Raw genomic sequence first — 57,671 nt, forward strand, 5'->3', positions numbered from 1 at the left:
GCCACCACGCGTCGATGTTGCGTCGGGCACGTTCCAGCCCTTGCGCCTGGGCGTCGAGGTGATAATCCACCGCGCCGCAGCACCCGGCCTGGGCGATGGCTTTCACGCTGATCCCCAGGCGATCCAACACCCGCGCCGCCGCGGCGTTGGTGTTGGGCGACAGCCCCGGCTGCACGCAACCCTCCAGGATCAAGACCTGACGGGCATGCTCCCGGGTAGGCCGGGCTTTCGCTGGGCGGATCTGGCCAGGCAACTTGGTTTTCAGCGTACCGGGCAGGAGGGGGCGGAAGGTGTTGCCCACCTGCGTCAGCGCCTTGAACACCCCGGCATTCGGCACCACCGTGCGCAGGCTCTCGCGCAACACACGCTGGCTCATCGGTCGTGGAACAGCGGCGTCGACCACCGCCCGCCCGATGTCCAGCAAGTTGTGGTAGTCGACCCCAGAAGGGCAGGTGGTTTCACAGTTGCGGCACGACAGGCAGCGGTCCAGATGCAGTTGGGTCTTTTCGGTGACCTCTTTGCCTTCGAGCACTTGCTTGATCAGATAGATCCGGCCGCGGGGACCGTCCAGTTCGTCACCCAGCAATTGATAGGTGGGGCAGGTGGCGTTGCAGAACCCGCAATGCACACAGCTGCGCAGGATGCTTTCGGCTTCATCGCCACGGGGCAGGCGCTTGGCGTGTTCGCTCAGGGTGGTCTGCATGGTTCAGATCTCTGCGTACATACGGCCGGGATTGAAAATGCCGTGGGGATCGAGTTGCGCCTTCAATTGGCGGTGGTAACGCAAGAGCGGCGCCGCCAGCGGCTGAAACGGGCTGTCGTCCAGGCCATGGCTATAGCAGGTGGCATGACCGCCGACGGCGCTGACGAGGGCACGAATGTCGTGGCTGGCGGCGTCTGACTTGAGCCAGCGCTGCGCGCCGCCCCAGTCGATCAGTTGCTCGCCGGGCAGGTCCAGCACACCCGTGTTGATCGGCAGCGACAGCCGCCACAGAGGGCGTCCGTCGGTGAAGAAGTCCAGGCGGTGCTGGTTCAATGCCTGCCAATACGCCGCGTCGATGGTTTCACCCCCCAAGCGATCGTGGGCGGCGGCCACCGAACCCTCGCCGCCCTCCAGGCGCAGGCGCAACACCCGGCCGTCATGGCTGGCCGCGCTGATCGGCAAGGGCTGCTGACCCCACTCGGCCAGACGGGCGAGGGCGTGGGGTGCGTCCATCTCCAACGCAATGCTGGTGCACAGCCGCGGCTTGGGCAGGACTTTCAACGACACTTCGGTGACCAACCCCAGGCAGCCGAAGCTGCCGGCCATCAGGCGCGAGACATCGTACCCCGCGACGTTTTTCATCACTTCGCCGCCGAATTTCAAGTGCTTGCCCAGCCCGGTGATCACCCGGGTGCCCAGGACGAAATCGCGCACCGAGCCCGCCCAGGGCCTGCGCGGGCCAGAGAGTCCTGCCGCGATCATGCCGCCGACGGTCGCATCATTGACGCCGCTGTCGCTGTAGGTCGGGGGTTCGCAGGGCAACATCTGTCCCGCCGCGTCGAGGGCTGCGTTCAGCACGCTCAGCGGCGTCCCGGCACGGGCGGTGATCACCAGTTCGGTCGGGTCGTACGTCACGATGCCGCGATGGCCACGGGTGTCGAGGACTTCACCGGCGACTTCGCGACCGAGAAACGCCTTGCTGTTGGCCCCCTGAATGCGCAGCGGCAGCCCCGACTCAATGGCCTGGTTGACCTGCTCCAGCCATTCATCGCTGGCATCTCGATCCTGCACATCGTGGGTCATTTGGCGTTCGGCACCCATCAGAAACGCTCCAGTTCAGGAAAAGGCAGTTTGCCCATGTGCACATGCATCGCACCGAATTCGGCGCAACGGTGCAGGGTCGGAATGTTCTTGCCGGGGTTAAGCGTGCCACCGGGGTCGAAGGCGGCTTTTACCGAATGGAACAGGGTCAGTTCATCGCGATTGAATTGCGCGCACATCTGGTTGATCTTCTCGCGGCCCACGCCATGTTCGCCGGTGATGCTGCCGCCAACTTTCACGCACAGCTCGAGGATCTTGCCGCCCAGCGCTTCGGCGCGCTCCAGCTCGCCCGGCTGGTTGGCATCGAACAGGATCAGCGGGTGCATGTTGCCGTCCCCGGCATGAAAGACGTTGGCCACCCGCAAACCGTAGGCTTCGGACAGCGCGGAGATGCCTTTCAATACGCCCGGCAACTCCCGACGAGGGATCGTGCCGTCCATGCAGTAATAATCCGGCGACAGCCGACCGACCGCCGGGAATGCATTTTTTCGCCCGGCCCAGAAACGCACGCGTTCGGCTTCGTCCTGGGCCTGCCGCAACTCGATGGCGCCGGCCTTTTCCAGCACCGCGCGGACCCGGTCGCAGTCGTCGTGGACATCGGCCTCCACGCCGTCCAGCTCACAGAGCAGGATGGCCTCGGCGTCGACCGGATAGCCGGCGTGAATGAAATCCTCCGCCGCGCGAATGGCTAGGTTGTCCATCATCTCCAGCCCGCCGGGGATAATGCCTTCGGCGATAATGTCGGCCACGGCGCGTCCGGCTTTTTCCACCGAATCGAATGCTGCCAGCAGCACCCGCGCCACCTGTGGCTTGGGCAGCAGTTTCACGGTGACTTCGGTGATGATGCCCAGCATCCCTTCGGAACCGGTGAACAGTGCCAGCAGGTCAAAACCGGGGCTGTCCAGCGCATCCGAGCCGAGCACCAGGCGTTCGCCTTCGACCGTCAGGATCTCGACCTTGAGCAGGTTGTGCACAGTGAGGCCGTATTTGAGGCAGTGCACGCCGCCGGCGTTTTCCGCGACGTTGCCACCGATGGAGCAGGCGATCTGCGAGGAAGGGTCGGGGGCGTAATACAGGTCGAACGGCGCGGCAGCCTGGGAGATCGCCAGGTTGCGCACACCCGGTTGCACGCGAGCGAAGCGCCCGGCAGGGTCAATGTGAAGAATTTTGTTGAAGCGCGCCATGACCAACAGCACGCCCTTCTCCAGCGGCAGCGCGCCGCCTGACAGCCCCGTGCCAGCGCCGCGTGCCACCACGGGCACCCCGCGTTCATGGCACACGCTTAGCAGCGTCTGGACTTGCTCGACGCGCTCGGGCAACACCACGAGCATTGGCGTGGTGCGATAGGCGGAGAGGCCGTCGCACTCGTAGGGACGCAATTCTTCCTCGCGGTGGAGGATGTCCAGGTCCGGCAGCCGTTCCTGCAGGACCAGCAGGAGCTGGGCTTTGTCGACAGCGGGCAATGCACCGTCGACGCGTTCGTCGTACAGGATATTCATGATGAGTGTGCAACCCTGTCTTGTTTTTATAGAGGGCCCGTCCAACGCGTGAACGTTCTGCGGCTGACTTGCATCATTGGCCGGGCAAGACGTACTGTCCATGGCAAAACGCACTGGTCGAACCAGTTTTTTCGGGCGTTAGCCCAATGGGTATGAAAAAAATCCCTATTTACCAATCAGTTGGCGAATTACCACCGGTTCTCGGTTTTTAGGCGCAGGCGTGGTCATACCAGTCAGGCCGTTCCCGTCGGCGTGGGTTGTCGAATGGGTCAGCGCAGGGTTGAGGCCTTCAACAGGAGTTTCGAGGATGGACAGCAATGCGACTCCCCGCTCACAGCAGGTCGCCGATGTCGTCAGTGAGCGCATTGAACGCCTGATCGTCGACGGCGTCTTGAAGGTGGGCCAATTGTTGCCCTCCGAACGGCGACTTACTGAAAAGCTCGGTGTGTCTCGGACCGCGCTGCGCGAAGGGCTCAAGTTGTTACGGGCCCGAGGCATCATCGAAACCCGTCACGGGCAGGGCTCGTTTGTCGCGCAGATGGGCGGACTGGGGGTGACGGCCACGTCGCCGCTGATGCATCTGTTCGCCTCCCAGCCACGCACGCTGTATGACCTTTTCGAGGTGCGCAGCTTGTTGGAAGGAGAGTCCGCACGGCTGGCGGCATTGCGAGGCACCGACGCCGACTTCGTGCTGATCTCCCGCGCCTACCAAGCGCTGGTGGCGGCTCACGGCCACGAACTGTCCGCCTCCGAGCACGCGCGCCTCGATCATGCCTTCCACTTGGCGATCTGCGAGGCTTCACACAACCCGGTGTTGGTGCAAACCCTGCGATCGCTGACCGATCTGCTTCTCAACACCGTGTTCGCTTCGGTCAACAACCTGTATCACCGCGAGGCACAGAAACGTCAGATCGACCGCCATCATGCCCGGCTCTACAACGCGGTCACCGGCAGGTTGCCGGAACAAGCGCGCAAGGCCGCCGTCGCGCACATCCAGAGTATCTGCGAGAGCCTGCGGGAAATCGAAAACGAAGAGCAGCGGCTGGTGAGGGCCACCCTGCGGCTGGAGGGCTGGGCCTGAGGCCAGTCCGCCCCCAGGCTCGGTCGTCCTGCTTGACTCCGGATGGCGGATCATTCACTTTGTTACGCATTGCGTAAGTCGTTTACGAAGAATAAAAACAACAGGGCCTGGCCGTGGACCTCTACACCTATTACCGATCGACTTCCAGCTATCGCGTCCGTATCGCCTTGGCATTGAAAGGGCTGGAGATCAACGCCGTGCCTATCAACCTGATCCGCGAGGGGGGCGAACACCGCAAGCCGGATTATCTGGCGATCAACCCTCAAGGACGCGTTCCCGCCCTGCGCACCGACGCTGGCGACGTCATCATTCAATCGATGGCCATCATCGAATACCTCGAAGAGCGTTATCCTTCGTTTCCCTTGCTGCCTGATGATTTGCCCGCGCGGGCGAGGCACCGAGCGGTTGCCGCATTGATCGGCTGCGACATCCACCCGCTTCACAACGTGGCCGTGCTCAACCGATTACGCGGCCTGGGCCATGATGAAGGCGATGTGGCAGCCTGGATTGGCCATTGGATCCGCGAGGGCTTCAACGCCGTTGAAGCGTGGATTGGCGATCAAGGTTTCTGCTTCGGTGACGTGGGCCTGGCGGATGTGTACCTGCTGCCGCAGCTGTACGCCGCCCGTCGGTTCAATGTCGTACTGGACGCCTTCCCGCGCATCTTGCGGGTCGAGGCGCTGGCCTTGCAGCACCCCGCCTTCAAGACAGCGCATCCCGATGCGCAAGCCGACAAGCCGGAGTAAGCTTTCCCACATGAAAAGCTTCGGCTTGCAATTGATCTTCGGCGACTACCTCGCCCGCAGCGTTCGGGGGATTCCCTGCGCGCCGCCTGCCGAACAGTGACGCGACGTTAACGCCTTTCACTTTTCAGCAGGAGCAAGACCATGACCGATCTCTATGAAAATCCCATGGGTCTGATGGGTTTCGAATTCATCGAATTCGCCTCGCCAACCCCCAACACGCTGGAGCCGGTGTTCCAGATGATGGGTTTCACCCGGGTTGCCCAGCACCGTTCAAAAAACGTGGCCTTGTATCGCCAGGGCGCGATCAACATCATCCTCAACAACGAGCCTCACAGCGAGGCGTCCTATTTCGCTGCCGAACACGGCCCGTCCGTCTGCGGGATGGCCTTTCGTGTCAGGGATTCTCAGCAGGCCTACAAGCGCGCGCTGGCGCTGGGCGCGCAACCCATCGAGATTGCCACCGGCCCCATGGAGCTGCGCCTGCCCGCGATCAAGGGCATAGGTGGCGCGCCGCTTTACCTGATCGACCGTTTTGGCGAGGGCACGTCGATCTATGACATCGACTTCGTGTTCATCGACGGGGTCGACCGCCATCCGAAAGGCGCAGGGCTGGAATTCATCGACCATTTGACCCACAACGTTTACCGCGGGCGCATGGCGTATTGGGCGAACTTCTACGAGAAACTGTTCAATTTCCGTGAGATCCGCTATTTCGACATCAAGGGCGAATACACCGGGCTGACGTCCAAGGCGATGACCGCACCCGACGGCATGATCCGCATTCCGCTCAACGAAGAATCATCGAAGGGCGCAGGGCAGATCGAAGAATTCCTCATGCAGTTCAACGGTGAAGGCATCCAGCACGTGGCGTTCTTCACCGAAGACCTGATCGATACCTGGGACCGACTGAAAGCCTTGGGCATGCGCTTCATGACGGCACCGCCCGACACGTATTACGAAATGCTCGAGGGCCGTTTGCCAAACCACGGCGAACCCGAAGAGGCCTTGAAAGCCCGCGGCATCCTGCTGGATGGCACTTCGGAAGGGGGCAACAAGCGCCTCTTGCTGCAGATTTTCTCCGAGACGCTGATGGGGCCGGTGTTCTTCGAATTCATCCAGCGCAAAGGCGATGATGGCTTTGGCGAAGGCAACTTCAAGGCGCTGTTCGAATCCATCGAGCGGGATCAACTGCGGCGCGGGGTGTTGACGGTCGATTGAGTCCTTTCTAGAGGACAGGATTGGCCCATGGCCGGAGCCGTGCGGGATGGCGCGGCTCCGGCTCACGCCGCGCGCTGGCCCTTTGAGCGGCTCCTGGTCGCAGCATTGCCTTGGACGGTGCAGGGGAGTGTTCAGCGCCGGGGCATTTCTCCGCCCATCCGCGCGCTGATCGTCCGCGCTGTTTCCAGCAGCTTCTGCGCGGCGTGCGCCTGACGTTCGTCGGTGAGCACCGACGCCGAGCCCACCACCGTCACCACGCCCACCAGCTTGTCGCCCATTGCGAACACCGGGGATGACACGGCGTTGACGCCCGCCATCAACAAGCCCTGAATCTGATGCACGCCCGTGGTACGGATGTCCTCGAGATGCCGATCGATCACCTTCAGTTGTTTCGTGGTCAGGGCCGTTGATTCCACGGCGCGCAGCGCAGCGGTTTCCGCTGGGGAAAGGAAGGCATCGAACACCAGGCCGGTCGAGGAGTGGAGCAATGGCAGTACCGAGCCGATTTGCGTCACCAGCGTCACCGCGCCCAGGGATTGCTCGACATACACCACGGTCGGGCCTTTGTTGCCCCATACCGCCAGGAAACAGGTTTCGTTGATGTCATCGCGCAGCGCAATCAGCTCCGGGGCACTGATTTTCAGCACATCGAGCTGGCTCAGCGCCGCCAGGCCCACCTGCAGCGCCGAACGGCCCAGGCGGTAGTGATTGGTGGCTGGGTCTTGCTCGGCGAACCCGCTGTCCACCAGCGCCTGCAGGTAGCGATGCACTTTGCTCGCCGGCATCTCGACGTAATCGGCCAGCCGCGACAGCGAAGTTGCCGGTGCCAACTCGGCCAGGGCCTTGAGAATGCCGACGCCCACTTCGGCAGATTGCACTTTCTGCTGGCGGGGGACTGCAGCGTTTGAGGAATCGTCTGTCATGGGCCAAGGCGTCGGTCTGAAAAGGCTGCTTTATAGCTTGACCAAGGCAGGAACTCAAATTACGTTATTCGTAATTCGATTACGAATAACGGTATGACCTTCGGTGCGGTCGGTGGTCGCCGTCTCCATAAGAACAAGAGGTTCAGATGTCCACAGCACACGCACCCGAGGCGTTGCGGTATCAATCCGGCTTCGGCAACCAATTCTCCAGCGAAGCCGTTTCCGGTGCGCTGCCTGCGGGGCAGAACTCACCCCAACGGCATCCCCTCGGCCTCTACGCCGAACAGTTTTCCGGTACGGCGTTCACGGTCCCGCGCGCCGAAGCACGGCGCACCTGGCTCTACCGGATTCAGCCTTCCGCAGCCCATCCGGCATTCCGACGCCTGGAACGCCAGATCACTGGCTTGCAGCAAGGCCCCATCACGCCCAACCGCCTGCGCTGGAACGCCTTCGATATCCCGAGCGAGCCCACGGACTTCATCGATGGCTTGATTGCCTTGGCCAGTACATCGGCGGCGGATCAGGCCGAGGGCGTCAGCGTGTATGTCTACACCGCCAATCAGTCCATGCAGCGCGCGTGTTTCAATGCCGACGGCGAATGGCTGATCGTTCCCCAGCAGGGCCGGCTGCGGTTGATCACGGAACTGGGCCGATTGGACATCGAGCCGCAGCAGATTGCCGTCATTCCCCGGGGGCTGAAATTCAGCGTTCACCTGCTCGACCAGCAGGCTCGGGGTTACCTCTGTGAAAACCACGGCTGTGCCTTGCGCCTGCCCGATCTGGGGCCCATCGGCAGCAACGGACTGGCCAATCCCAGGGACTTCAAAGTGCCTGTCGCGCATTTCGAGACGCGAGAGCAGCCCACGCTGCTGGTGCAGAAGTTCTTAGGCGAACTCTGGGCGACGCAACTGGCGCACAGCCCCTTCGATGTCGTGGCCTGGCATGGCAACAACGTGCCCTACAGCTATGACCTGCGCCTGTTCAACACCTTGGGCACCGTGAGTTACGACCATCCGGACCCTTCGATTTTCACCGTGCTGACCTCCCCAAGCGCCATCCACGGCCAGGCCAACGTCGATTTCGTGATCTTTCCGCCGCGTTGGATGGTGGCCGAAAACACGTTCAGGCCGCCGTGGTTCCACCGCAACCTGATGAACGAATTCATGGGCCTGATCGACGGCGCCTACGACGCCAAGGCCGAAGGCTTCATGCCGGGCGGCGCCTCGCTGCACAACTGCATGAGTGCCCACGGCCCGGACAACGCCACGGCCCAGAAAGCGATGGCCGCTGAACTCAAGCCGCACAAGATCGAGCAGACCATGGCCTTCATGTTCGAAACCGGCAAGGTGTTGCGCCCCAGCCGCTATGCGCTGGAATGCCCACAACTGCAAAGCGATTACGATGCCTGCTGGAACGGCATCGCCCACGCCTTCCAACCTCTTGATACGGACAGCCCACGATGAGCACTTCCCATCACCCGCGCAGTTGGGTGACGTCAGCCAACGGTCACCCCGATTTTCCTCTGCAGAACCTGCCGTTCGGCGTTTTCAATCGCCCCGGTGGCAGCCGTCGAGGAGGGGTGGCCATCGGTGATTTCGTTCTTGACTTGCAGGTTGCCTACGAGACGGGGCAATTCAAGGGGGAAGCGCGAGTGGCCGCGGAAGCGGCGCGCAAGGGGCAGCTCAACGCGTTTTTCGCGCTGGATGCAACCTCGCGCCAGGCGCTGCGCGCGGAGCTGTTCAATCTTCTGGCGGAGGGCAGCCCGCAGCAGCAAGCCTTGCAATTGCTGGGTGATGCCCTGCTGGTGCCCATGGGGGAGTGCCGCATGCATGTGCCCGCCCACGTGGGCGATTACACGGATTTCTACGTGGGCATCCATCACGCGACCAACGTCGGCAAGCTGTTCCGCCCGGACAATCCCCTTTTGCCGAACTACAAGTATGTGCCGATCGCTTATCACGGCCGCGCTTCGACGTTGTGTGTGTCGGGCACGGCCGTCAAACGTCCCAGCGGGCAGACGCTCCCGCCGGGCGCCGAGGTGCCGACGTTCGGCCCCTGCAAGCGTCTGGACTACGAGTTGGAAGTGGGCGTATGGATGGGGCCGGGAAACGCGGTGGGCGAATCGATCGGCATCGCAGAGGCGGGCCAGCGCGTGGTCGGTTTCTGCCTGCTCAACGACTGGTCGGCGCGGGACCTGCAGGCCTGGGAATATCAGCCGTTGGGCCCCTTCCTGTCGAAAAGCTTCGCCACCAGCCTTTCACCCTGGGTGGTCATGGCCGAAGCGCTGGCGCCTTTTCGCCGTGCGCAACCCAAGCGTCCCGAGGGCGATCCGCAGCCACTGCCTTACCTGTTCGACGAACAGGATCAGGCTCACGGCGCGCTGGATATCGAGCTGGAGGTGCTGTTGCAGACCGCGAGGATGAAAGAGCAGGGCATCGGGGCTCATCGTCTGGCGGTCAGCAATACGCTGAACATGTACTGGACCGTGGCGCAAATGGTGGCTCATCACAGCGTCAACGGGTGTCAATTGCAACCGGGAGATCTGTTCGGCACTGGCACCTTGTCCGGTCCGCAGGTCGGTCAATTCGGCAGCCTGTTGGAGATGACCGAAGGCGGGAAACATGCGATCGAGTTGCCGAGCGGCGAAACCCGCACCTTCCTCCTGGCAGGCGATGAGATCATTCTCAGGGCCCGCTGCCGCAAGGAAGGGGAAGTGAGTATCGGCTTTGGTGAGTGCCGAGGCGTGATCGTGGACTGACGGTCGTCCTTGTGCGGCCCTAGCGTCCTGCGCTTGGCAGGACGCTAGGGCTGCCACGGGTGGCTCCCCGTGACGATTCTTACGAAAAGCCTTCCAGCAGCGATCCACTCCTGGCCAGGAACCGGCCTTGGCGTTCGCCTTGCGGTTTGCCGTCGGCATAGCTCAATCGACCGTTGACCCAGACCCCGTCAATGCCCTCGGCTGCCCGTTTCGGCGCCTTGAAATCCGCCACGTCGCGCACGGTGTGCGGATTGAACAGCACCAGGTCCGCCCAGTACCCTTCACGCACGAACCCTCGCTCATGCAGACCGAAGCGGGTGGCCGTGAGCCCGGTCATCTTGTGGATCGCCCGGTGCAGCGGGAACAATCCCAGATCCCGGCTGAAGTGGCCCAGCACCCGTGGAAAGGCCCCCCACAGCCTGGGATGCGGGAAAGGGTCTTCCGGCAAGCCGTCCGACCCGATCATCGACAGCGGGTGTTTGAGGATGTTCTGCACGTCCCGTTCATCCATGCCGTAGTACACCGCGCCCGCCGGTTGCAGTCGCCGAGCGGCTTCCAGCAATGAAAGCCCCCAGTCGGCGGCGATGGCCTGCAGGTCGCGTCCGCTCTGGTCCGGGTGCGGCGTCGACCAGGTGATGGTGATGGGAAATGCATCGGTGACCTGTTTCAAATCCAGGGTCGATGAACTGGCCGCGTAGGGGTAGCAATCGCAGCCCACAGCTTGGTGCCGGGCGGCTTCCTCCAGCGAGGCGAGCAATTGCGGACTGCGCCCCCAATTGCCCGCCCCGGCGCATTTGAGGTGAGAGATCACCACCGGCGAGCGGGCGTGGCGAGCGATGTCGAAGGCTTCGTCCATGGCCTCCAGCACGGGTTCGAATTCGCTACGCAAATGGGTGGTGTACACCGCCCCGAAGGCCGTCAATTCTTCGGCCAGTTGCTTGACTTCATCGGTTTGCGCCGAGTAGGCCGTGGCATAAGCGAGGCCGGTTGACAGCCCTAGCGCGCCAGCTTCAAGGCTCTCGCGCAGTTGTGCACGCATGGCCGTGATTTCCGCTGGGCGCGCCGTGCGAAACAGATCGTCCAAGTGATTGCTGCGAAGGGCGGTGTGGCCAATCAACGCCGCGACATTGACCGCCGGGCGCGCGGCGTCGACGGCGTTTCGATAGTCGCTGAAGCGGGGGTAGACGAACGCCTGGGCCGGGCCGAGCAGGTTCATCGGATCGGGCGGGTCACCGGCCAGTGTGACCGGTGAGGCGCTGATACCACAATTGCCGACGATCACCGTGGTCACCCCCTGCGTGATCTTCGGCAGCATGGCGGGATGACGGATCACTACGGTGTCGTCATGGGTGTGCACGTCGATGAAACCTGGCGCCAGGACACGGCCAGCGGCGTTGATTTCTTCGCTGGCCGAGACGCCGCTCAGGTCACCGATGCGCTGGATGCGCCCCTCACGGACCGCCACATCGGCACGCACGCCGGGGGTGTCGCTGCCATCGATCACCAGCGCGTCACGAATGATCAGGTCATACAGCATGGTCAATCTCCAAGCGGCAGGCCATCGTCACCGCCGCGGTAGTCGTCGAGGGCCAGCTTGATCCGACGCAGCCGTTCCTGGTTGTCATCCGGAGCGTTCAACGCCAATTCAGTGGCCAGCACATCGACAGTGAGCAGCATCCCATAGCGGGCTGCCGTCGGTTTATAGATGAAGTTGGTTTCGGCGATCTGCAGCGGGAGCAGCACGTCGGCCAGCGCGGCCAGCGGCGAACCGGGAAGGGTGATCGCCACGACCTTCGTGCCGTAGCTGCGCGCCATTGCCACGGCTTCCAGCAGCTCCGGGGGCAGGCCACTCAAGGAACAGACGATGAGGCAGTGATCAGGGCCGAGGGTCGCCGCGATCAGGCGCATCATCACCGGGTCGCGGCATGCGGCAATCGGATAACCGAGGCGCACGAGGCGGGTCTGCAATTCTTCGCTGCACAGGCTCGAACAACCGCCCATGCCAAAGCTGTGGGTCATGCGCGCTGGGGTGAGCAGCGCAACGGCCGCTTTGAACCGCGCATCGTCGAAACCCGCCAGGTGTTGGCGCAGCGTCGATTCGATGTCGCCGACGATCTGGCTGAAGAACGCCGCTTGCTCTGGCGCCTGTTCGGGCTTGAGAAAGCGACTGCCCACGCCGCTGGCCTGGGCCAGTTGCAGGCGTAGGTCGCGCAGGTCCCGGCAGCCCACTGTGCGGGCGAAGCGCGACAGCGTAGCGCTGCTGACCTCGGCGCGCGCGGCCAATTCGTCGAGGCTGGCGCTTGCCGAGAACGCCACGTCGCTGAGGATCAGCCTGGCGATTCGGCCCTCACCGGCACTGAAAGCGTCCTGGCGGGCGCGGATCTGATACAGGATGTCCACGTCAGAGCACCTGGGCCAGACCGAGGGTGAAGAGGAACGCGATCACAGAAATCAGTGTTTCGAGCACGGTCCAGGTTTTGAAGGTCTGTGCCACGGTCATGTTGAAGTACTCCTTGATCAGCCAGAATCCGCCGTCGTTGACGTGGGAAAAGATCACCGACCCGGCGCCGGTGGCGAGCACCAGCAGTTCAGGATGCGGATAGCCGAGGCCCATCGCGACCGGGGCGACGATGCCGGAAGCCGTGGTCATGGCCACGGTCGCGGAACCCGTGGCGACGCGCATCAACGCAGCGAACAGCCAGCCCATGAGCAGGGGGGAGAGGTGGAAGTCCTGCGCCAGACCGACGATTTCCTGCGTTACGCCGCTGTCCACCAGAATCCGATTCAGACCGCCCCCGGCGCCCACCAGCAGGGTGATGCTGGCGGTGGGGGCGAGGCATTCCTGAGTGAATTTCAAGATGGCATCACGGTTGAAGCCCTGCGCGATACCCAGCGTCCAGAAGCTTAGCAAGGTCGCCAGAAGCAGAGCGATCACCGAGTTACCGATGAACAGCAAGAGACTGTTCAGCGCGCTGCCGGGAGCCGCGATCAGGTTGGCCCACCCTCCGAGCAGCATCAGGATCACAGGCAGCAGGATGGTCGCCATGGTGATGGCGAAGCCGGGCAACCGCTGGCGCGGTTCACGGTCCAGGAATTGCCGGGCAAGTGGGTTTTCATCCGGCAGATGGATGTGCGGCACGATGAATTTTGCGTACACCGGCCCGGCGATGATCGCCGTCGGAATACCAATGAGGATGGCGTAGAACAGCGTTTGCCCCACCGACGCCTGATACGCCTGGACCGCCAGCATGGCCGCCGGATGCGGTGGGACCAGTGCATGCACCACCGATAGGCCGGCGACCATTGGCAGGCCGACCATCAGAATTGAAACCCCGACGCGACGCGCCACGGTGAAGGCAATGGGCACCAGCAACACGAACCCGACTTCGAAAAACAGCGGCAAACCCACGAGAAAAGCGATGCAGACCATGGCCCAGTGAGCGTTGCGTTCGCCGAAGCGATCGATCAGCGTCCGGGCCACCTGTTCGGCACCGCCGGACTCGGCCATCATTTTGCCGAGCATCGTGCCCAGCGCGACCACTAGCGCGATGTGGCCGAGGGTTTTGCCGACGCCGCCTTCATAAGAGGCCACCACCGAGGTTGCAGGCATGCCAGCGACCAGCGCCAGGCCGACAGACACCAAGGTAATGACGACGAAGGGGTTCAAACGGAAACGGGCGATCAGCACGATCAGTGCGATGATCGCGACCGCGGCGTAAATCAACAGCGACAAGCCGGTAGACGGAGGCATGCAACAGGTCCTTGCAGAGAGTTGAAAGGGCGGGCAGGGCAATGACCGGTGTCAGTGCGGGTCCAGCCCTGCGATGAAAACAGTCTCGGCAGTGGGTGTCGCAAACGGTGTGCGGGATAAGGTCGAAGTTGACGGGCAGCAATCACACGCAGGCATTGTTGTTATCTCTGGTTTCGTGATGAAAATAAAACTACACGAAAACGCATGCATGTATCAATTTATGAAAATTATTTTCTCTGAGCGTCGTCGGATAGCGTATTGCGCTCGTATCCGGCTTTCATGCCGCAGGGCAGCCCTCGTCCGCTAACTGGCGCTGAACCGCTCCCGGTACGCCTGCGGCGTCACGGATACTGTCCGCAGAAAGCTCCGGCGCAAGGTTTCTTCGGTACCGAAGCCACAGCGGTCGGCGATCCGCTTGATCGGCAACGCACTGTCACCCAAGAGGCGTCGTGCGGCCTCCACCCGGAGTTGTTCGATCGCGCGAGCGGGTGTGTTGCCGGTGTGGGCTCGGTAGTGGCGCACGAAGCTGCGTTCGCTCATGCCCACCTTGGCGGCAAGGGTCGCCACCGAAAGGTCACTGGCCAGGTTGTCGAGGATCCAGGCGTGCAGATCGCCGAAGCGGCTGTCCTGGCTTCGCGTGGCGTGTTGCATGGACAGCGCCGTGCTGAACTGCGACTGCCCCCCGGGCCGTTTGAGGAACACCACCAAGTCCCTCGCCACTGCCAAAGCGACCGCGCGCCCCAGATCCGCTTCCACCAGCGCCAGGGCCAGGTCGATGCCTGCCGTGACCCCTGCGGAAGTCCACAGCGCCCCCTCGTTGATGAAGATGGGTTCGGGGTCGACCTGCAACGCGGGGTAACGTTGTGCCAATTCCGTGCAACTGTCCCAGTGCGTGACCACGCGGTGGCCGTCCAGCACGCCGGCTTCGGCCAGCAGAAACGCCCCCGTGCACACGGACGCTACGCGACGCGCGCTGAGCGCATGAGCCTTTACCCACGTGAGCAGGGCTTCATCCCGCAACGCCTGGTGCACGCCCCAGCCACCGGCGACGATCAAGGTGTCCGACGGCGTTGTCGGCAAGGGATGGGTCAGCAGCCCCAGGCCCGCCGAGGACACCACGCTGCCATCCTCTCGGCCGATCACCGCAGGGGAATAGGGTGCAGGCAACCCGTGCTCGGCCGCGTGGACGTTCGCCGACGCGAACACCTGCAACGGCCCGGTGACGTCGAGCAACTGCACATTGGGAAATGCCAGGATATGGACGGGGCGCGAGGTTGAAGTCATGGCCGCTCTCAAAACAAGTTGGCGTGAAGTGTGGGCTCGATGGCGTATGCGCCAAAGCCTACCGGGCTACAGTGGCTTCGTCCATTGACGCATTCACCTCGCAAAGGAGCGACGCTTATGACCCTGCACATCGGTTTGCTTGTCTTCCCCAAGGTCCAGCAACTCGACCTCACCGGGCCTTACGATGTTTTCGCCAGCATGCCGGGCGTGACCGTGCACCTGGTCTGGAAAACGCTGGATCCGGTGTCGTCGAGCACCGGTCTGGGCTTGCAACCGACCATCACGTTCAACGACTGCCCCGATCTGGATGTGATCTGTGTGCCCGGCGGTGTCGGTATCGATGCTCTGCTCGAGGACGCTGAAACCCTGGCCTTCATCAGGCAACAGGCGCACAACGCGCAATACGTGACGTCGGTTTGTACGGGGGCACTGGTACTGGGTGCCGCAGGGCTGTTGAAAGGCAAGCGCGCGACCACGCATTGGGCCTCGCACGGACTGCTGGCGTCATTCGGTGCGATTCCGGTCAAGGACCGGGTCGTGCGCGATGGCAACCTGATGACGGGGGGCGGTGTGACGGCGGGTATCGACTTTGCCCTGACGCTGATCGCTGAGCTGTTCGACCCGGAACAGGCGCAGGCGATTCAGTTGCAAATCGAATACGCCCCGGCACCGCCGTTCGACGCTGGACGCCCCGACACCGCCCCCGCACCGGTGCTGGAGATGGCCAGGACGCGGGCCGCGCCGGGTTTGCAGAAACGCCGGGAGTTCGTGGCCCGGGTGGTGGGCGGCACGCGCTAAGCGGCAGGCGAGGCCGGAATTTCGTACCAGCAGAGGAACAGGTCCAGCGCGGATTCAATCACCGCAGCCTGTTTCTCGGGCGTGAGCAGGGGTTCGTTGAGGGTGACCTGCGGCCAGAAAGCGAACGCCTTGAGCAAGGCGTGGATCTGCGACGCAGCGAAGCCCGGCTCGACGGCTTTCAGGCGGCCATCCTGCTGCGCGCCGCGCACCCAAACAGTGAAGGTTTCTTCCCGCTGATTGAGGCGGTTCACCCAGACCTGTGCCCGCTCCGGCGAATGAATGGTGGCACCGATGGCCACCCGCGCCAGGTCGATGAACGTGCTCTGGGCGAGTGTTTTCATTTTTGCGTCGAGCAATTCGCGCAATTGATCGCGTAGCGGAACACCCGGACGATAGGTCGCGTCCGGCTGCGCCTCGGCGCTGGCCCACAGGCGGTGGAGCATTTCCGAAAACAGCTCTTCCTTGCTCGGAAAATGGTTGTACACGGTGCGTTTCGAGACTTCCGCGCGAGCAGCGATGCGGTCCATGCTGGTGACCTCGAAACCGTTGTCGCGGAATTCGGCAATCGCTGCCTGAACGATGGATTCGCGTTTTCGGTCGGTGAGTCGCTGAGGGGCAGTCATGGCTTCGCTTCTAAAGTGGGTGCAGTCACGCGGGTGCTGGCTTGTCAGTCGTCAGCAGGAAAATTACACCGGGCAGTTTACTTCCCTTTGGGATTCGTGCAAGCTAGAAACTACACTGTGTAGTGTAAAAGGCTGTTACAACTTCTCGCTTACCTCGTCGCGTCTTTTGCAACATTCTGTGAAGCGCTCGCCGCTGCAGAAACCTCCACCCGTTTCATGGAGTCAGCACCTCATGGCCTCGATCGAAAAAAACCTCGATAACGCATCTTCGTTGCCGGTCCTTTCCCGGGAGGAGGGGCGGTACCGCAATCATAAGCCGATGCAGCGTGGGGGTCTGCTCAAGACACTGCGCATCTTCTGGAACGCCATGGTCAACAAGCCTCGCCACACGCGCCCCGTCGGTGAGATCCCTGTCCAGCCGCTGTCGCGACAGCAACTGCTGGCCGCACCGAACAACACGGTGTACCGCCTCGGGCATTCGACGGTCCTGCTGAAACTGCGTGACCAGTATTTCATCACCGATCCCGTGTTCGCCGAGCGCGCCTCGCCCGTTCAATGGGCCGGGCCTCAACGTTTCCACCAGCCGCCGATCAGCCTGGCCGATTTGCCGCCGCTCAAGGCTGTGATTCTCTCCCATAACCATTACGACCATCTGGATCACATGAGCATTCAGGTGCTCAAGGACAAAGCCGAGCATTTCATCGCGCCACTGGGCGTGGGCGATACCTTGATCGGATGGGGCGTGCCGGCGGCCAAGGTTCGCCAACTCAATTGGTGGGAGGCTACTGACATCCACGGCATTCGTTTCGTCGCCACGCCGGCGCAGCATTTTTCCGGGCGTAGCCTGCGCGACGGCAACCAGACCCTTTGGTGTTCATGGGTGATGATCGACGGCGCGCAGCGAATTTTCTTCAGCGGAGACACGGGCTATCACGCGGGCTTCAAATCGATCGGCGAGCAGTACGGCCCGTTCGACCTGACGCTGATGGAGACCGGCGCCTATAACGTGGAATGGCCTGACGTGCACATGCAGCCGGAAGAAACACTGCAAGCGCACATCGATGTCCGCGGCAAGTGGCTGCTTCCCATCCACAATGGCACCTTCGACCTGGCGATGCATGCGTGGCACGAACCGTTCGACCGCATCCTGGCGCTGGCCTGGGACCGGAACGTTTCCATCACCACCCCCGAAATGGGGCAGCCGTTCTACCTGCAGTACCCGAGCCGGGGCGAGGCGTGGTGGATGAAGGTTGAAAAGGTCGTCGACGCGCACACAACCCGCCGTCCCAAGCGACGCTGCAACCGTCAACCCGCGGCCAGCCGATGACCGCCTGACGCGGGATCAGGGCTTGTCCTGGTTCTGATCCTCGCGCGTATCGCCTTCATTTTCGTGTCCAGGGTGGCGCGGCTGTTCGCCTTGCTGATTGGCTCTTTTATGAGGTTCGCCGACTTTTCCGGCGTTTTCAGGCGTATGCCCCAGGTCTTCGCGATTTGATTCATCTGCCATTTCAGGTGCTCCATTGCCGGTCTATCGGCTCATTGACTCGTTGTGTGGATCAACATCAGCGCTTCTTCCTTGAACAGCGGTCGCTTCAGGCGCTCGGCCAGCATCGCCATTTCGCGTTCACGTTCGCAGCCGACGACCGCTGACACGCTGCCCTGTTTACAGATCAGCGCCAGGAAATCGAAAGCCTCCGGGTCGCCGAGGTAGACGATGTCGTCCCACGCGTCGGCGTGCCCCAGGTAATCCAGGCGCTTTTCAAAGTGGTAGGTCCAGAAATAGGGTACGTCGTGGTAATGCTGCTTGACGCCCAGCATATTGCTGGCCGCGATGCGCGCTTGCTGCTGTGCCAGCCGCCAGTGTTCGATACGTTTGGGCTGGCCAGCGAGAGGGAACGTCGCCACGTCACCTGCAGCCCATAGATCCTTGCCCACCTGCATGCTCGCGTCGACGCTCAGCGAGCCATCCTGTTCCCGCTGGATGCCGTCCACGAATTGGGTGGCTGGCGTCACCCCGATGCCGATCAGCGCCAGGTCAATCGGCAGCCGCTCGCCATTGCTCAACACGGCCAGGTCGAGGCGGTCAGGGGCCTGGCCTTCGAAGCGGCTCACCTCCACATGGGTGCGGAACAAGACGCCGTGCTGCTCGTGCAAGGCCCGGAGGGCTTTACCGATCCGCTCTCCCCAAAGCTTCACGAACGGAACCTCATGGCGTGCCAGCACCGTCACGTCGACACCGTGCTTGCGCAGCGCCGAAGCGGCCTCCAGGCCAATGAAGCTGTCGCCCACGATCAGCGCGTGACTGCCTGGTTGGGCGGCGGCGAGGATTTTATCGGCGTCATCGCGACAACGGAGGGTCAGTACTTGCGGCAGGTCGGCACCGATCAAAGGGAGCGCTCGAGGCTCGGCACCGGTGGTGATCAGTGCCGAGTCGTAGTCGATGCGCCGACCGTCGGTCAGGGTCAGGCGTTTGTTGATCCCGTCCAGCTTCATGACCTCGCCCTCGATGCGTTCGATACGGTGTGCCGAGTAAAAGGCCTCCTCGCGCAACGGCGGCGTTTCGTCGGGGCGCATGTCCGCGGCGATCACGAATTTGCTCAGGGCGGTCCGGTCATACCCTGGTGCGCTTTCCCGGTCGATCAGTTGCAGCCGTCCATTGAAACCCATCTCGCGGAGCGCGCAAGCAGCGGCGGTTCCCGCAGCCCCGGCCCCGATGATCACGAAGCAGCGCTCATCCTCGGGCAGGGTCCTCGGCGTCACGTCGAACGCCTGGTCATCGACGTGGATCTGACCGTCGATCACCTCGGTGCGGTAGCGGGTTAAGGCGTCCAGCGCGGGCGGCTCGCACAAATGCCCATCGGAAACCGCAAACTCTGCCTTATGCCAGGGACAAATCAGATGACCATTGCACACCGCGCCGTCGGCCAATGGCGCCCCGGCATGGGGGCATTGGGCCTGGTAGGCCCGAACGTCCTGGCCATGACGTACCAATACCACTTTTTTTTCACCCGCCTCGACCTCCATCCCGCGATCCGCTGGGAGGTCGGCCAGGCGGGCCACTCGATGCATGGGCATGCGCTTATTCTCCCGAGGTTTATGCTGGGAGTCGGATCCCGGTGAAGAGGTTCAGCCCATCTGCCGAGCGTCATACGATGCGCCTTGCGCCCAAGGGCTTACAACGGGACAGGGGTTGCCGAGTTCAGCCCGTCACCGGACCAGCCCCAGCCGTTCATGCCACTGGGCGATGGATTCTTCCGGATAGTGGTCGAAGCGCTGGTCTTTAGGCCCTGCTTGGACTTCCACCCAGGAGGCCTTCGAATCCAACAGCAGATGGGTGTGTTCCGGCGGCGTGGGCAGCGGCGTGTCGATGGCCGAGGCGAAAGGGTGGATCAAGTCCGGCCATTCCGGGCTGAACAGCCAGAGGCCGCTGCCGCAGCGTTTGCAGAAGTGCCGTTGCGCACTGCTGGTATGAACCTCGTTGTGTTCACTGTCGCGCATTTTTGCGTGGTAGATCGCAATGTTGTCCTTGCCCTTGATGGTCAGACTGTTGGCGTCGCCGCCGAGGTTGATCGCATAGCCCCCACCGCCTTGCGTCTTGCGACAGATCGAGCAATAGCAGCGTTGATAGGGGTAGGGGTGGGCGCAGGTCAGGCTGAACGCCACGGCGCCACAATGACACGAACCTTCCAGATGCATGGGTGACCTCCCGTTTGGAAGCTAGGGGCTTTCAGGTCTAGACCGTTTTGATGCGCAGGGTTCGATGTTTTGTCGAACGGTCGTTCGATCCTTCGACAGGTGCTGCTAAAAGGATTCATCTCATTCGCTTGCCTGCACCTGTCGTTGGCTAGCATGATGCGACCCGACCAATAATTCCTGGCGGGCCGTACCTGCCGAGCAGAAAGGTGACAAGCAATGGATGACGTGAATCGCGGTTTCAGCAGTTGGTTGCGCTCCCCCGGGCACCAGGCCTGGCTGGCGCAGGAGGGCCACCGGTTGTTGGGCTTCGCCAGAGCTGCGAAGACGGCACAAGGCTTCGGCAACCTGGACGACCAAGGACGGCTGCCTGCCGATGCGATCGCCGAAACCATGAACACCGCGCGCATGACCCACAGCTTCGCCCTGGCCCATATCGATGGCATTCCAGGGTGCGCCGAGTGGGTGGACCATGGCGTGGCCGCGCTCGCCGGCCCCTTGCGCGATGCCGAGCAGGGCGGCTGGTTCGCCAAACCCTTGAACGAGGGGGGGGAGACCGGCAAAGCCGCTTACCTGCATGCTTTCGTCGCTTTGGCCGCGTCCTCTGCCGTCGTGGCCCAGCGGCCCGGTGCCCAGGCGTTGCTGGAGCAAGCGATTCAGGTCATCACCACGCATTTCTGGAGCGAAGAGGAGGGCGCGATGCGCGAGTCCTTCGCCCGCGACTGGCGCGATGAAGAGGCTTACCGGGGCGCGAACAGCAACATGCACAGCACCGAAGCCTTTCTGGCGCTGGCGGACGTCACCGGGGATGCCCGCTGGCTGGACCGAGCATTACGGATCGTGGAGCGCGTGATTCACCAGCATGCGGCCGGCAATGATCATCAGGTGATCGAGCATTTCACCCAGCAGTGGCAACCGGTTGCGGAATACAACGTGGACAAGCCGGACGATGGCTTCCGCCCCTACGGCACCACGCCCGGCCATGCTTTCGAATGGGCGCGGCTGGTGCTGCATCTCGAAGCCGCCCGACAGAAGGCCGGGCTGGACGCGCCGTCATGGCTGCTGGAAGACGCGCGTCGGTTGTTCGAGAACGCCTGCCGCTATGGCTGGAACGTGGACGGTGCGCCCGGCATCGTCTACACCCTCGACTGGCAGAATCGCCCAGTGGTGCGCCATCGTCTGCACTGGACCCATGCCGAAGCCGCCGCAGCGGCGGCCGCGCTGTTGCAGCGCACCGGCGAGCCGGCCTATGAAACCTGGTACCGCACCTTCTGGGACTTCATCGACACCCGGTTCATCGACCGTGTGGACGGCAGTTGGCGACATGAACTGAACCCGCAGAATGAGCCGAGCGCTGACATCTGGCCAGGCAAGCCAGACCTTTACCATGCGTATCAGGCCACGCTGCTGCCGGTCTTGCCCCTGGCGAAAAGTCTGGCGACCGCGCTGGCGCGGGTGGATTGAACGGGACCGCAGGAAAGGTCAGCGTCGCCGAAGCCCTGGCCCTCAGGCCAAGCGCTGCGACACGCGAATCACCTGGCGGGCGATGTAAGCGCCCGTGACGATCACTCCGAACAGCCGCAAGGTCTGCATGGCCAGGACGAAGCCGACGTCCGAATGGGTGTCGATGGCGATGATCGCCATCGCATCCAGGCCACCCGGGCTCGTGGCCAGGTACACCGAGAGAAAATCCTTGCCCATCATCTCGGCGATGACCCACGCAGAGAGCGCACAGAGCACGATCAGGATCATCGCGCTGCAGATCATCGCGGGCAGACGACGCCAGACGTACTGGATGGTTGCGCGGTCAAAGCGCAAGCCGATGTAACTGCCGATTGCCCCGTAGGCAATCGCCAGCAGCCAAGTGGGCATGACGATCTGGAAAACGCCGCTCAACTGCAAGGCCCCACCCAGTAACAAGGGCACCAACAGCGCCCCGGCTGGAACGCGGCTGCCCAACGCAACGCCGACCACGATCACCAGCAGGCTCAACCCGAGGTTCAGCAAGTCGACGCCGTGCAGCCAGGCGTCGGTACTGTGGGCCGCCGTGCCTCCTGCATCGGCGCCAATCAGGCGGCTGACCAGTGCACCCACCATCACCACACACACCACTCGCACGTACTGCATCGTCGCCACGACCCGGGAGTCTGCGCCGTAGTCCTCGGACATCGCGACCATCGCCGACGCCGCCCCCGGCGATGTGCCCCAGGCGGCCGTGCTGCTTTGAATGCCGCCCCAGCGCGCCAGGCCAATGCCCACCCCTGCACTCAGCGCGACCGTCAGCAAGGTGGCGAATACCATCACATGCCAGGACTGCATGGCCGTGAGCAGCACGCTCATGGTCATCGAGTGGGCCACCAGCACACCGACCGCGCCTTGCCCGAGGCGGAAAACGTGTTTGTTCAGGCGGATCGACGCGCCCGCCACGCCAAAACCGATCGCCACCAGCATTGGCCCCAGAAACAGGGCGGCGGGCACCTGGAAGAATTTGAACAGTTGGCCAGCGCCGCCGGCGAGGACGATCAGCAGGCACCATTGCACCTGCGGGGATAGCGCATCGAGGGAAAATGAAGAGGAGCGCGACAACGAGGATCTCCAGAGCATGGGCTGCTTCCTGAGGGAGGGGTGTCCGATGCCCGGAATTATCGACAGTGCAATCAATCAAGTCTATTTTCTAATAATCATGAATTGATAACTTTGGTTGATATATGGACCTGCGTGACCTGACCTATTTTGAAACCATCGCTGAACTGGGGCATCTGGGCCGGGCCGCGGAAAAACTCAATCGCAGCCAGCCTGCGCTGACCAAAAGCATTCAGCGCCTTGAAGAGTCGTTCGGCACCAAGCTGTTCCAGCGTGACGGGCGACGGATCAAACTGACCCCCGTGGGCGAGTTGCTGCAGGCGCGGGGTAAGGTGTTGCAGCAAAGCATCGCCCAGACCCAGCGAGAGGTGAGGGATTTCGCCAGCGGCGCGGTCGGGGAGATTCGCCTGGGCTGTGCCTCGACCATGGCCGAGTACCTGCTGCCCGAACTGACCGATGCGCTGCTCAAGCGCTCGCCGGACATCACCCTGAAACTGGTGATCGGTCAGGACGACATGCTCCGGGAACAGCTGCGCTCCGGGCATCTGGACATGATCATTTGCGCCCAGCGCAGCGTCGAGGACGAATTCGCCGCGTACCCGATCCTGACCGACGAGGCCGTGGTGATCGCCAGTCGCAATCACCCCATCTTCAAGGCGCCATTCGAGATGAGCGACCTGTGCAAGTACCGCTGGGTATTGCCACCCCCCGGCGTTTCTTCGCGCATTCTGGTTGACGAGGCCTTCGCCCGTCATAACCTTCCCCTGCCTGTGGTGCAGATCGAAGCCAATTCCATTTCGCTGCTGCCTCGTCTCATCGCGCAGACCAGCCTACTGAGTTTCATCGCCCGGGAAACTCTGGAGTATGGCAAGAACATGCAATACCTGCGGGAAGTGCCGCTCGACAGCACCACCATGACCCGGACCATCTGCGTCATTCTTCGCCGGGAGGGTTACCTTTCACCCGCCGCCCACGCCATGGTGCAGATGCTGCGTGAGAACGGCAGCGCGTTTTTCAACTGGGTGTGATGGCACCGGATTCTGGGGTAGCCTTGAAACGTTCTGAATCGTCTGGAGACACCGACTATGCATGCACAGCCTTACCCGAGCACCGCGTCCCGTTATTTGATGAGTGAGGTCGATCAACACTTCGGCGGCGACCAGTCGCCCCTCAATGATTCGGACGCCGACGAAGAGACCGATCCAGGCGAACTGGACCTGGCTGATCTGGGGCTCGACGAGTTCGCCGATGGGGACAAGCTGGATATCGGCTCGGCGACATTGGGGTAGGCGCTGTGAGCTCAGGAGCCCGATCCCGTGTGGCGCTGCGCCGCTCGTCGCACTCCTTCATTCGGGCGGCCTTGAAGCCTTGGCGCCGTGCTTGCCCGGGTCAGCTTTGCTAAATTCCCCTCCTGACACCTCGCGCCTCTGCGAGGTGCCTGATCCCAGTGTTGAATCCGGAACCTTTCATGCCAAAGAAAACAGGCAGGTCGGCCGACCCTGCGTCGCCGCCCGAGCCGAAAAAGTCGGCCAGTCTGACGCTGATCGATGTCGCCCAAGTGGCGGGTGTGTCGCCCATGACCGTGTCCAGGGCGCTGAGTCGTCCGGATCTGGTCAGTGAGCAGACCCGAGAAAAAGTCATGACGGCGGTGCGCAAGACCGGGTATGTGCCCAACATGCTGGCCGGGAGCCTGGCGAGCAACAAGAGCCGCCTGGTCGCGATCTTCCTGCCCACCATTGCCAACTCCATTTTCGCCGACACGGTGCAGGCGCTCATGGACCGGTTGACTCAAGCCGGCTACCAGACCCTGCTGGGGCTGACCGGTTATGACGCCGAACAGGAAGAAAAGCTTTTGGAAGCTGTGCTGGGACGTCGACCTGACGGCATCGTGCTGACCGGTACGTTGCACACGGAGTCGAGCCGCACGCGTTTGGCTCAGGCCGGGATTCCGGTGGTCGAGGCTTGGGACTTGAGCGAGGATCCCATCGACATGCTGGTGGGCTTCTCTCACGAAAAGGTCGGTGAGGCCACGGCCCGGCACTTGCTGAGCAAGGGCTACAGGCGTTTTTCCATCGTGTCCATTGGCGACCCGCGGGGCCTGCGTCGCTGCAACAGCCTGATCGCCGAGTTGAGGCAACACGGCATCGACACGGTGCCGATGCAAGTCCTGGCGCCGCCCGCGACGTTGCAGGTGGGGCGCGAAGGCTTGGCCGGGTTGCTCGACCGGGGTGTTGCCACCGACGTGGTGGTGTGCAGCTCCGACACGGTCGCGCAGGGCGTGCTGGCGGAAGCGGCAAGCCGTGGCTTGCGGGTGCCCGAGGACCTGGCAGTGATGGGCTTCGGCGACCTGAGCAGCGCGGCGCAGGTCCATCCGGCGTTGTCGACGGTGAAGGTTGATGGCAACCGGATCGGTCTGCAGGTAGCGCAAGCCCTGCTGGATCGGTTCAACGCACCTAACGACAGCGCCCGTCCGGTTCGCGTCGACACCGGTTTCACCCTGATCGATCGCGCCAGTACCTGATCTCACCCTCCGGTCAGAGGGATAAACCGACGCGCGACGGGTTGAATGATTGCGCAATCAGTGTAGTATTTCCTCCGAGGCGACTGTCGCGGCTGGGCAGGGCCTTTTTTGTTATGCCTGTATGATTGCGCAATCATTTTATTGGCTGCGCGGTCTCGGGCGGAACCGCTGCACAGGCCCCGCTTCATCACAATAAGGAAAATAACAGTGATCCCGACACCGCACGTCCAGGCGAAGACCAACGTTCGCTACCTGATACTCGCGATGATCTTCATCGTGACCGTTTTCAACTACGTCGACCGCGCGACGCTCTCGATCGCGGCACCGGCGATGCGCACCGATCTGGGTTTCGATGCCATCACCATGGGCATTGCCTTCTCAGCCTTCGGTTGGGCTTACACCGGCATGCAGATTCCCGGCGGCATCGTGCTCGACCGTTTCGGTTCGCGGCTGGTGCTGGGCATGAGTTTGATCATCTGGTCGGCCCTGACTTACCTGCAAGGCTACGTAGACATGTTCAGCTCGGCATTCGTCGCGCTGTTCGTGCTGCGTTTTTTAATGGGGGTCGCCGAATCCCCTGCGTTTCCCGCCAACAACCGCCTTACGGTGATGTGGTTTCCCCGTCATGAGCGTGGCCTGGCGACAGCGATTTTTCAGTCCGCCCAATATTTTGCCCTGGCCGCGTTCACCCCGCTGATGGTGCTGTTACTCAACAGCTTCGGCTGGCAGCACGTGTTTTTCTGGACCGGGGGCGCGGGCATCCTGATCGGCTTGCTGTGGTTCAAGCTGGTCCACGAGCCGCGCAAGGACACGCGCGCCAATCAAGCAGAAATCGATTACATCGAAGCCGGTGGCGGCCTGCCGAACATTGGCGATGTGAAGACTCCGTTCAGTTGGAAACGCGCGAAAGCCATCGGCGCAAACCGCATGATGCTCGGGGTTTATCTGGGGCAGTTCTGCCTGACGTCCATCACCTGGTTTTTCCTCACCTGGTTTCCTACCTACCTGATCGAGGCCAAGGGCATGACGATGCTCAAGGTGGGTTTGGTCGCGGCCATTCCGCCGATCGCCGGCTGCCTGGGGGGCATGATCGGCGGTGTCTGGTCCGACTGGATGTTGAAGAAAGGCTACAGCCTCACGGCCGCTCGCAAGACCCCGATCATCTGTGGCTTGTTACTGTCCAGCACCATTGTCGTCGCCAACTACACCCAGTCCATCCCTTTGGTCATCGGCGTCATGTCGCTGGCGTTCTTCGCCAAAGGCATCGGCAATCTCGGTTGGTGCATCGTGGGCGATGTCTCGCCGAAGCGGGCGATGGGCATCAGCGGGGCGATGTTCAATTTCTGCGGCAACATCGCCAGCATCGTCACCCCGATTGCCATCGGCCTGTTGGTCAACCAATTGGGGTCCTTCGATTCGGCGTTGATGTACGTGGCTGCCATGGGCCTGCTCGGCGCCTTTGCCTACCTGGTCATCGTCGGCCCGCTGAAGCGCCTCGAACTCGGCGAGCTGGATGACGTGCCGGCGACGGACCCCGCTGCCGGGACAGCCAATCCCGAGCTGAAGGGCCAGCGCGTCTGATCGAACGAACACCTCTTTCAAAAGGAAAAAAACATGTCTAATCAAGCAGTTATCCGATCCGCGGACGACGATCGCATTGCCTGGGTCAAGGTGTCTTCGGTGTTCCTGCCATTGGCCAACCCGATCAGCGATGCCAAGGTGCTGACCGGTCGGCAGAAGCCAATGACCGAAATCGCGATTCTGGTGGCCGAGATCGAAACCACCGACGGCCATCGTGGCCTGGGTTTCAGCTACTCGAAGCGGGCCGGAGGGCCGGGCCAATTCGCCCATGCCAAGGAAATCGCCCCCGCGTTGATCGGCGAGAACCCCAGTGACATCGCGAAACTGTGGACCAAGCTGTGTTGGGCCGGGGCGTCCGTGGGGCGCAGTGGCTTGTCCACTCAGGCCATTGGCGCATTTGATGTTGCACTGTGGGACCTCAAGGCCAAACGTGCCCATCTGTCGCTGGCCCGTCTGCTGGGTGCTCACCGAGATTCGGTGCGCTGCTACAACACCTCCGGCGGTTTCCTTCATACGCCTCTCGAGCAGCTGTTGCACAACACCGACATGTCGCGAGAGCAGGGCATCGGTGGCATCAAACTCAAGGTCGGCCAGCCGGATTGCGCCATCGACCTGCATCGGGTAGCCACGGTGCGCAAGCACCTGGGCGATGATTTCCCGCTGATGGTCGATGCCAACCAGCAATGGGACCGCCCCACCGCGCAACGCATGTGCCGTCGATTCGAAGCGTTCAACCTGATCTGGATCGAAGAACCGCTGGATTGCTACGACGCCGAAGGGCACGCGGCGCTGGCGCAGCAGTTCGACACCCCGATCGCCACCGGGGAAATGCTCACCAGCGTGGCCGAGCATGCCGAGTTCATCAAATTGCGCGGCGCGGATTTCCTCATGCCGGATGCCCCACGGGTCGGTGGTATCACCCCATATCTGAAAGTGGCCGCCATGGCCGAGCAGGCGGGATTGATGCTTGCGCCGCATTTCGCCATGGAATTGCACGTTCATTTGGCGGCGGCGTTTCCCACCGAGCCGTGGGTCGAGCATTTCGAATGGCTGGAGCCCTTGTTCAACGAACGGCTTGAAACCCGTGACGGCCGCATGCTTGTACCGACTCGCCCAGGGCTTGGCCTTTCGCTGAGCGAACAGACCCGCGCCTGGACCGTTCAAACCGCGCAGGTCGGTTCGCGGGCGTGATTCGCCATTCTGGCCTCAGGGTTGTGTGACGGGTGACCGCGCGAGGGGTGGCGCAGCCAGCAGGGAATTGGAGAGCAGGGCAGGCGAACCGCGCCCGGGTTCGCCGCTCGCCGTGCCGTTTCGATTACACCCGTTGCGCGGGCGTCGTCGCTGCGCTGCGCCATTGTCTGGGGCTGGTACCGAACCAGCGTTTGAACGCGCGGGAAAAGGCGCTGGTTTCGGAGTAGCCGAGCAGCGAAGCCAATTGGGTCACGCTGAGGTGTTGCTGCTTGAGGTGGGCCAGGGCCGTCTCCCGACGGATCTGGTCGACCAATTGGCTGAAACTCAGCCCCAAATCCCGCAGTTTTCGCTGCAGCGTCCATTCGGACAAGCCCAGATCGTGCGCCACGGCCTCCAGCGCCGGTTCGCCCAAGTGCAAGTTGGCAAGGATAGTCTGACGGGCGCGGTCGAGCATGTTGGCTTCCGAGCCGCTGTCGCCCAGTTGCCGGATGGCGTCCTTGATCAGCATGAGCAAAATCGGGTCGTTGCCTGGCATGACGTGACCGGTCACGTCGCGCTTGGGAATGAGCAACGAATTGCAGCCTTGTGCAAACTGCACATCCGCGTGGAAGGCGTCGCGGTGCTCGTGCCAATCCTGGGGTCGGGCATGTTCGAAGGCGACCTGCCGCGGTGCCCACTGCGGCCCCAGCACATGGCGCACCAAGTTCATGGCCATGCCCATGGTCAGTTCGGCATCCTGGCGACGCTCGTGGATCGCGCCGTGACGGACCTGATAATCAAAGCGGTAACACTCACCTTGGTCCACCAGTTCGATCAACGTGCTGTGCTGGTGGAAAGGAAAGGCCTCGGCAAAATTGATCAGCGCATCTTCCAGGGTGGGAGAGCACAGGCCGATGTAGCCGAGCAGCCCCAGCGCCTTGGGCTGGAACTGCTGGCCGTAACGCAGGCCGAAGTTGTCGCACCCGGTCTGCCGCGCAGCCTCTTCCAGGACTTTGCAATAGTTGGTTAGAGGCAGGCTGAGGGTCGGATGCAGCAGGTGTTCGGGGTCAATGCCAGAACGCCCGAACACCCGATCCAGATCGCCGCCGTGCTGCACGATGAACCCATCCAACCCATTGGCGGCCGCCGACAACACACCGCGATTATTGGCGGCGGAGGGAGATGACACGGCAGTGGGAAGGAGGTGCTGGAACATCGAATTGAACAGTCTTCAGAGTGCGTATGAATTTCGTTCAAGCAAATGTCATACCTTGTTACGTGTGACCGCCGCTTCGTAGGAGCGCGCTTGCCCGTGAGGGGATTGTGTCAGGCGCCTTGTTTGTCTGGGCAAGTATGCAATCGCGGGCAAGCGCACTCCCACAGATGATCGCATCCACTCTGGCATTGCTACCCAATCACTCACCGTGTTGGGTAGACAGGTGCCACTCACGCCCGTCAAACATGACCCGCAATAAAGCACCGCACCCAATCGTGCGCTGCCATGGCGCAACCCGGAAAAATACCCGCAAAACTTGACCGCGCACGACAACTCGCGTTCTTTGAGGTCAAGCCTTGGCCGTAACGCTGTGGCTATTCTCGTTGTCAGGCAATTACCATCGCTCGGCTACCGGGGTGCACACTCATGACTGCGTCAACTTTGAAACCTACATTGGGAACCCTGCATTTGTGGGGGCTGGCCGTGGGCCTGGTGATTTCAGGCGAGTACTTCGGCTGGAGTTACGGCTGGGGCACGGCCGGGACGCTCGGTTTTCTCGTGACCACCCTGATGGTCGCGGTGATGTACACCTGTTTCATCTTCAGCTTCACCGAGCTGACCACCGCCATCCCCAATGCGGGTGGCCCGTTCGCCTACAGCCTTCGGGCCTTCGGCGCGACCGGCGGGATGATCGCGGGGCTGGCCACGCTGATCGAATTCGTCTTTGCGCCACCGGCCATTGCGATGGCCATCGGCGCGTACCTGAACGTGCAGTACCCCTCGCTGGACCCGAAAGTCGCGGCCATCGGTGCCTACCTGGTGTTCATGACCCTGAACATCCTGGGCGTCAGCATCGCCGCGACCTTCGAGCTGGTGGTCACTGTCCTGGCCGTCGCCGAGTTGCTGGTGTTCATGGGGGTCGTCGCCCCAGGCTTCAGCTTCAGTAACTTCGTGCTGGGCGGCTGGGCCGGCTCCGACACGTTCAGCCTGCCGGCGATCAGCGGGATCTTCGCGGCGATTCCGTTTGCCATCTGGTTCTTTCTCGCCATCGAAGGCGCGGCCATGGCGGCCGAAGAAGCCAAGGACCCGAAACGCACCATTCCGCGTGCCTACGTGGCAGGGATTCTGACGCTGGTGGTGCTGGCCATTGGCGTGATGATCTTCGCCGGTGGTGTGGGCGACTGGCGCGCCCTTTCCAACATCAACGACCCCTTGCCACAGGCCATGAAAGCCGTGGTTGGCAACAACTCCAACTGGATGCACATGCTGGTGTGGATCGGTCTGTTCGGGCTGGTGGCCAGCTTCCACGGCATCATTCTGGGCTATTCCCGTCAGTTCTTCGCCCTGGCTCGCGCAGGCTTCCTGCCGCCAAGCCTGGCCAAGCTGTCGCGCTTCCAGACCCCGCACCGCGCCATCATCGCCGGTGGCGTGATCGGCATCGCTGCCATCCTCAGTGACGGTGTGGTCAACCTGCAAGGCATGACCCTGACCGCCGCCATGATCACCATGTCGGTGTTTGGGGCTATCGTGATGTACATCATCAGTATGCTGAGCCTGTTCAAGTTGCGCCGCAGCGAGCCGAACCTGGAACGCAGCTTCCGCGCCCCGGGTTACCCGATCGTCCCCGGCATCGCACTGATGTTGGCGGTGGTCTGCCTGGTGGCGATGGTCTGGTTCAATCTGGTGATCTGCGGCATCTTTATCTGCCTGATGGCGCTGGGCGCGCTGTTCTGCAAAGTGGTGCGCGGCCGCGGTCCGGTTGTTGCAGTCGCAGGCTAGGATTCAGGAACGACGAAGAGGAAAGGGCGATGAGTTACTCCCACAGCATCGGTGGCATGGTCTGGCGCTTCGACAGCCTGCGGGAACTCATGGCCAAGGCCAGTCCTGCACGTTCCGGCGACTTTCTCGCGGAGGTCGCGGCGGCCAGCGATGCAGAACGCGCGGCCGCGCAGATGGCCCTGGCCGACGTGCCACTCAAGCGCTTTCTCGATGAGGCGTTGATCCCCTATGAGCAGGACGAAGTCACGCGTTTGATCCTGGACAGCCATGATCGGGCGGCCTTCGCTGCGGTGAGTCATCTGACCGTCGGCGGCTTCCGTGATTGGCTGTTGGGCGACGAGGCGACCGAAGCCAGCCTCAAGGCGCTGGCGCCGGGGCTCACGCCAGAAATGGCGGCCGCGGTGTCGAAAATCATGCGCGTGCAGGACTTGGTGCTGGTGTCGCAGAAAATCCGCGTCGTCACCCGCTTTCGCAACACCGTCGGCTTGAGGGGGCGGATGTCCACCCGCCTGCAGCCCAATCACCCGACCGACGATCCCGCCGGCATTGCCGCCAGCGTCCTCGACGGTCTGCTTTACGGTAACGGCGATGCCATGATCGGTATCAACCCGGCCACTGACAGCCTGAGCGCCATCAGCGAATTGTTGAAGATGCTCGACGGCGTCATCCGTCACTACGAGATCCCGACCCAGTCCTGCGTGCTGACCCATGTGACTTCTTCGGTCGCGGCAGTCGAAAAGGGCGTGCCGTTGGACCTGGTGTTTCAGTCCATTGCAGGCACCGAAGCGGCCAACAGCAGTTTCGGCATCAGCCTCGACATCCTGCGCGAGGGTTACGAGGCGGGCCTGAGCCTCAAGCGCGGGACCCTCGGCAACAACCTGATGTATTTCGAAACCGGGCAGGGCAGCGCGCTGTCGGCCAACGCCAATCATGGGGTCGACCAGCAGACCTGCGAGGCTCGCGCCTATGCGGTGGCTCGTCACTTCAACCCGTTTCTGGTCAACACCGTGGTCGGCTTCATCGGTCCGGAATACCTGTACAACGGCAAGCAGATCATCCGCGCCGGGCTGGAAGATCACTTCTGCGGCAAGCTGCTCGGTGTGCCCATGGGCTGCGATATCTGCTACACCAATCATGCCGAAGCGGATCAGGACGACATGGACATGCTGTTGACGCTGCTGGGGGTCGCAGGCATCAACTTCATCATGGGCATTCCGGGCTCTGATGATGTGATGCTCAATTACCAGACCACTTCGTTCCATGACGCCCTGTATGCACGCAAGACCCTCGGCCTGCGCCCCGCCCCTGAGTTCGAGGCGTGGCTGACGCGCATGGACATCCTGCGTCAGGATGAGGGAAGCGTGCGGCTGGGGCAGGGCGTGCCGCCCTTGTTTCGCCAGGCATTGGCACGATTGAATTAGCCGTAGACAGACAAGAGACTGGCCATGCGTGATGACTCGAAGAACTCACCGGCCCAGGCCGATGCCTGGCGTCAACTGCGCTCGCTGACGTCGGCGCGCATCGCGCTGGGCCATGCCGGCACCAGCTTGCCGACTTCCGCGCAGTTGGATTTCCAGTTCGCTCATGCGCAGGCCCGTGACGCCGTGCACCTGCCGTTCGACGCGGCGGCGTTGAGCGAGCAGTTGCAGGCACGTCAACGGGAAACCCTGACCGTTCGAAGCTCTGCCGCGGATCGTCATATCTACCTGCAGCGGCCCGATCTCGGACGGCGACTGTCGGCCGATTCCGTTGACCACCTGCGCGAATACGCGTCCGCGCATGCCGAGGGCTTCGATCTGGCCGTGGTGGTGGCGGACGGCTTGTCTTCTCTGGCCGTCACGCGACACAGCCCTGCCATGCTGGAGCGAATCGACGAGATGGCCCGCGTCGAAGGCTGGCGGGTGTCGCCGGTGGTGTTGGTGGAGCAGGGCCGCGTCGCCGTGGCCGATGAAGTGGCTGAACTGCTCAAGGCGCGGATGGTGGTGATTCTGATCGGCGAACGCCCCGGCTTGAGTTCACCGGACAGCCTGGGTCTGTACTTCACCTACGCGCCGCGTGTCGGCTTGAACGATGCGGCACGTAATTGCATTTCCAACGTGCGCCTGGAGGGCATGAGCTACGCCATGGCGGCGCACAAGTTGCTCTACCTGATGCGTGAAGCCTGCCGCCGGCAATTGTCCGGTGTGAACCTCAAGGACGAAGCCCATGTGCCCGTATTGGAGGCAGGCGAAGACACCCGGCCCGGCAACTTCCTGATGGGCGAATAGGCGCCGCCTCACCGCTCAGGTCGAGGAGCGCCGGCCTGAATGCGGTTCAGGTCACCGTTGCAGCACCCGTATCCGCGACAGCAACTCATCCCGATCCACGTAGCACCCCTGAAAATGCCGCGCGCCGCTGGCCGGGTCGAAGGCGTCGCGGGCATGAAGAATCCGGCGATTGTCGAAACACCACAACTGTCCCGCTTCCAATCGCTGGCGAAACTGGAAGCGGGTCTCCCGGGTCATTTCGATGAAACGGCGATAAGCGCGGTAAAAGGGCAGCATCACGTCAGGCTCGGTGTTGAACGGGCCCCGCAGAAAATTCGCCAGGCGTATTTCGGTGACCTCGTCCCAGGCATCGCGGGCGATGACCGGCGCTTCACAGCGGTAATCGCTGCGTCGATCCTTGTTGCGGAATTCCACGGGAACCTCACACAACAGCCGATAGGCCTGCGGCGCCTCCTGGCGCAAAGCCTCTGCCACGGCGAATCCATCCACGAACAGGCTGTCACCCCCGCTGGCGTCGTTGATCAGGCAGTGCAGGAACTGCAAGCCGGGTTGCAATTCCCGGGTCGGCAGATCGGTGTGCAGCGGCAGGTTGAAGGCGGTGTAGGCATTGCTGTCCGCATCCGCCTTGGACTGCACGTTGAACAGCACACCGAAGTTGCTTTCGCGAATGAATGCGATTTTGCGGGCCAGATGGCTGAGCGAGCCAGGCTCGGTGGGCACGCCGCGGACCTGCGTGAGCCCGGCATCCCGCAGCGCCAGCAGCCAGTCGAGCAACGCCTGCTCGTCCTCCATTACCGCCTGGTATTCGAACAGCGGCAGTTCGAAACCGGCCGTCCAGCGCTGCTGGCGTGGGCGTGCGGCCCGTCGTTCTGCCCGGGATGCCGCGTCATACGCATGGGCGCGCAGCCAGCCAGGGTCAAAGCGACTTTCGTGACCGTCTTGCCAGACGACCCGCAAGGCGCCTTGTTCATCGACGTCCGTATGCTGGGCCGTGAGATCGATGGGCACGTCGGCCACTTCGAACACTTGCTCTCGGGTGACGCTGTAAACACAGGCCGAGCAAGGACAATTGTCCCGCAGCCAAAGGTAGTGGAAAGGGCTGCGGCGTTGGTCGCCCCAGGTCACTTCGATCCCCTCAGGCTGCAGCCGTGCCTGGAGCAATGGGCTGATCAGCGGGTAGGTGCTGTAGTCGGCAATGGCGTTCACGGGCAATGCTCCGTAAGGTTGACAAGTTTAAAGCGAGGTGGATCGTTGAAGGCAGGGCTGTGTGGGGGCAAGGATGACGCGTACGGCACAGACGGTGCCGAACAGAATCATCGCCAGCCCCAGGGCCTCGGTCATGCTCGGCAGCCGCCCCTCGAACGCCAGGCCCAGCACACTGGCGAAGAACGACTCCAGGGCGATCAGTTGACCGGACAGCACCATGGGCAGACGTCGCGAGGCGAGGTTCCAGGCCCAGGCGCCGATCACCGACGACAGCAGCGCAATCAGCAGGGCCCAGCCGTACAGGTGCAGCGCGGCGGGCGTCGCCAGGCCTTGCGATGGCAGGCGCAATAGGTCGGCGGCCCAGGCCAGTGGGGTGAGGATGAGGGCGCAAAGGCCGGCACCGATCAGCATCAGGCAGGTCCAGGCGCCGGTCGCGTCGACGTGCAGAGGTTCCATGGCGGTTTGGTTGACGACGCTGAACGACAGCCACAGCAACACGGCGCCCACGGCAAACGCTACACCCATGCTCAGCGATGTGCCTCCCGCCGGTGCTTGCAGCACGTGCAGATTGACCAGCATCAGGCCAACACACAGGGCGCCGATCGGCAGGGCCAACTGGCCCCAACGCAACGCAGGCCGCCGAACGTTGCCGAGCAAGGCTTGCAGCACCGGCACTGCACCGATGAAGGCGGCGATCAGGAGCGGCCCACCGTGGATCACCCCTCCCGCGATGCAACTGCTGTACGCCAGATACCCCATCACCCCCAGCCCCATGCCGGTCAACCATTGGCGAGCATGCAGATGGCGCAATTGGGCGCGATAAAACGGCAGCAGCATCAGGCCCAGCAGGCCGGCCCACAGGAAGCGCACCAGCATGAAGTCTTGAATCCCATAACCTTGCAGCACATAAGGCGAAATGAAATTGCTGGCCCATGCCAGGGTTGCCAGCGTGGCGTAGCCCACACCTTGCACGATGATTGACCGCGACGCGTTCATGATGAGCCCTGTGCTACCTGTTTGATGAAACCATCCGCTCCTGAGAGCAGGTGGCTGACCTTTTCCGCCAGGCTTCATCTTGCCGATCCCTGGGTCTGTGCTACAAATGATGTCTTCGTCCCGATGCATTACCCTGAATTATGAATAAGCTTGGCAACTCCCTCCCGCCGCTGGCCAGTCTGCTGCCGTTCGAAGCGGCCGCACGGCTCTTGAGCTTTTCTCGCGCGGCCGAAGAGCTGAACCTGACGCAGGCTGCGGTCAGTCGGCAAATCCGCGCGCTCGAGGAGGACTTGGGGATCGCGTTGTTCCAGCGCCGCAATCGCGCCGTGTTCCTGACCGACGCCGGTCGGGAGCTGAACCTTACCTTGGGTAATGCATTGAGGGATGTCGCAAGCACCGCCGACCGACTTCGGGGTGTGGCGCGCGCCAATGAAGTGGTGCTGCTGTGTCAGCCCTGCGAGGCGTTTCACTGGTTGATGCCTCGGCTGTCGGACTTCCACGGGCGATACCCGGAGATCGACCTGAAAATGGTGACCTGGGCTCACCCCTTGACGGAGTACCAGGGCTATTTCGACGTCGCCATGCAGAGCAGCAACCGCGACCACGGTTTGCATCCTCTGCTGTTCACCGCGGCCGACGAGGTGTTTCCCGTGTGCAGTCCGGCCTACCTCGACGGGCAACGGCAGCCGATCCCTTTGGACGATCTGCAGCGGCACACGTTGCTGCATCACGAAGCCCAGCCGGTCTATCAACTGGAGTGGGACACCTGGCTGGCGACCTTCGGCCATGATGTGCCGCGTCAGGGGCGCAGGCTGGCCTTCGACAGTTACTCAGTGATGCTCCACGCCGCGGTGGAAGGACATGGTTTGGCCATGGGATGGCGCCGCACCTCGCAGCGGATGCTCGACAAGGGGGTACTGGTCGCACCGTGCAGTGAGAGCGTCCATCTATCCGAGGCGCTGTCGGTGTACCGTCGTCATGGGCAGGCCCGCCGGGAGGAGGCGAGCCTGTTGGTGGAGTGGCTCAAGGCCCAATTGATGGGATGACGCTCAGGCGCCGAGCATCAAGTCCAGGTTCTGCACGGCAGCACCGGCCGCGCCTTTGCCCAGGTTGTCGAAAACTGCCGCCAGCATCACGTGCCCGGCGTTCTCGAACACCATCAGACGTAACCGATCGGTCGCGTTCATCTGCCGAGGGTCAAGGCCGGTGAGCGCCTTGGACGCGTCCATGCTCAGCACCTCGACAAACCGGCTGCCTGCGTAGCGCTCCGTGAGGCAGGCGTGCAGGGAGGCCCCAGTGACACCGGAGGGCAACAGGCGCGTCTGCAGTGCAGTGGTCAGCACGATCCCCTGGCGGAACGAGCCGTACGCCGGAATGAACACCGGCCGCTCCGTCAGGGCGCTGTACTGCTGGATTTCCGGCACATGCTTGTGCGCCAGACCCAGGCCGTAAATCTGGAATGGCGTCGCTTGCCCGGCGTTCTCACCTTCAAACTCATCAACCCCCGCACGGCCCTTGCCCGAGTAGCCTGAAACCGCGTTGACGGTGATGGGGTAGTCCCTCGGCACCAGGCCCGCGTCCAGCAAAGGCCGCAGCAGGCCGATGGCGCCCGTTGGGTAACAGCCTGGATTGCTCACCCGTTTGGCGGAGGCGATGGCCTGTTTCTGTTCCGCATTGAGTTCGGCAAACCCATACACCCACTGCGGATCGGTGCGATGGGCAGAACTGGCATCGATCACTCGCACGTCAGGGTTTTCGATGCTTGTTGCGGCTTCGCGGGCAGCCTCATCGGGCAGGCAGAGGATCGCAATGTCACAGGCGTTGATGGCCGCCGCCCGGCTGGCGGCCTGCTTGCGCTGTTCGGCAGGCAGCGTCACCAGCGTGATGTCGGTCCGGCCATGCAGCCGTTGATGGATTTGCAGACCGGTGGTGCCTTGGTCGCCATCGATGAAAACTACAGGGAGGGTCATGGTCGCTGCCGCTCTTAGAGGTTGATGGCGCGTATCATCGACCAGCGCCTATGATAGGAAAAGTTGAATTTGGCAACGTTGACGATCAGGTTTTCTGAATGAGTGACGAACATGCGTGAAATCAGTCTCGACCGTCTGCGCACCCTCGTGGCGATCGCCGACCAGGGATCGTTCGCCGAAGCTGCGCGCACGCTGAACCTGGCGCCGCCCACCGTCAGCCTGCACATTGCCGATCTGGAGGCGCGCGTGGGTGGCGCATTGCTGACCCGCACGCGTGGCCGGGTCCAGCCCACGGCCATCGGGGAGACCTTGGTGGAAAGGGCCCGCCGTCTGCTCGCCGATGCCGAACAAGCGCTGCAGGACATCCAGCGACAAATGCTGGGGTTGGAGGGGAGGGTGCGGCTTGGGGCTTCCACGGGTGTCATCGCTCAATTGATCCCTCAAGCGTTGGAAACCCTGAACCAGGCGCATGGCGGAATCGATGTGCAGGTGGCCGTGCTGACTTCGCAGCAGACGCTGCAAAGGCTGGCGGACGGCAGCCTGGACGTCGGCGTCATCGCGCTGCCCCAGGCGCCGGTCAAAGGGTTGCGGATCAGGCCCTGGCGGCGAGACCCTGTCATGGCCTTCTTGCCGGCGCGCTGGGCCGCTCCCGAGGTGGTCACGCCTTCCTGGCTGGCGGCGCAACCGCTGATTCTCAATGACGCCACCACCCGACTTTCCCGCCAAGTCGCGGAGTGGTTCGCCAGTGAGGGGCCGCAACCGGCGCCGCGCATTCAACTCAACTACAACGATGCGATCAAAAGCCTGGTCGCGGCGGGATACGGCGCGACCGTGCTGCCTCATGAAGCGTCGACGCCCTTGCCGGAAAGCCGGATCGTGATGCGCCCGTTGCAGCCTGCGCTGTGGCGCGAGCTGGGGATTGCACATCGCGCAGGGGAGGTCGAGCGCTCAACGCAGCATGTGCTGGAAGTGTTGTGGGGGTTGGAAACGTTGTAAACCCCGTTGGCATCGGTGCATTTCTGCGGGGTGCAGCGGCAGGTGTGGACTACCGTCGTTGCCGGTCAGCCAGTATCGGTGAGCGTTCTTCGCTCACGGCGGCGAACCGGACGGGCTCGCAGCGCAAAACACTGCTTTAATGGTGTTGCCAAACGCCCCTGCCAGCGGCGCCCGCCGTCCACCCACGAGGAAGTGTCCCGATGACCCGACTGACTGCCAAGGATTTCGCCCCTGAGTTGCTCGAACTGTATGACTTCTACGTGCATGGCAGGATCAACCGCAGAGAATTCCTGGACCGCGCAGCGGTGTTCGCACTGGGTGGCTTGACGGCCACGGCGATTCTGGCGTCCCTGAGTCCCGATTACGCATTGGCCGAACAGGTGCCTTTCACGGACCCCGACATCGTGCCGGAATACATCACCTATCCCTCACCCAAGGGCCATGGCCAGGTTCGCGGCTATCTGGTGCGGCCTGCGAAGGCGACGGAGGAAATTCCGGCAGTGTTGGTGGTGCATGAAAACCGAGGCCTGAACCCCTATATCGAAGATGTCGCACGCCGCGTGGCCAAAGCGGGGTTCATCGCCTTGGCCCCGGATGGCCTATCGTCGGTCGGGGGTTATCCGGGCAACGATGATAAAGGGCGCGAACTGCAACAGAAGGTCGACCCGGAAAAGCTGATGAATGACTTCTTTGCCGCCCTCGAGTGGCTGATGGCGCATCCGGGGGCCACGGGCAAAGTCGGCATCACCGGTTTTTGCTACGGCGGGGGTGTCGCCAATGCGGCTGCGGTGGCCTACCCGGAACTTGCGGCTGCGGTACCGTTCTACGGTCGCCAGCCCAAGGCCGAAGACGTGGCGCGTATCAAGGCGCCGTTATTACTGCACTATGCTGAACTCGACACGCCGATCACCGAGGGTTGGCCAGCCTATGAAGCCGCGCTGAAAGCCGCGGGCAAAACCTATGAGGCGCATATCTATAAAGGTGCCAATCACGGCTTCCATAACGACTCGACACCACGGTATGACGAGGCGGCCGCGAAACTGGCATGGGAGCGCACGCTCGCCTGGTTCAATAAGTACCTGGCGTGAACACTGAGTGAGCTTTCATTGAATCAACTTGAATCAACTTGAATGAGCTGCCTGCACTTATTTAAGGGGGGGGCATTAAGTTGGCGTCAGAAAGTTGTAGAAAGTCCTGACCGGTTGTCCGGTTTGGATCCGAACGGGGTAAACTCTGCTAGGGTAATTCATAACTCGTCACAACGCGCCGAATGACCGGAACTTAAGTTTAAAGTTCAAGGCTTTACATTCAATTGTCGACCGGCGCACACTTTCGCGCCCCCGAAGTGATGAACGACACTGCGTGTATAAACAACAAAACCTTTGATGGACTCCGCAAACTTGCAAAAGTTTAATGCACATTAAAGTTGTTGAAATTGTTATTAAATCTTTTGCAATGTGTTTTTCATGCTGTTAATAATCTTCCCTGTTTCGGGCACTAGGGATTATCGCGTCGTCACGCTGAGCCGCGTTGTCACATTGAAGTGAGCATCGAGTTTCTCTCCGATCTTTTCCGTCCGTCCATGACTACCACTTTCGAGCGACTTCAGCCTCTTGGGGCGAAGTACGCTGCCGTGCGGCGCATGCACATGCGCGGGAGGAATATGAATGGCTCGAGCTCATCCGCAACTCAAGGTATTGTCGATTTTTGGCACGCGCCCTGAAGCGATCAAGATGGCACCCCTGATCAAGGCCCTGGAGGCCGAGCAGGGCATCGATTCGAAGATATGCATCACCGGTCAGCACCAGAGCATGTTGCAACAAGTATTGGACATGTTCGATCTGAAAGCGGACTACACGCTGGATGTGATGACCCCCGGTCAAACCCTGAATACGTTGACAGCTGCGCTCTACGCCGCCATCGACCCAGTGCTCGACGCCGTCCAGCCTGACAAGGTACTGGTGCACGGCGACACGACGTCGGCGATGGTGGCCGCGATGTCGGCCTTTCATCGGCGCATTCCCGTGGCGCATGTCGAAGCGGGCTTGCGCACGGGCGACATTCATCAGCCTTGGCCGGAAGAGATGAACCGCCGCAGCATCGATCTGATTGCTGACCACCTGTTCACGCCGACTGCGGAATCCCGCCGCAACGTGCTCGGTGAGCGCCTGCAGGGCGTCTCCTTCGTGACCGGCAACACGGTGATCGACGCATTGAAGATGACGGCTGAGCGCATCGACAAGAACCGTCAACTGCGTGTCGCTCTGGACCGCCAGTTCAATTTCATCGACGCCAGCCGCAAGCTGCTGCTGGTTACAGGCCATCGCCGGGAGAACTTCGGCGACGGCTTCCTCGACATCTGCGAGGCGCTGCGCAGGCTAGCCAAGCGCGACGACCTGCAGATCGTCTACCCCGTGCACTTGAACCCCAATGTCTTGGGCCCGGTCACCGAGCGTTTGGGCGGCCTGCCGAACGTGCACCTGATCAAGCCACTGGATTACCTGTCTTTCGTGCGCCTGATGCAACGGGCACACGTAGTGCTCACCGATTCCGGCGGCGTACAGGAAGAAGCGCCTTCACTGGGCAAACCGGTACTGGTGATGCGCGACGTGACCGAGCGGCCCGAGGCCGTTGCTGCGGGCACTGTGCGCCTGGTGGGAACCGATCCGGATACGATCGAGAAGGGTGTCTGCGCACTGCTCGATGACGATCAGCTGTGGCGCATGGCGTCTCGGGCCAGCAACCCCTATGGCGACGGCAAGGCGTGTGCGCGCATCGTCGACGCGCTGATGGGGCGGCCGGTGGACGAGTTCACCGTCGAGGCGCCCGATCCGATTCCCGAACCGATCGAGGCGCAACGCCCGGTCTTGCCGCTGCGGTCGGCCTCCAGCCTGCATTAGCGAGCGCACCCGATTCGGCGTGCCGGTTGACGGCAACGCCTGCTGACCTTCCGCGGGAGACAACCCTCCCTGAACGAGCCGTGCTGGCGTCGCCAGCCGGAGCTTGCGTTCGCCTGTTTCCCACACATTGTTTGTCTTGACCGAGATTTGCCTGAATGACATCTACCGCTTCCTCACACTCTGGGGCCTTGAACGCCCTGGTTTGCGGCATGAGCCTGCTGCTCATCGCCCCGGCCTTCGCCGCCAGCCCTGCCGCCACCCCCAGTGGGCCCAGTGCGCTGAGCCAGGCCATTGGCCGTCTAAACGCCAACCTGCAGCAAACAAGGGTCATCGAGTTGAAGGACCTGGGCATTGATCGGCCGATCATCCTCAATGCGACCGACGCCCGCCGCGAGCTGTATTTGCCGGTGCCGGCCAATGTGCCATTGACCGATGCGACGCTGCAGTTCGACGCCAGTTATCTCAATGGTGAAGAAGGACGCAACACCTTGCTGCTGTCCCTGGATGGCTACCCGGTTCGTGCGGTGGGTCTCAACGCCGGTGAGGGCGATGCCAGTGCCGCCTTGGGCGTCGACAAGTCGCCGCGAGAGAGCGGCTCGGTCCGATTGGGTGTGGCGTGGTCATCGATCGTTTCCCGCATCCAGTGTGAGGACGAGCGGGCCATCGGCAACGTGTTGCGTATCGCACCCCAGACACGGTTGAAGTACAGCTTCGACGCCAGTCAATTGCAGGATGTCGGCGCGGCGTGGAATGCCTTGCCCGGCAAGCCAGGCATCCTGGTCGCGCCAGGTACGCTGGCGGCTGCCAGTTATGACGCGGCATGGCGCCTGGGCGTGGCGCTGGAGCGCATTGGCAAGCAGGCGCGCATCGTGCCGTTCCCTTCGGTCAACGAAAGCATCGACTTGAGCGGCGTGAACATTCCCCCTGAGTTGAAGCAGATCCCGGCATTCGCTGCGCTGGACGGCAAAGGGTTGCACACGCTCGCCGACTCGGCGCAGATCGGCGCGCTGCTGATGTTGGGGCAGACACCGGCCTTCAACGCCGATCTGGCGGTCAGCGATCCCGCGCTGCTCAAGGCGGTGAATGAGTCGCTGGACGCACTGCAACATCAGATTCAAGGCATTGATCCAGCGGCGAACACAGCATTTGCCCAGTGGCGAGATGCCCATGTGAACGGCGCCGTGAGCACGACCGGCACCGACAACGTTCGGCTGGCGATATTGGGCGCGCATCCTCTGGTGATGATCGACCAGAACGCTGCTGGCCAGGCCATCGGCCTGTTCAGCGCGGCGTGGAATAAGCTGGCACGCGCGCGCCAGTTGACAGTGGGCGAAGAGGCGAACCTGCCGCTGAGCGATGATGGCCGCGTGGCGTTGACGCGCCTGGGCGGCAAACCCGGCAGCGTCGACGTGCTGGCGAAATCCGACTGGAGCGCCAGCTTCCCGCTGGGGACCGTGGCGTATGACGGGCGTGTACCGGTGAGCGCGGCGATCGATGTCGCGGCGGCGCCTGGCGCATCGGGCACTGCGCCGGTGGCCAGTCTGTTTCTCAACGATTACCTGATCGGTGCCTCCCAGTTGGTCGCGGATGGCCAGAAGCAGCGGATCGAAGCGCGCATTCCGCGCTATGCCCTGGCGGCGCAAAACACCCTGCGCGTCTCGTTTCAGCGTCAGCCGGTCAGTGACCTGTGCCGTGAAACCCCGCAGGCGTTCCCCGTTTCGATCCTGCCGAGCAGCCATGTGACCCTGGACAAGATCGGGCTGGATGGCGACTTCTCCGGCATGGCCGCCCGTTTCGCATCCGGTACGCAGTTGGTGGTCCCGCAGGGTTACCTTGAGCGCCCGGCCAGCAGCCTGCCGCAAGTGATCCGCATTGCCAGTGCCAGCGGCGTATCACCGTTGCGTGCAACCCTGAGCGTGAATAACGACGCGCAGACGGGCATCGCGCCTCAAAGCTCGTTCCTGGCCTTTGAAGTGCCGATCAAGGACAGCGACGAGTCGCTGCAGGTCGACGCACAGGGCCACCTGACGATCCATCACAAGGAGCAGACGCTGCTCGACCTCAAGTCGCTCAACCATCTGGCGGCGCTGCAGGTGGTGGAGTCGGGCGGCCAGCACGGCATGGTTTATCGCACGCTGGGTGGGCAGGCCCCGGATTTCCAGAGGCCGGTCCTGCTGGAGCGCGGCAACGTCACCGTCCTGGGCGATACCGGACCGCTGACCACCTTCGACGCGAAGGACCCTACCGGCAGCCAGATGATCGACGACGACCAGCCCAAAGGCCTCGATGCCTGGCGTAAGCCGTCGGCCCTGTGGCTGATTCCTGCCGCGGTGATCGGCTTCCTCGTGTTGCTGCTGGCAGGCCGTCGCGCCCGTCGCAAGCGTCAATAACGGGAGCTGCGATGACCTCGCTTTATTGGCCCTACTGGCTGGCGCATTACTACGGCGCGCTGGAGGTCGCGACGCTCGTCGTCGCGACCATCATTCTGATTTCCAGTGTCGATGACCTGTTCATCGACCTGTGGTACTGGGCCCGGCGGCTGTACCGCAAGTTCACTGCCGAGCGGCGTTATCGCCCGCTGACAGCCGAACAGCTGATGGCTCGCGACCAACAGCCGCTGGCGATCATGGTACCCGCCTGGCTGGAGTACGACGTCATCGCGCCGATGATCGAGAACATGGTGTCGACGCTGGACTATCAGCATTACGTGGTGTTCGTCGGCACTTACGTCAACGATCAGCGCACCATCGATGAAGTCGAACGGATGCGTCGGCGTTACAAGCAACTGCATCGCGTCGAAGTGCCTCATGCCGGGCCGACGTGCAAGGCGGACTGCCTGAACTGGGTCATCCAGGCGATTTTTCTCTACGAGAAGACCCACGGCGTGACGTTTGCCGGGGTGGTCCTGCACGACAGCGAGGACGTGCTGCATCCACTGGAGATGCGCCTGTTCAACTACTTGCTGCCGCGCAAGGACATGATTCAGTTGCCGGTGGTTTCGCTGGAGCGCAATTGGTACGAGTGGGTCGCGGGCACCTACATGGACGAGTTCGCCGAATGGCATGGCAAGGACCTTGTTGTGCGCGAGAGCCTGAGCGACAGCGTGCCATCGGCGGGCGTCGGCACCTGCTTTTCGCGCCGGGCGCTGCAAGTGCTGGCCGACGAAACCCATAACCAGCCGTTCAACACCGACAGCTTGACCGAGGACTACGACGTCGGCGCGCGCCTGGCACGGTACGGCATGAGCGCGATCTTCGTGCGTTTCCCGGTGCAGTACCGCGTGCTGCGCAAGTCGTGGTTTCGTGAGCCTTACGAGTCGACGCTGGAGATGCCACTGTGCGTGCGTGAGTTCTTTCCTGACACCTTCCGCACAGCGTTCCGGCAAAAGGCGCGATGGACGCTGGGCATCGGCCTGCAAGGCTGGGAACAGATGGGCTGGAGTGGCTCGCTCGCCAACCGCTACCTGTTGTTTCGCGATCGCAAAGGGGTCGTCACCTCGTTCGTCAACATCGTCGCCTACGTGATCCTCGTCCAGTTGCTGGCGCTCATTGTGTTGCGCGCCAGCGGGGTGTGGAACACCAGTTTCCCGACGCCCTTCGACACCGATGGTTGGGTCGGCGGCCTGCTGGCGGCCAACGGCATTGCGCTGCTGTGGCGCATGGCCCATCGCTGCTACTTCACCACTATCCTCTACGGCTGGCAGCATGGCCTGTTGTCGTTGCCGCGCATGGTGGTGGGCAACTTCGTCAATTTCATGGCCGCTGCCCGGGCCTGGCGCCTGTTCCTAGTGGGCAAGCTGCTCAACCGCAAGCTGGTCTGGGACAAGACCATGCACGATTTTCCCTCCACCGACCTGATTGCACAGGCCCCACGCAAACTGGGCAGCGTGTTGCTCTCCTGGCAAGCGATCAACGACGAAAAACTGCAGAGCGCACTGGACGAGCAGCAGACTCGGCAGATGCCACTGGGCCGAATCCTGCTCAGCCGCGGCTGGCTCGATGACGAGACCCTCGCCGAAGCCATTGCTTTCCAGAACGACCTGCCGCGGGTGTTCGACATTGCCGCCAAGGTCCAGCCCCACGTCTCGCTGGCGGATGAGTTCTGCCTGCGCTGGCGTGTGGTGCCCCTGGCGCCGGACAGCGATGGCCGTCCGGAAATCGCGGTGGCCAGCCCGCTGAGCCCGGACGGTTTGCAACAGATCACTGAGCAACTGGGGGCGCAGCCGGTGCAGATGATCGCCCGCGAGAGTGAGATCGTCGAACAACTGCGTCGCCTGGATGCGGTGGCCGGACAGCCGCTGCCGGCCGCCACGCCGCTGCTGGGTGAACTGCTCATCGACCGTGGCTTGCTGGACCGTATGACTTTCAATCAGGCAATGCTCGGCTATCGACCGCATCTGCATGGCCGTATCGGCGACTACCTGGTGGACCTCGGCGTGCTGCCCCGCGAAGCCATCGAACAGGCCGCGGCCCAGCAACATCGCCATTCTTCACCGGACGCAGCCACGGAGCAGCCCTCATGAGATTTCCGATCATTCTGGGCCTCAGCGTCCTGCCTGCGTTGTGTCAGGCCGAGTCTCGGCCAGCCGCCGAGCCACAGATCCTGCCGCTGGCACTGACCGGTCCTGCCTACGAAATCGCCAATCAAGCCTACGCCGCCTACAACGAAAAGAACTACGACCTGGCGATCGCGAAGGCCAGAGAGGCCTTGCGCCAGCGCAGTGACGTCGACCGATTGCGGACACTGATCCGCCTGGCTGAACGTGACAAGGACCGCCGCGACCACCCTGAGCGCTACCCTGGCAACAAGAAGGGCTTCGGTAATGGTCAACGTTCCCTGCAGGCCTATGCCCACGGCGATTACGACCGGGCGGTCGAATACGCGCGCCGGGCAGTTGCCGAGGCACCGAACAACGCCGACTACCGGATGATGCTGATCGAAGCGCTGCAGCGTCAGCGGCGCTTGGACGAAGCGGAGCGGGCGACCCGGGAGGCGATCGCAGCGCTCGGCGAGTCGCCTGCGCTGACGCGACGGCTGGCCTCGATTCGCGAACAGAAAGCCGTCGATCTCGCGGCGCAAGGGTATGCGGCCCTGGCCCGTGGCGATAACGATGCGGCCGTCAGTCATGCTCGCGAAGTGGTGCGCCAATACCCCGATGAAATGGCCTACCGGCGGCTGTTGGTCAGTGCGTTGATCGCCCAGCAGCAGTACGCGGCTGCCCGTGCTGCCGCTACCGAAGCCCTGGCCCTGAACGGCAATGATGCCCCGTTGCTCGCGCAGCGGGGTCAGATGCGCCTGCGTCTGGGGGATCGACGCGGCGCGCAGCAGGATTTCAGCCAGGCGCTGGCGGTCGGTACCTTGCCGCTGCGTGACCAGGCATCGCTGTATGCGGCGCTGGGGCAGCCTCGCGAGGCTCTGGCGCGGATGCAGGCGGCGCGTGACAAGGGCGAGCTTGAGCCGGGTGATGAGGTGCAGATCGCGTATTTCCTGATGCAGGCGGGGGATGATCGCGGCGCGCTGGGTGAATTCAAGCGGATCGACCGCAGCAAGGGCTTGAGTCCTAAACAGACACAAGACGCCGCTTACAGCGCCATGCGCGCACCGGATGATACCCAGGCCATTGCCTATTTCACCCGGGTGTTGGACTACCAGAAAACCGGTGACTTGCAGATGCCCGATCAACAGGTCTTCGATACACGCAGAGCCGTATCGGACCTGTCCCGCGTATGGGGGGTGACCAACACCACGACGTACCGAGGCGCGAGCACCCGCAACGGCTTGAGTGGTGCGCCGAGCACCAGCAATGACAGTCTGCAGAACAGCACTGAAGTGTTCTGGCGCCCTGACGGCTATCGCAACGCGCGTTTCGTCGAGCTCTATGGCCGCATCACCGATACTTTGTGGAACAAAGAAGGGGGCAACGACAAGGGGCTGGACGCGTTGCAGGGCGCGGTGGGTATACGATTCAAGCCATTCACCGAATACAACGTCATGGCGGCCTTCGAGCGCACCTTTCCGCTGGCGGGCAGCAAGGTCAGCGGCGACTGGCTGGTGCGACTGGGCTACGGCTCCAGCATCGGCACCGACCTGCGCGTTGATGTGCCGAGCTGGTGGACTTCGCAGTTCTACGCGGAAGGCGGTCGCTACTTGCGCGACAAGCGCAATTACTTCAACAGCGAGTGGCAACTGGGGCGCAGCATTCGTCTGGACCGGGTCAGCCCGCGCCTGGTGGTCTTCCCCCATGTGGTACTCGCGGCGGATTACGATTCGAAGATGCGCAGCGAAGTCGACGCCAACGGGCGCACCCGCACATCGTCAGACAACGCCGGTGGCGCCGGGGTAGGGGTCGGCATGCGTTACTGGTTCCGTGAAACGAAGCACAAGGCGCCGCAGTCCTATATCGACTTCTCCGTGCAATACCGGGAGAAGGTGTTCGGCGATGACAGCGCCGAAGGCGTATTCGCGCGTCTGACCTATTCGTGGTGAGGGTTTGAGGGTGGAGTTTTGGGAAGAGGCCGCATGCCGCGACTGCTGAGGGTTTCGCTGGCCGCGCTGCTGATCGGGGCGGTGGGCACGGCCATTGATGCCCTGCACGAACTGGGGCAGGGCTTGCGGCCGGAGATCGTCGGTGTGGTCTGGCAACCGGACAACGCCACCGTGGACATTCAGGGCAACTGGCAGCAACTCGGCGTGCGAGAGCTGCTGGTGCAGTGGACGGCGGTCGACGGCCAGGCATTCGTGCCCGGTGCCGGTCTTCCGGAAGTGCCCCGTTTGCCGGACTGGGCGCGCATCGCCAAGGCACCGTGGGCACAGAATGTCATCCTTGGCCTGGCGGGCTCCTTCAGTGAAAACCGCTCCCGTGACGACATCGATGCCTTGGCCGCACTCTCCGAGCGCATGGCAAAGCTGAAGACGCCGCTGAATGTCACCGGTTGGTACTTCCCGGCTGAGGTCGATCCGAGTTGGGCCCGCGCCAGCGAGCTGCCGGCGTTGCTGGCCCGCTTGCCGAGGCCGCTGTGGATCAGCGTCTACGATGGCGGCAACATCGGCCCTGAAGCGACCGCGAACTGGTTGAAATCCTGGTTGCCGGACGATATCGGCGTTTTCTTCCAGGACGGTGTGGGTGTCTACGCCCGCACTGCACCGGTGGCACGCACCTATGCCGATGCCCTTCGCAAAGCACTGGGCACGCAGCGGGTGAAAATCATCGTCGAGGCCTTCCGCCCCCAGATCGGCGGAGGCTTTCGCTCCGCCACCGTCGAGGAACTCAGACCGCAGATTGCCGCTTACCGAGGTTATCCGCTCTACCTGTTCGACGGGCCGCATTACGTCACCCCGGACATGATTGAGGGGCTGGCCCGATAAGAGCGCACTGCTGCACTCACATCAAACGGCCCTGCCTCAATAATGTGCATCCCCGCCCTGATCAACCCGTTTTTCCAGCATCCAGCGCCCTGAAAATAGCGCTTTCGCCCGGATGGCGCAGCTTTTGCTTAACTGGAATCCAAACTTGGATACAAGATGGAATCCTTTCATGCAAAGCGCCTCGAACCCGCTGTTCGGCTGGACTGTCAGCCAATGGATCACCGCCTATCAGACCGGTGAATTGACCCCGTCCGCATTGTTGTCGCTGCGTGACGCGTACGCCGAACAGGACACCGCCTGGATCGCTCTGGTCGACCCGGCTCAATTGAGCGATCAACTGGCCGAGCTGAGCCAACGCCTCGAAGCGGTGAAAGGGGATATCGCTCGGTTGCCGTTGTATGGCGTGCCGTTCGCAATCAAGGACAACATCGATGCCGCTGGCTGGCAAACCACGGCGGCCTGCCCTGAATTCGCCTACACCGCCAATGCGGACGCTTTCGTGCTCGCTCGTCTGCGCGCCGCCGGCGCAATTCTAATGGGCAAGACCAACCTCGATCAGTTCGCCACTGGCCTGGTCGGTACGCGTTCACCCTATGGCGCAGTGCCTAACAGCATCAATGGCGATTACGTCAGCGGTGGGTCGAGTTCAGGCTCTGCCTCGGTGGTCGCGCGGGGGTTGGTGGCGTTTTCCCTGGGCACCGACACGGCGGGGTCCGGTCGTGTCCCGGCGGGGTTCAACAACATCGTCGGGCTGAAACCAACCAAAGGAAGGCTGTCGAACAGCGGGCTGGTTCCGGCTTGTCGAACCGTGGACTGCATCTCGATTTTTGCCCTGACGGTGGAGGATGCCGAGCAGGTCGCGGGTCTTGCTGAGGGCTACGATGCCAGCGACGCGTATTCCCGACGCAATCCTCACACCGCGCCGGTCAGCTTCAGGCAGGCGATCAAGCTTGCGGTGCCCGATACGCTCGAGTTCTTCGGCGACACACAGAATCAGGCGGTGTATGAGCAGGCGCTGCTAACACTGAGCGCACTGGGCGCCGAGATCACACGCATTGATTTTTCGCCGTTCAAGCAGTTGGCCGATCAGCTGTACTTCGGACCCTGGGTGGCTGAGCGGACCGTCGCCATGGCGTCGATGTTCGACGCCCATCCGGACGCGATCAATCCCGTCGTGCGGGGAATCGTCGAAAACGGTTTGCGTTACAGCGCGTGCGATGCGTACAAGGCCGAATACCTGCGCGCCGCGTTGAGTCGGCAGATCAACGACGCGCTGGCCGAATTCGATGCGTTGGTGGTCCCCACATCCGCCACGATACGCACCCTGGCGGAAATGGCCGAGGAGCCGGTGCGTTACAACTCTGAGTTCGGTTATTACACCAATTTCACCAACCTCGCTGACCTGTCGGCACTGGCATTGCCTGCCGGTTGGCGCGCCGATGGGCTGCCTGCCGGCATCACCCTGATCGCGCCGGCCTGGCATGACACGGCGCTGGCCCGCTTCGGCAGACAATGGCAGGCGCACCTCGGCTTGACGCTGGGCGCCACGGGTCGGCCAGTGCCCGCCGCTCGCCCTGTAACCACGCCTGCCGATGGCTGCGTGCGAGTGGCCGTCGTCGGGGCGCACCTGACCGGCATGCCGCTGAACTTTCAGTTGACGGGCCGCGACGCGGTGTTCGTCGAGCAGACCCTGACCGAGGGCGCCTACCGGCTGTACGCACTACCCGGCACAGTACCGCCCAAGCCCGGCCTGGCGAAAGCCGACTCGGGTCAGTCGATCATCGTGGAGTTGTGGGACATCCCGCTCGCGCGCTTCGGTGAGTTCGTTGCCGAGATCCCGGCGCCGCTGGGTATCGGCAACCTCAAACTGGCGGATGGCCGCACCGTCAAGGGCTTCATCTGCGAGCCTTGGGCCTTGGCCGATGCGTTGGATATCACGGCGTTCGGCGGATGGCGCGCTTACATGGCCAGCCTGAACAAGGTCTGAGCGAGCGCCCGGCGAAGCGACGTCCGGCGGACTCGTCCGCTGTTCGCCGCAGGGCTCCCCGGCGCCAGCCTGCCAGTGTGTGCCGCCGTATCCACCACCCGAGATGAACATGCAAATCACACCGTTGAAAAAGCCCAAGACGCGTCCGGACAACCTGGTTGAGCGCGTTTATCAGCAGCTCAAGGATGACATCTTCGAATTTCGGCTGTTGCCAGGCGATCGCTTCAGCGAAAACGAAGTGGCCGAGCGCGTCGCTGCCAGCCGGACACCGGTGCGTCAGGCGCTTTATCGGCTGGAGCGGGAAGGGTATGTGCAGGTGTATTTTCGCAGCGGCTGGCAGGTGAGGGCATTCGACTTCAATTATTTCGAAGAGCTGTACGACGTGCGCATCGTGCTGGAAAGCGCCGCCGTGGCGCGGTTGGCGTCGCTGGACCTGGACGCCAACCCGGTCATCGTCGAGTTGAAGACGACCTGGCAGGTGCCCGATGAAGCGCGTGAGCGCGACGCCGGTCGCGTGTCGGCGCTGGACGAACGCTTCCATTGTGCGTTGCTGGAAGCGGCGGGGAACGCCGAAATGGCGCGTCTGCACTATGAGATCACCGAAAAGATCCGCATCATCCGGCGCCTGGATTTCACCCAGACACCGCGCATCGAGGCGACCTATGCAGAGCATGGGCAGATCCTCGACGCCATTCTTCAGCGCCGCACGGAACAGGCGCAACGCCTGCTTAAAAGCCATATCGAGACGAGCAAACACGAAGTGCGCAAGATCACCCTGCACCGGCTGCATGTGGCGCGCAGCGAAGCGCGATCGGCATAAGAAGTTGTTTTCCTTCGCCGCTGACCAACCAGCGCAATGACGGGTGGGGCGGCTCGCTGGCCAACCGTGCGCGACTCCTGCGCGAGGTGGTCAAGGCCGTTCGTGGGCAGGTGTCGCCCGGGTTCGTGGTGGCGGTCAAGCTCAACTCGGCCGATTTTCAGCGCGGCGGATTCTCCGCTGACGACGCCCGGCAGGTGGTTGAAATGCTAAACCTGTTGTCGGTGGACCTGGTGGAAATGTCCGGCGGCAGCTACGAAGCGCCGGCCATGCAGGGTGTCGCGCGGGATGGGCGGACGTTGGCGCGGGAGGCGTACTTTCTCGAATTCGCCCGCGACATTCGTGCCGTGGCGCGAATGCCGGTGATGGTGACGGGCGGTATCCGGCGTCTTGAAGTCGCCGAAACGGTCGTCGCCCATGGCGTGGATATGGTGGGCATGGGCACGGCGCTGGCCATCGAACCGGACCTGCCGCAGCAATGGCGGCAGGCGCGGAGCGTTGTCGCCGAATTGCCCCCCATCACATGGAAAAACAAGGCACTGGCCTCGGTCGCCACGATGGCAGTGGTCAAGTTTCAGCTGCGCAGGCTGGGCAAGGGGCAAGCACCCAGCCCCGCGGTCTCCCCACTGCGGGCGCTGTTGTTACAGCAGATCGCGAGCGCGCTGCGTACCCGTCAATACCGCCGATGGGTGCGTGCGCGCCCTCGGCTTTGAAAGGCAAGCACGCGGTCAGGGACACGATCGGGTGTTCAGCCGCTGGGCGACTTGACGCAAGGCGTCGCAAAAGATGACGGCGAGGCGTTAACGCAGGGTGTCGATGATCCGCCGCAACATCGCATCGCAGCCGTCCAACTGCGCCACGCTCACGAATTCATCCGGCTTGTGCCCCTGATCCATGCTGCCAGGGCCACAGACCACCGTGGGAATACCGATAGCATCAAACAGCCCGCCTTCAGTCCCGAACGCCACGGTCGTGAAGTCCTCCGATCCACAAAACTGCGCGATCAACTGCGCGGCCTGGCTCCTGGCATCCGTCGCCAGCCCCGGATACGCCGACAACTCGGAGAAGCGGATCTCGCTGCCAGGATTGACCGCCTGCATGCGTGGCAACACCTGTTCGCGGGCGTAACGCTGCAGTTGTTGGGCGACATCGAGCGGGTCGTGAGCGGGGAGGGCCCGCACCTCGAAATCAAAGCGGCAATCGGCAGGCACGATGTTCAACGCCTTGCCGCCACTGATCACGCCCGTCTGCACGGTGGTGAACGGCGGATCAAAGCGTGTGTCATGCAGTTCGGGCGCCCGCAGCGTTGTGCCGATGCGCCCCAGCTCACCAATCAACTCGGCAGCGTATTCGATGGCATTAACCCCCTGCGGTGCATAGGCCGAATGGCACGCCGCCCCGTGCACGTCACAACGCATCGCCAGTTTGCCTTTGTGGCCCAACACGGGCTTGAGTTCGGTGGGTTCGCCGATGATGCACAGCAGTGGTTTGACCGAGCGCTGCTCCAGTTCGCTCAGCAGTGAGCGGACGCCCAGGCAACCGACTTCTTCGTCGTAAGACAGCGCGATGTGAACCGGCATGCGCAACGGTTTTGCCAACAATTCAGGCACCGCTGCCAGCACGCAGGCGATGTAGCCTTTCATGTCCGCGGTGCCGCGTCCGAACAGCTTGCCGTCCCGTTCGCTCAGCGCGAATGGCGGCACGGTCCAGGGCTGGCCGTCCACCGGCACCACGTCGGTATGGCCGGACAACACGATGCCGGGTAACTCAGCAGGGCCGAGGGTGGCGAACAGATTGGCCTTGCTGCGCTGCTCGTTGAAAATCAGCTCGCAGGGCACATCGTGTTGTGCAAGGTAATCCCGCACGAATTCGATCAGATGCAGATTCGACTCGCGGCTGGTGGTGTCAAACCCCACCAGTGCGGCCAGCAGATCCCGGCTGTCATTCATGGATGGCGTTCTCTGTCATTCGTCGCCCGGCACACCATAGCTCGGGGCCTTGGTCGGGTCGAGGGCGCGGGTGATGTAGTCCTGCATCTGCGGGCGGTAGTCGGCCCACAACTGCGCCAATTTACCGATGGGGTCTTCATCGGCCCAGTCGACCCGCAGGTCGATGATCGGCCAGCTCAGGTCGCCCATCACGACCATGGCTGCCGAGTGCACGGGACCTGCCTCGCCGCCGGCAGCGACGGCCGCCTGCATCGCTGCGATCAAACGGTCAGCCAGTTGGCCGCCGCTGTTTTCGAACGTCTGCACCAGCACTTCGATCACCGCTTGGTCTGCCAGCATGTTGCCTGCGCCGACGCATTGTTCGCCCACCAACGCGTTGTGGGTGCCCAGGGTTTCGCTGCCGCTGAAGTGCGCAGCACGGCCCAGGTGGTCAATGGCGGTCACCTGACGAAACTGGCTGTAGCCATTGCTGGTCAGGGCCTTGTCCAGCGCTTCGGCGGGAGACAGGCCATTCTCCAGTTGGTCGAGCACCTGCGGCCCCAGCGCGGGCAGGGTGATGTTCTGGGTGGAGACAGCGCCCACTCCCGGACGCAGCCAGGGGCAGCGAGCGCCCACAGCGATACTGGAAGAGCTGATGGCGATGCCCAGTTGCCCGGTTTCGGCGCAACGGCCGACGATTGAAAACGTCATGGTGTGAGTATCCTGATTCGTCCAGACCCGCCATTCATCGCCCGCACCCCGCGTAGCTCATCGTGTGGGCGAAGATGGGACATCCCTGCATTCTGTCGAGACGCCGACCCTGACGAAACGAGGATTTTTGTGGAGCTTGATTAGGCAAAACCTTATCAAGCCGCGAGCGCGTCACAAACGCGCATGTTCCCGCGTCTCGCGATCGACGGCGAGGCGGACCTTGTCCATCCGGTCGTACCGGTCAGCGCCAGTGATCGCCAGCGCTGGGGCCATGATCATGCGACCCTGGGTCGAACGCATGATCACGCTTTTTTCGAAGCCCATGGTGCGGCAGGGCCAGGGGATCATGGGCTCCTCATCACCCCCACAGAAGTGGAGGAAGGGCCTGATAAATAGGGGCTTCAGTGAGCCGCACCTCCTTTTATTCCACTCGGCAGTTTTTTGGTCAGCGCCACCGCAAGCATGCTGATCCCCAACGCCAGACCGACAAAATGAAACGCATCGTTGTAGGCCATGATTGCCGCCTGCTGATGAGCGATCTCACTGAGCTTGCCCAGCGCCGCTGTCTCGTTGCCCAAACGCTCCGTCAGCTGCGCCATGCGCTCGGCGACTTGCGGGTTGGCGGGAGAAATGGATTCGCGCAAATAGTCGAAGTAGGTTTTTGTGCGCGCATCCAGCAGGGTGGCGAGCAGGGCGATACCGATGGCGCCGCCGAGGTTGCGCAGGATGTTGAAAAGGCTCGACGCCGAGCCCGCATCCTGCGGCTGTATATATGCCGTGGCGATCAGCGAGATGGTCACCATGATCAAGGGCTGGCCCAGTGCTCGCACGATCTGGATGTGATTGAACTGGGGGCCGGCGAAGTCCGGGTTGAGCACGCCAGACGAGAAGCTGGCCAGGCCAAAGAGTCCAAATCCCAAGGCACACAGTAATTTGGGCGAGATGATCTTCATCAGTTGTGGCACCAGCGGAATCAGAAACAACTGCGGAATCCCCATCCACATGATCACTTCCCCGATTTGCTGCGCGTTGTAACCCTGAATTTGCGCCAGGTAGAGTGGCAACAAATACACGGAGCCATACAGCCCCACCCCCATGCCCACGCTGGAAATGCTCGACAGACCAAAGTTGCGGTTGCCGAGGATGCCCAGGTTGATCAGCGGGCGGGCTTTCGAACACTGAATGATCACAAAGGTAATCAGGCTGAGCAGAGCAATGCTGCCCAAGGTGACGATCAGGTTCGATTCCAGCCAGTCCTTGCGATGGCCTTCTTCGAGGAACACTTGCAGACAGCCCAACCCCACGCCGAGGGTGACGATCCCCGCGTAGTCGGTGCTTTTCAGCAACGCCCAGTGCGGCGCCTTCTTCTCCAGGCCGTACATCAGGCCCGCGACCATCAGCAGTCCCGGCGGGACGTTGATGTAGAAAATGTATTCCCAGCCGAAATTTTCCGTCAGCCAGCCGCCCAGTGTCGGCCCGATCGACGGGGCGAAGGTTGCTGTCATCGCAAAGAGGGCCATGCCCTTGGCGCGGTGGTGTTCGGGCAGTTTGATCAGTGCCAGGGTGAACGCCAGCGGGATCAATGCGCCGCCGGTAAAGCCCTGCATCGCGCGGAACACAATCATGCTTTCCAGGCTCCAGGCCATGGAGCAGAGCAGGGAAGAAATTAGGAAGCCCATCGACACCCACACCGCCAGTCGCCGCGCCGAGAGCAACTGCACCAGCCAGGCGGTGAGCGGAATCATGATGATTTCCGCAACCAGATAGGACGTGGAGATCCACGAGCCTTCCTCCAGCGTCGCCGAGAGTGCGCCTTGAATGTCTTTGAGCGAGGCGTTGGTGATCTGAATGTCGAGCACCGCCATGAAGGCACCGAGCATTACGCTCATCACTGCGATCCAGTCGCGCCGAGTCGGTTCGCCGACTGGACGGATCAGTTCGTCACCGGCCACTGGCGGGGTCGTTCGCAGGTTTGACGTCGACTGAAACGGTCACCGACATCCCCGGACGAATTTTGCCGTGCAGGGGATTGTCCGGCGCGAACGTGAGTTTCACCGGAATGCGCTGTACGACTTTGGTGAAGTTGCCGGTGGCGTTGTCCGGCGGCAGCAGGCTGAACTGCGCGCCGGACGCTGCGAACAAGCTGTCGACCCTGCCTTGAATCGGCGTGCTGGGGAAACTGTCGAAGATCAGCTCGGCGGACTGGCCGATCTCCATGTGCTCGATCTGGGTTTCCTTGAAGTTGGCTTGCACCCAGATGGCCTCGTCGGGCACCACTGACAGCAGGTACGCTCCGGCCTGCACGAATTGACCATTGCGCGCGGCGCGCTGCCCGATCAAGCCGCTGATGGGGGCGTGAATTTCGGTGCGCTGCACATTCAACTCGGCTTGCGCCACATCGGCCTGGGCCGTGGCGATCTGTGCGTCGAGGCGTTTGATTTCCGCGGTCAGCGCATTGACCTGTTGACGCTGGCCTTGCGCATCGGCCTGAGCCTTGGCCACTTGAGAGCGCGCCACGTGGCTGTCGGCGGTCATGGTGGTGACCTGTTCTTCCGAAACGAAGCCTGGCTTGCGCAGCTTTTGCAAGCGCGCCAGATCCAACTGCGTACGCCCGAGCGTGGCCTGATTGGCCTGCACTTGTGCATCACTGGCGGCGATCAGGCTCGACTGCTGCGTCAACTTGCTCTGCGCCTGAGCCCGCTCAGCCTCCCGCGTCGCCAGCGTGGCCTGGGCGCGGTCCAGGGCCAGGCGGAAATCGTCAGGCTCCAGCTTTACCAGCAACTGGCCTTTCTCGACGTGCTGATTATCCTGCACCAGCACCTCACTGATCCGTGCGCCGAGCTGGCTGGATACCCGAGTGATCTCGCCCTGCACGTAAGCGTTGTCGGTGCTTTCGTGAAACCGTCCTTTCAAATACCACTGGGCGAAGAAAGCGAGGCCGATCAGCAGGACCACCACAAAGAAGATGAATAGGCGGCGTTTGAGTTGGGCGGGCATGGTTGTTCTTGTTGATTGGAGTGGTGGTGAATCTAGCAGCAAATAAAGTCTGGCAACTAGCCACCGTTGCAATAATGACCCGAAGTGATATTCCGGTATTCATTCGCAGGCGGCCACACGGTCCTCCGTGCTGGAGCCCCGAGGGGTACGCCTGTTAAGATTCGCGGCTTGTTCGACCTATTCGGAATTCTTCATGACCACCGTTCGTACCCGCATCGCGCCATCGCCCACCGGCGACCCCCACGTTGGCACGGCCTACATCGCGCTTTTCAACTACTGCTTTGCCAAGCAGCATGGTGGCGAATTCATCCTGCGCATTGAAGACACCGATCAACTGCGCTCGACCCGCGAGTCCGAACAACAGATCTTCGACGCACTGCGCTGGCTGGGGATCGAGTGGAGCGAAGGCCCTGATGTGGGCGGCCCGCACGGCCCGTACCGTCAGAGTGAGCGTGGCGACATCTACAAGAAATACACCCAGCAGTTGGTCGATGCCGGTCACG

Annotated in this window: 49 protein-coding genes and 1 pseudogene (2 of these 50 only partly in view); 28 read left to right on the plus strand and 22 right to left on the minus strand. The window is 62.5% G+C overall.

Annotated elements, in window-relative coordinates; all coding sequences use genetic code 11:
- The 3 genes in view from glcF to glcD are tightly spaced (at most 3 nt apart) and all read right to left on the minus strand, a layout consistent with a single transcriptional unit that may run on beyond the window.
- Window positions 1-703, minus strand: partial view of a glycolate oxidase subunit GlcF gene (glcF, locus tag N5D61_RS04045; protein ID WP_279890968.1) — the 5' portion only. 521 nt of this gene lie to the left of the window's left edge; the window shows 703 of its 1,224 coding nt (coding positions 1-703); the start codon lies at window positions 701-703; its stop codon lies off the left edge, out of view.
- Between the two features lie 3 nt (window positions 704-706).
- Window positions 707-1,804, minus strand: coding sequence for a glycolate oxidase subunit GlcE (gene glcE, locus N5D61_RS04050; protein WP_177411059.1), 1,098 nt, complete (start codon window positions 1,802-1,804; stop codon window positions 707-709).
- A complete protein-coding gene (gene glcD, locus N5D61_RS04055; RefSeq protein WP_279890971.1) occupies window positions 1,804-3,303 on the minus strand; it encodes a glycolate oxidase subunit GlcD in 1,500 nt (499 codons plus the stop codon). The genes glcE and glcD overlap by 1 nt, the downstream gene beginning before the upstream one ends.
- Window positions 3,304-3,610: 307 nt before the next feature.
- Here glcD and glcC point away from each other — a divergent pair, with 307 nt between their 5' ends.
- The 3 genes from glcC (at window position 3,611) to hppD (ending at window position 6,348) form a co-directional block, all read left to right on the plus strand.
- Window positions 3,611-4,384 (plus strand): transcriptional regulator GlcC, encoded by a 774-nt coding sequence (gene glcC / locus N5D61_RS04060; protein ID WP_108238352.1) that lies wholly within the window; start codon window positions 3,611-3,613, stop codon window positions 4,382-4,384.
- 113 nt (window positions 4,385-4,497) lie between these two features.
- A complete protein-coding gene (gene maiA / locus N5D61_RS04065; RefSeq protein ID WP_279890974.1) occupies window positions 4,498-5,130 on the plus strand; it encodes a maleylacetoacetate isomerase in 633 nt (210 codons plus the stop codon).
- 141 nt (window positions 5,131-5,271) lie between these two features.
- Window positions 5,272-6,348 carry a 4-hydroxyphenylpyruvate dioxygenase gene (gene hppD / locus N5D61_RS04070; RefSeq protein ID WP_108238350.1) on the plus strand — a complete coding sequence of 359 codons (1,077 nt, stop codon included), beginning with the start codon at window positions 5,272-5,274 and terminating at the stop codon, window positions 6,346-6,348.
- A 131-nt stretch (window positions 6,349-6,479) separates the two neighbouring features.
- Here hppD and N5D61_RS04075 read toward each other — a convergent pair whose 3' ends face one another.
- On the minus strand, window positions 6,480-7,271 hold the full coding sequence (locus N5D61_RS04075) for an IclR family transcriptional regulator (protein ID WP_108238349.1): 792 nt from the start codon (window positions 7,269-7,271) through the stop codon (window positions 6,480-6,482).
- Window positions 7,272-7,417: 146 nt separating this feature from the next.
- Between N5D61_RS04075 and hmgA the strand changes: the two genes are divergently transcribed.
- Both hmgA and fahA read left to right on the plus strand, forming a co-directional pair.
- Window positions 7,418-8,734: a homogentisate 1,2-dioxygenase gene (gene hmgA, locus N5D61_RS04080; protein WP_279890976.1), complete on the plus strand. Its 1,317-nt coding sequence runs from the start codon at window positions 7,418-7,420 to the stop codon at window positions 8,732-8,734.
- Window positions 8,731-10,029, plus strand: coding sequence for a fumarylacetoacetase (fahA, locus tag N5D61_RS04085; RefSeq protein WP_108238347.1), 1,299 nt, complete (start codon window positions 8,731-8,733; stop codon window positions 10,027-10,029). The genes hmgA and fahA overlap by 4 nt, the downstream gene beginning before the upstream one ends.
- A 79-nt stretch (window positions 10,030-10,108) precedes the next feature.
- Here fahA and N5D61_RS04090 read toward each other — a convergent pair whose 3' ends face one another.
- The 4 genes from N5D61_RS04090 to N5D61_RS04105 form a co-directional block, all read right to left on the minus strand.
- Entirely contained in the window at window positions 10,109-11,566 is a 1,458-nt protein-coding gene (locus N5D61_RS04090) for a D-aminoacylase (RefSeq protein WP_279890977.1), read from the minus strand.
- 2 nt (window positions 11,567-11,568) lie between these two features.
- Window positions 11,569-12,429, minus strand: a complete 861-nt coding sequence (locus N5D61_RS04095) for a MurR/RpiR family transcriptional regulator (RefSeq protein ID WP_279890979.1) — start codon at window positions 12,427-12,429, stop codon at window positions 11,569-11,571.
- Window position 12,430: 1 nt separating this feature from the next.
- Window positions 12,431-13,780 carry a gluconate:H+ symporter gene (locus N5D61_RS04100; protein ID WP_108238344.1) on the minus strand — a complete coding sequence of 450 codons (1,350 nt, stop codon included), beginning with the start codon at window positions 13,778-13,780 and terminating at the stop codon, window positions 12,431-12,433.
- A gap of 303 nt (window positions 13,781-14,083) precedes the next feature.
- A complete protein-coding gene (locus N5D61_RS04105; protein WP_279890981.1) occupies window positions 14,084-15,064 on the minus strand; it encodes a helix-turn-helix domain-containing protein in 981 nt (326 codons plus the stop codon).
- 117 nt (window positions 15,065-15,181) lie between these two features.
- Between N5D61_RS04105 and N5D61_RS04110 the strand changes: the two genes are divergently transcribed.
- Window positions 15,182-15,862 carry a DJ-1/PfpI family protein gene (locus N5D61_RS04110; RefSeq protein ID WP_279890982.1) on the plus strand — a complete coding sequence of 227 codons (681 nt, stop codon included), beginning with the start codon at window positions 15,182-15,184 and terminating at the stop codon, window positions 15,860-15,862.
- On the opposite strand, the gene N5D61_RS04115 is transcribed toward N5D61_RS04110, so the two are convergent.
- Window positions 15,859-16,485, minus strand: coding sequence for a TetR/AcrR family transcriptional regulator (locus N5D61_RS04115; RefSeq protein ID WP_108238341.1), 627 nt, complete (start codon window positions 16,483-16,485; stop codon window positions 15,859-15,861). The two genes, N5D61_RS04110 and N5D61_RS04115, sit on opposite strands and share 4 nt — an antisense overlap.
- Before the next feature lie 232 nt (window positions 16,486-16,717).
- Between N5D61_RS04115 and N5D61_RS04120 the strand changes: the two genes are divergently transcribed.
- Window positions 16,718-17,812, plus strand: coding sequence for an MBL fold metallo-hydrolase (locus tag N5D61_RS04120; RefSeq protein ID WP_108238340.1), 1,095 nt, complete (start codon window positions 16,718-16,720; stop codon window positions 17,810-17,812).
- Here the strand turns inward: N5D61_RS04120 and N5D61_RS04125 are convergent.
- The 3 genes from N5D61_RS04125 to N5D61_RS04135 form a co-directional block, all read right to left on the minus strand.
- Window positions 17,791-18,006, minus strand: coding sequence for a hypothetical protein (locus N5D61_RS04125; RefSeq protein WP_279891136.1), 216 nt, complete (start codon window positions 18,004-18,006; stop codon window positions 17,791-17,793). The genes N5D61_RS04120 and N5D61_RS04125 overlap by 22 nt on opposite strands.
- Before the next feature lie 15 nt (window positions 18,007-18,021).
- Window positions 18,022-19,560, minus strand: coding sequence for an FAD-dependent oxidoreductase (locus tag N5D61_RS04130; RefSeq protein WP_279890983.1), 1,539 nt, complete (start codon window positions 19,558-19,560; stop codon window positions 18,022-18,024).
- A gap of 132 nt (window positions 19,561-19,692) precedes the next feature.
- Window positions 19,693-20,181 carry a GFA family protein gene (locus N5D61_RS04135; RefSeq protein ID WP_279890984.1) on the minus strand — a complete coding sequence of 163 codons (489 nt, stop codon included), beginning with the start codon at window positions 20,179-20,181 and terminating at the stop codon, window positions 19,693-19,695.
- A gap of 216 nt (window positions 20,182-20,397) precedes the next feature.
- Between N5D61_RS04135 and N5D61_RS04140 the strand changes: the two genes are divergently transcribed.
- Entirely contained in the window at window positions 20,398-21,642 is a 1,245-nt protein-coding gene (locus tag N5D61_RS04140) for an AGE family epimerase/isomerase (protein WP_279890985.1), read from the plus strand.
- Between the two features lie 42 nt (window positions 21,643-21,684).
- On the opposite strand, the gene N5D61_RS04145 is transcribed toward N5D61_RS04140, so the two are convergent.
- Window positions 21,685-22,764, minus strand: a complete 1,080-nt coding sequence (locus N5D61_RS04145) for an AbrB family transcriptional regulator (RefSeq protein WP_108238473.1) — start codon at window positions 22,762-22,764, stop codon at window positions 21,685-21,687.
- A gap of 122 nt (window positions 22,765-22,886) precedes the next feature.
- Here N5D61_RS04145 and N5D61_RS04150 point away from each other — a divergent pair, with 122 nt between their 5' ends.
- The 5 genes from N5D61_RS04150 (at window position 22,887) to N5D61_RS04170 (ending at window position 28,054) form a co-directional block, all read left to right on the plus strand.
- Window positions 22,887-23,789 carry a LysR family transcriptional regulator gene (locus N5D61_RS04150; protein WP_108238336.1) on the plus strand — a complete coding sequence of 301 codons (903 nt, stop codon included), beginning with the start codon at window positions 22,887-22,889 and terminating at the stop codon, window positions 23,787-23,789.
- Window positions 23,790-23,846: 57 nt separating this feature from the next.
- On the plus strand, window positions 23,847-24,050 hold the full coding sequence (locus tag N5D61_RS04155) for a hypothetical protein (RefSeq protein ID WP_279890986.1): 204 nt from the start codon (window positions 23,847-23,849) through the stop codon (window positions 24,048-24,050).
- 179 nt (window positions 24,051-24,229) lie between these two features.
- Window positions 24,230-25,282: a LacI family DNA-binding transcriptional regulator gene (locus N5D61_RS04160; RefSeq protein ID WP_279890987.1), complete on the plus strand. Its 1,053-nt coding sequence runs from the start codon at window positions 24,230-24,232 to the stop codon at window positions 25,280-25,282.
- A gap of 210 nt (window positions 25,283-25,492) precedes the next feature.
- A complete protein-coding gene (locus tag N5D61_RS04165; protein WP_279891125.1) occupies window positions 25,493-26,863 on the plus strand; it encodes an MFS transporter in 1,371 nt (456 codons plus the stop codon).
- A 33-nt stretch (window positions 26,864-26,896) separates the two neighbouring features.
- Window positions 26,897-28,054, plus strand: coding sequence for a mandelate racemase/muconate lactonizing enzyme family protein (locus N5D61_RS04170; protein WP_108238332.1), 1,158 nt, complete (start codon window positions 26,897-26,899; stop codon window positions 28,052-28,054).
- Window positions 28,055-28,178: 124 nt separating this feature from the next.
- On the opposite strand, the gene N5D61_RS04175 is transcribed toward N5D61_RS04170, so the two are convergent.
- Complete coding sequence (locus tag N5D61_RS04175) at window positions 28,179-29,249, minus strand: AraC family transcriptional regulator (RefSeq protein ID WP_279890988.1); 1,071 nt, start codon at window positions 29,247-29,249, stop codon at window positions 28,179-28,181.
- A gap of 426 nt (window positions 29,250-29,675) precedes the next feature.
- Here N5D61_RS04175 and eat point away from each other — a divergent pair, with 426 nt between their 5' ends.
- The 3 genes from eat to eutC are packed head-to-tail and all read left to right on the plus strand — an operon-like array spanning window position 29,676 to window position 33,295.
- Window positions 29,676-31,028: an ethanolamine permease gene (gene eat / locus N5D61_RS04180; RefSeq protein WP_108238330.1), complete on the plus strand. Its 1,353-nt coding sequence runs from the start codon at window positions 29,676-29,678 to the stop codon at window positions 31,026-31,028.
- 29 nt (window positions 31,029-31,057) lie between these two features.
- Window positions 31,058-32,449 carry an ethanolamine ammonia-lyase subunit EutB gene (locus tag N5D61_RS04185; RefSeq protein WP_279890989.1) on the plus strand — a complete coding sequence of 464 codons (1,392 nt, stop codon included), beginning with the start codon at window positions 31,058-31,060 and terminating at the stop codon, window positions 32,447-32,449.
- A gap of 24 nt (window positions 32,450-32,473) precedes the next feature.
- Window positions 32,474-33,295, plus strand: coding sequence for an ethanolamine ammonia-lyase subunit EutC (gene eutC, locus N5D61_RS04190; protein ID WP_279890990.1), 822 nt, complete (start codon window positions 32,474-32,476; stop codon window positions 33,293-33,295).
- A gap of 51 nt (window positions 33,296-33,346) precedes the next feature.
- Here eutC and N5D61_RS04195 read toward each other — a convergent pair whose 3' ends face one another.
- Both N5D61_RS04195 and N5D61_RS04200 read right to left on the minus strand, forming a co-directional pair.
- The gene (locus tag N5D61_RS04195) at window positions 33,347-34,507 is read right to left on the minus strand and encodes a gamma-butyrobetaine dioxygenase (protein ID WP_279890992.1); all 1,161 of its coding nucleotides are present in this window, start codon (window positions 34,505-34,507) and stop codon (window positions 33,347-33,349) included.
- 21 nt (window positions 34,508-34,528) lie between these two features.
- Window positions 34,529-35,497, minus strand: coding sequence for an EamA family transporter (locus N5D61_RS04200; RefSeq protein WP_279890993.1), 969 nt, complete (start codon window positions 35,495-35,497; stop codon window positions 34,529-34,531).
- A 140-nt stretch (window positions 35,498-35,637) separates the two neighbouring features.
- Between N5D61_RS04200 and N5D61_RS04205 the strand changes: the two genes are divergently transcribed.
- Window positions 35,638-36,543, plus strand: a complete 906-nt coding sequence (locus N5D61_RS04205) for a LysR substrate-binding domain-containing protein (protein ID WP_108238325.1) — start codon at window positions 35,638-35,640, stop codon at window positions 36,541-36,543.
- Between the two features lie 3 nt (window positions 36,544-36,546).
- Here the strand turns inward: N5D61_RS04205 and argC are convergent, their stop codons facing one another.
- Complete coding sequence (gene argC / locus N5D61_RS04210; RefSeq protein ID WP_279890994.1) at window positions 36,547-37,467, minus strand: N-acetyl-gamma-glutamyl-phosphate reductase; 921 nt, start codon at window positions 37,465-37,467, stop codon at window positions 36,547-36,549.
- Window positions 37,468-37,578: 111 nt separating this feature from the next.
- On the opposite strand from argC, the gene N5D61_RS04215 reads away from it, so the two are divergent.
- The 10 genes and pseudogenes from N5D61_RS04215 to N5D61_RS04260 form a co-directional block, all read left to right on the plus strand.
- On the plus strand, window positions 37,579-38,463 hold the full coding sequence (locus N5D61_RS04215) for a LysR family transcriptional regulator (RefSeq protein WP_279890995.1): 885 nt from the start codon (window positions 37,579-37,581) through the stop codon (window positions 38,461-38,463).
- Window positions 38,464-38,663: 200 nt separating this feature from the next.
- On the plus strand, window positions 38,664-39,551 hold the full coding sequence (gene yghX / locus N5D61_RS04220) for a YghX family hydrolase (RefSeq protein ID WP_279890996.1): 888 nt from the start codon (window positions 38,664-38,666) through the stop codon (window positions 39,549-39,551).
- A 579-nt stretch (window positions 39,552-40,130) separates the two neighbouring features.
- Window positions 40,131-41,363: a UDP-N-acetylglucosamine 2-epimerase (non-hydrolyzing) gene (gene wecB, locus N5D61_RS04225; RefSeq protein ID WP_279890997.1), complete on the plus strand. Its 1,233-nt coding sequence runs from the start codon at window positions 40,131-40,133 to the stop codon at window positions 41,361-41,363.
- 155 nt (window positions 41,364-41,518) lie between these two features.
- Window positions 41,519-43,753: a cellulose biosynthesis cyclic di-GMP-binding regulatory protein BcsB gene (locus N5D61_RS04230; protein ID WP_279890998.1), complete on the plus strand. Its 2,235-nt coding sequence runs from the start codon at window positions 41,519-41,521 to the stop codon at window positions 43,751-43,753.
- Between the two features lie 11 nt (window positions 43,754-43,764).
- Window positions 43,765-45,885, plus strand: a complete 2,121-nt coding sequence (locus tag N5D61_RS04235; protein WP_108238319.1) for a glycosyl transferase family protein — start codon at window positions 43,765-43,767, stop codon at window positions 45,883-45,885.
- Window positions 45,882-47,849, plus strand: coding sequence for a tetratricopeptide repeat protein (locus tag N5D61_RS04240; RefSeq protein ID WP_108238318.1), 1,968 nt, complete (start codon window positions 45,882-45,884; stop codon window positions 47,847-47,849). Before N5D61_RS04235 ends, N5D61_RS04240 begins: the two co-directional genes overlap by 4 nt.
- 33 nt (window positions 47,850-47,882) lie before the next feature.
- On the plus strand, window positions 47,883-48,728 hold the full coding sequence (locus N5D61_RS04245) for a hypothetical protein (RefSeq protein WP_108238317.1): 846 nt from the start codon (window positions 47,883-47,885) through the stop codon (window positions 48,726-48,728).
- 169 nt (window positions 48,729-48,897) lie between these two features.
- Window positions 48,898-50,715 (plus strand): allophanate hydrolase, encoded by a 1,818-nt coding sequence (gene atzF, locus N5D61_RS04250; protein WP_279890999.1) that lies wholly within the window; start codon window positions 48,898-48,900, stop codon window positions 50,713-50,715.
- A gap of 109 nt (window positions 50,716-50,824) precedes the next feature.
- Window positions 50,825-51,535 (plus strand): GntR family transcriptional regulator, encoded by a 711-nt coding sequence (locus tag N5D61_RS04255; RefSeq protein ID WP_279891000.1) that lies wholly within the window; start codon window positions 50,825-50,827, stop codon window positions 51,533-51,535.
- A gap of 14 nt (window positions 51,536-51,549) precedes the next feature.
- A pseudogene (locus N5D61_RS04260) lies at window positions 51,550-52,245 on the plus strand (HisA/HisF-related TIM barrel protein); the annotation flags it as partial.
- Between the two features lie 87 nt (window positions 52,246-52,332).
- On the opposite strand, the gene argE reads toward N5D61_RS04260, so the two are convergent.
- The 5 genes from argE to N5D61_RS04285 form a co-directional block, all read right to left on the minus strand.
- A complete protein-coding gene (gene argE / locus N5D61_RS04265) occupies window positions 52,333-53,481 on the minus strand; it encodes an acetylornithine deacetylase (RefSeq protein WP_279891001.1) in 1,149 nt (382 codons plus the stop codon).
- 15 nt (window positions 53,482-53,496) lie between these two features.
- The gene (locus tag N5D61_RS04270) at window positions 53,497-54,171 is read right to left on the minus strand and encodes a DUF1028 domain-containing protein (RefSeq protein WP_279891002.1); all 675 of its coding nucleotides are present in this window, start codon (window positions 54,169-54,171) and stop codon (window positions 53,497-53,499) included.
- 171 nt (window positions 54,172-54,342) lie between these two features.
- Entirely contained in the window at window positions 54,343-54,519 is a 177-nt protein-coding gene (locus N5D61_RS04275) for a hypothetical protein (protein WP_279891003.1), read from the minus strand.
- A gap of 53 nt (window positions 54,520-54,572) precedes the next feature.
- Window positions 54,573-56,063: an MDR family MFS transporter gene (locus N5D61_RS04280; RefSeq protein ID WP_279891127.1), complete on the minus strand. Its 1,491-nt coding sequence runs from the start codon at window positions 56,061-56,063 to the stop codon at window positions 54,573-54,575.
- Window positions 56,064-56,112: 49 nt separating this feature from the next.
- Window positions 56,113-57,168, minus strand: a complete 1,056-nt coding sequence (locus N5D61_RS04285; RefSeq protein WP_279891004.1) for an HlyD family secretion protein — start codon at window positions 57,166-57,168, stop codon at window positions 56,113-56,115.
- 193 nt (window positions 57,169-57,361) lie between these two features.
- On the opposite strand from N5D61_RS04285, the gene gltX reads away from it, so the two are divergent.
- Window positions 57,362-57,671 carry the 5' portion of a glutamate--tRNA ligase gene (gene gltX, locus N5D61_RS04290; protein WP_108576150.1) on the plus strand. It continues 1,172 nt past the right edge of the window, so 310 of the gene's 1,482 nt are visible here — the first part of the coding sequence; its start codon is at window positions 57,362-57,364; its stop codon lies beyond the right edge, outside the window.

Origin of the sequence: Pseudomonas sp. GD03842, from assembly GCF_029841165.1 — a bacterium.
Classification (GTDB): domain Bacteria; phylum Pseudomonadota; class Gammaproteobacteria; order Pseudomonadales; family Pseudomonadaceae; genus Aquipseudomonas.

Bases quoted from the DNA above. Each gene is read 5' to 3' on its own strand.
- glcE (WP_177411059.1), bottom strand. From the start codon at position 1,804: ATGGGTGCCGAACGCCAAATGACCCACGATGTGCAGGATCGAGATGCC.
- glcD (WP_279890971.1), bottom strand. From the start codon at position 3,303: ATGAATATCCTGTACGACGAACGCGTCGACGGTGCATTGCCCGCTGTC.
- glcC (WP_108238352.1), top strand. From the start codon at position 3,611: ATGGACAGCAATGCGACTCCCCGCTCACAGCAGGTCGCCGATGTCGTC.
- hppD (WP_108238350.1), top strand. From the start codon at position 5,272: ATGACCGATCTCTATGAAAATCCCATGGGTCTGATGGGTTTCGAATTC.
- N5D61_RS04075 (WP_108238349.1), bottom strand. From the start codon at position 7,271: ATGACAGACGATTCCTCAAACGCTGCAGTCCCCCGCCAGCAGAAAGTG.
- hmgA (WP_279890976.1), top strand. From the start codon at position 7,418: ATGTCCACAGCACACGCACCCGAGGCGTTGCGGTATCAATCCGGCTTC.
- fahA (WP_108238347.1), top strand. From the start codon at position 8,731: ATGAGCACTTCCCATCACCCGCGCAGTTGGGTGACGTCAGCCAACGGT.
- N5D61_RS04090 (WP_279890977.1), bottom strand. From the start codon at position 11,566: ATGCTGTATGACCTGATCATTCGTGACGCGCTGGTGATCGATGGCAGC.
- N5D61_RS04100 (WP_108238344.1), bottom strand. From the start codon at position 13,780: ATGCCTCCGTCTACCGGCTTGTCGCTGTTGATTTACGCCGCGGTCGCG.
- N5D61_RS04105 (WP_279890981.1), bottom strand. From the start codon at position 15,064: ATGACTTCAACCTCGCGCCCCGTCCATATCCTGGCATTTCCCAATGTG.
- N5D61_RS04110 (WP_279890982.1), top strand. From the start codon at position 15,182: ATGACCCTGCACATCGGTTTGCTTGTCTTCCCCAAGGTCCAGCAACTC.
- N5D61_RS04115 (WP_108238341.1), bottom strand. From the start codon at position 16,485: ATGACTGCCCCTCAGCGACTCACCGACCGAAAACGCGAATCCATCGTT.
- N5D61_RS04120 (WP_108238340.1), top strand. From the start codon at position 16,718: ATGGCCTCGATCGAAAAAAACCTCGATAACGCATCTTCGTTGCCGGTC.
- N5D61_RS04125 (WP_279891136.1), bottom strand. From the start codon at position 18,006: ATGGAGCACCTGAAATGGCAGATGAATCAAATCGCGAAGACCTGGGGC.
- N5D61_RS04130 (WP_279890983.1), bottom strand. From the start codon at position 19,560: ATGCCCATGCATCGAGTGGCCCGCCTGGCCGACCTCCCAGCGGATCGC.
- N5D61_RS04135 (WP_279890984.1), bottom strand. From the start codon at position 20,181: ATGCATCTGGAAGGTTCGTGTCATTGTGGCGCCGTGGCGTTCAGCCTG.
- N5D61_RS04140 (WP_279890985.1), top strand. From the start codon at position 20,398: ATGGATGACGTGAATCGCGGTTTCAGCAGTTGGTTGCGCTCCCCCGGG.
- N5D61_RS04150 (WP_108238336.1), top strand. From the start codon at position 22,887: ATGGACCTGCGTGACCTGACCTATTTTGAAACCATCGCTGAACTGGGG.
- N5D61_RS04155 (WP_279890986.1), top strand. From the start codon at position 23,847: ATGCATGCACAGCCTTACCCGAGCACCGCGTCCCGTTATTTGATGAGT.
- N5D61_RS04160 (WP_279890987.1), top strand. From the start codon at position 24,230: ATGCCAAAGAAAACAGGCAGGTCGGCCGACCCTGCGTCGCCGCCCGAG.
- N5D61_RS04170 (WP_108238332.1), top strand. From the start codon at position 26,897: ATGTCTAATCAAGCAGTTATCCGATCCGCGGACGACGATCGCATTGCC.
- N5D61_RS04175 (WP_279890988.1), bottom strand. From the start codon at position 29,249: ATGTTCCAGCACCTCCTTCCCACTGCCGTGTCATCTCCCTCCGCCGCC.
- eat (WP_108238330.1), top strand. From the start codon at position 29,676: ATGACTGCGTCAACTTTGAAACCTACATTGGGAACCCTGCATTTGTGG.
- N5D61_RS04185 (WP_279890989.1), top strand. From the start codon at position 31,058: ATGAGTTACTCCCACAGCATCGGTGGCATGGTCTGGCGCTTCGACAGC.
- eutC (WP_279890990.1), top strand. From the start codon at position 32,474: ATGCGTGATGACTCGAAGAACTCACCGGCCCAGGCCGATGCCTGGCGT.
- N5D61_RS04200 (WP_279890993.1), bottom strand. From the start codon at position 35,497: ATGAACGCGTCGCGGTCAATCATCGTGCAAGGTGTGGGCTACGCCACG.
- N5D61_RS04205 (WP_108238325.1), top strand. From the start codon at position 35,638: ATGAATAAGCTTGGCAACTCCCTCCCGCCGCTGGCCAGTCTGCTGCCG.
- argC (WP_279890994.1), bottom strand. From the start codon at position 37,467: ATGACCCTCCCTGTAGTTTTCATCGATGGCGACCAAGGCACCACCGGT.
- N5D61_RS04215 (WP_279890995.1), top strand. From the start codon at position 37,579: ATGCGTGAAATCAGTCTCGACCGTCTGCGCACCCTCGTGGCGATCGCC.
- yghX (WP_279890996.1), top strand. From the start codon at position 38,664: ATGACCCGACTGACTGCCAAGGATTTCGCCCCTGAGTTGCTCGAACTG.
- wecB (WP_279890997.1), top strand. From the start codon at position 40,131: ATGGCTCGAGCTCATCCGCAACTCAAGGTATTGTCGATTTTTGGCACG.
- N5D61_RS04230 (WP_279890998.1), top strand. From the start codon at position 41,519: ATGACATCTACCGCTTCCTCACACTCTGGGGCCTTGAACGCCCTGGTT.
- N5D61_RS04235 (WP_108238319.1), top strand. From the start codon at position 43,765: ATGACCTCGCTTTATTGGCCCTACTGGCTGGCGCATTACTACGGCGCG.
- N5D61_RS04240 (WP_108238318.1), top strand. From the start codon at position 45,882: ATGAGATTTCCGATCATTCTGGGCCTCAGCGTCCTGCCTGCGTTGTGT.
- N5D61_RS04245 (WP_108238317.1), top strand. From the start codon at position 47,883: ATGCCGCGACTGCTGAGGGTTTCGCTGGCCGCGCTGCTGATCGGGGCG.
- atzF (WP_279890999.1), top strand. From the start codon at position 48,898: ATGCAAAGCGCCTCGAACCCGCTGTTCGGCTGGACTGTCAGCCAATGG.
- N5D61_RS04255 (WP_279891000.1), top strand. From the start codon at position 50,825: ATGCAAATCACACCGTTGAAAAAGCCCAAGACGCGTCCGGACAACCTG.
- argE (WP_279891001.1), bottom strand. From the start codon at position 53,481: ATGAATGACAGCCGGGATCTGCTGGCCGCACTGGTGGGGTTTGACACC.
- N5D61_RS04270 (WP_279891002.1), bottom strand. From the start codon at position 54,171: ATGACGTTTTCAATCGTCGGCCGTTGCGCCGAAACCGGGCAACTGGGC.
- N5D61_RS04275 (WP_279891003.1), bottom strand. From the start codon at position 54,519: ATGATCCCCTGGCCCTGCCGCACCATGGGCTTCGAAAAAAGCGTGATC.
- N5D61_RS04285 (WP_279891004.1), bottom strand. From the start codon at position 57,168: ATGCCCGCCCAACTCAAACGCCGCCTATTCATCTTCTTTGTGGTGGTC.